Raw genomic sequence first — 57,671 nt, 5'->3', positions numbered from 1 at the left:
AGTAGCATTTCCTACAGAAACAGTATATGGAATAGGGGCAAATGCCTTAAAAGAAGAAGCTGTGAAAAAAATATTTCAAGCTAAGGGCCGTCCGTCGGACAACCCCTTAATAGTACATATAGCTCACCAAGATCAATTAAAAGAATTGGCTAAAGATATTAATGAAAATGCTAAATTATTAATAGAAAAATTTTGGCCAGGTCCACTGACTATAATATTAAATAAAACAGAAAAGGTTCCTAATTGCACTACAGGAGGACTAAACACTGTAGCCATTAGAATGCCATCCCATAGGATGGCAAGACAATTAATAGGCATGTCAAAGGTTCCTGTGGCAGCACCAAGTGCTAATATATCTGGAAAGCCATCTCCTACTAAGGGAAAACATGTGGTTAAAGATTTAGAAAATCGGGTAGATGGAATAATTTGTGGTGGGGACGTTCAAATAGGACTAGAATCCACTGTAATAGATGCCACAGGAGAAGTGCCTACTATTTTAAGACCTGGGGGAGTTACGAAGGAAGAAATTGAAGAAGCTTTAAATATGGAAATAAAAGTGGACCCAGCTATAGAAGGATATTTTAAAAAGGATTTAACTCCAAAATCTCCAGGAATGAAATATACCCACTACTCACCAGAAGCTCAAGTGGTAATGGTAATAGGTCACTTAGAGGACACTACAAAAAAGATAAGAGAATTAAAAAAAGAAGCAGTAAGCCAGGGGAAAAAGGTAGGAATCATGTGTACAGATGAAACTAAGGACAAATATGATGGTCTTGTATATTCCATGGGAAGTAGAAAAAAAATAAGCACCATAGCTCTAAATATGTTTCATGTGCTAAGACTATTTGATGAGACAGATGTGGATATGATTTTTGCAGAGGGAATAGAAAGTACCCACCTAGGTAGTGCCATAATGAATAGAATGACCAAAGCAGCAGGTTATAATATAATAAAGTGTTAAAAAGGTTAGCGGTTAAACCACAAAGAATGAACAATAACAGGAGGAACAAATGAATATTCTATTTGTCTGTACGGGTAACACTTGTAGGAGCCCTATGGCTGAGGCATTAATGAAAAAATTAATAGAAAAACACAATCTAAATATAAATATATATTCAGCTGGAATATTTACAATGGATGGATTAAGCCCATCTGAGAATTCTATTCTGGCCATGGATGAAATAGGAATAAATATAAGGGATTATAAATCAAACACTATAACAAGAGAACTAATAAATAATAGTGATTTAATATTAACTATGACAGAAAATCATAAACAGAAAATATTACAAATTATTCCTAAAATTTCAAATAAAATATATACATTAAAGGAATATGGAAAAGTAAATGGGGATATTAATATATTAGACCCATATGGACAGAATGTGCATGTATACAAGGCTTGCAGAGATGAAATAAATAGACTATTAGAAATTATAATTAATGAATTGAAATAAGAATCTGGTTAAGGGTTGAGTATTAAGAACTTGTTATTTAAACTCTAAACCCTTAATTCTAAACTCTCAACCATAAAACAACACTTGACTTTTTTTCAAATATACACTACAATAATGAAGATTTAAGTTTCTGTAATGGAGGTGCAAGGATGAAGATAGCTTTAGGTAGCGACCACGGAGGATATAATTTAAAAGAGGCTATTAAGGAGTACTTAGAAGAAAAGAATATTGCATATGAAGATTTTGGTGCTAACTCTGTAGACTCTGTTGATTACCCAGCATATGGAGAAAAAGTAGCTGTAGCTGTAGCTGAAAAGAAATGCGACTACGGAATATTATGCTGCGGAACAGGAATAGGCATATCTCTTGCTGCAAATAAAGTGCCGGGAATTAGATGCGCAGTAGTTTCAGATGTTTTTTCTGCAAAAATGTCTAAGGCTCACAATAATGCTAATATGTTATCACTAGGAGAGCGTGTAGTAGGACCGGGATTAGCACTAACTATTGTGGAGGCATGGCTAAATACTGAGTTTGAAGGCGATAGACATGAGCGTCGAGTAAATTTAATAGGTGAGATTGAAAAGAAGTATAATAAATAAAAGAGGAGTTGTGAGTATGGAAAATGTATTTGTAATGGATCACCCTTTAATCCAACATAAGATTAGTATCATAAGAGATAAAAATACTGGTTCAAAGGAATTTCGTGAAGCTGTAAAGGAAATTTCAATGCTTATGGGATATGAAGTAACTAGGAATCTTCCTTTAGAGGAAGTTGAAATTGAAACTCCTGTATGCAAGACTAAGAGCAAAGTAATTGCTGGAAGAAAGTTAGGAATAGTTCCTATATTAAGAGCAGGACTAGGAATGGTAGATGGTCTTTTAAGTTTAGTTCCTGCAGCTAAAGTAGGACATATAGGATTATATAGAGATCCTGATACTTTAGAGCCTGTAGAATATTATTGTAAATTACCAGTAGATGTTCAAGAGAGAGAATTAATAGTAGTAGATCCAATGCTTGCAACTGGTGGTTCTGCCATTGCAGCAATTAAATTCATAAAGGATAGAGGAGCTTCAAACATTAAACTAGTATGTTTAATAGCTGCTCCAGAAGGTGTTAAAGCTGTACAAGAAGCACATCCAGAGGTGGAAATATACTTAGGTTCATTAGACGAAAAATTAAATGATCATGCTTATATAGTTCCAGGACTTGGAGATGCTGGAGATAGATTATTTGGTACTAAATAATCCATGTATAAAAAACTTTAAAAAAAGTCATAACTAAAGTTAGGAGCAGTATAAACTGCTCCTTTTTTAACAGGTTATTTAAGGTAAATATAAGATTTATGTGATAAAATAATTTGATTAAACAATTATATAGAGGAAAAATATACTAAGGGGGAATTAGTATGCGTCCTGATTGGAACACATATTTTATGGAAATGGCTGAGATGGCTAAAACTAGATCTACTTGTAAGAGAAGAAAAGTTGGAGCTGTAATAGTAAAAAATAAAAGACTTTTGTCTACTGGATATAATGGAGCACCATCTAATACGAAACACTGTCTAGAAATAGGATGTCTAAGAGAAAAGATGGGCATACCATCGGGAGAAAGACACGAATTATGTAGAGGTATTCATGCTGAGCAAAATGCCATAATACAGGCAGCATTCCATGGTGTGTCCATAGAAGGATCAGATTTATATGCTACACTGCAACCCTGTGTATTATGTGCTAAAATGGCCATAAATGCTGGCATAAAGAGGATTTATTTTAAAGGATCTTACCCAGATGAATTATCCATGGATTTATTAAATGAAGCTAAGATAGAACTAATTAGGATGGATTAACAAATAATGACAAAATAGTAACCAAATTTACGTAATCATTGTGTTTTTTTCTAGTTTAATGTAAAATAACTATGAGTGGAATTTGACTATTAAAATAAATAGGAGTGTTACAATGTATAAATATATGATAAGTTTGTTGGTGGCATTTATTGTGTCATGTATTATGACTCCTTTTGCTATTAAGTTAGCTCACAAAATAGGAGCTATAGATGTGCCAAAGGACAACCGTAGAGTTCATAAAAAGCCTATTCCAAGGATGGGTGGATTAGCCATATTTTTAGGATTTGTAGTTAGTATATTAGTAACTCTTCCTATAGATAAAAAGATAATAGGATTAATTGCAGGAAGTACTGTCATAGTTATTATGGGAATTATGGATGACACTAAGCCATTATCTCCTAAGCAAAAATTTATGGGTCAGCTAATAGCAGCTGTCATATTAGTTAGTGTGGGAATTAGCATTGAAGGTTTTGGTAACCCAATAACAGATAAATGGATTGGATTTCCTCTATATTTATCCATACCTGTAACTATAATATGGGTTGTAGGAATAACTAATACAGTAAATTTAATAGATGGATTAGATGGATTAGCAGCAGGAGTAGCATCTATAGCTGCATTATCCTTAGCATATATAACTTATATTCAGAATCCAAACAATATAGTTGTTATGGTGCTTACTTTATCTGTTGCAGGTTCAGCTATAGGATTTTTACCTTATAACTTTAATCCTGCTAAGGTTTTTATGGGAGATACAGGATCATTATTCTTAGGTTATATTTTATCTGCCATATCTATTTTAGGAGTATTAAAGGGTGCTACAGCCATAGCTACAATAGTACCAGTTCTTGCATTAGGTTTACCTATATTTGATACGGCATTTGCAATTATAAGAAGATTTTTAAATGGAAAACCCATATTTGAAGCAGATAAGGGACATTTACATCATAGATTGTTATCTAGAGGATTAGGGCAAAGGAGAACAGTTTTAACCCTATATCTAATAAGCGCCCTACTAGGTGCAAGTGCAGTTTTAATAAGTAATAATCAATTTGCATATTGTTTTATAATAATATTCTTTTTAACTACAACGCTATATAGAAGTATAGGAAAAGAATCTATAAGAGGCAAAAACAAATAACCAGGGTTGATAAAATCCTGGTTTTTAATTAGGGGGATATGAAATGAAGACAATAAAGGTTATGAGTATATTTGGAACTAGGCCAGAAGCCATAAAAATGGCCCCACTAGTTAAGGAAATAGAAAAGGAAGAATCTATGGAGTCCATAGTTTGTGTTACAGCTCAGCATAGGGAAATGCTAGATCAAGTATTAGAATTATTTAGTATAAAACCAGACTATGATTTAAATATAATGAAACCAGGCCAAAGCTTAACTCAAATAACGGCAAGGGCATTAGAAGGTTTAGATAATGTAATAAAAGAAGCAAAGCCAGATATTATACTAGTTCATGGAGATACTACTACTACCTTGGCAGGATCTTTAGCTGCTTTTTACCATAAAGTGAAAATAGGCCACGTGGAAGCTGGTTTAAGAAGTGGGAATAAATACTCTCCTTATCCAGAAGAGATGAATAGAACCTTAGCGGGTAATTTAGCAGATATGCATTTTTGTCCAACAAAGGGAAATGAGCATAATCTTTTAAACGAAAGAATAAAGGGAAACATATATTTAACAGGAAATACAGTTATAGATGCATTGTTTAAGGTTATTAAGGAAGACTATGTATTTGAGAATGAAGTACTTAACAATATAGATTATAAAAATAAAAAGACAATTCTATTAACTTGTCATAGACGTGAGAACTTAGGACAACCTATGGAAGATATATTTAGTGCCATAAAGGACGTTGTGCAGGAAATTGAAAATGTGGAAGTAATATTCCCTGTACATTTAAATCCAAAGGTGAGAGATTTAGCAAACTCCATATTAGGACAAGTCCCAAGGGTAAATCTAATAGAACCCCTTGACTATGAACCATTTGCTAACTTGATAAACAAATGTGATTTAATACTTACAGACTCAGGTGGTATCCAAGAAGAAGCACCAGCCCTTGGTAAACCTGTATTGGTTCTTCGTACTGAAACGGAAAGACCAGAAGCTGTGGACGCGGGAACTGTAAAAATGGCAGGGGTAGAAAGAAATAGAGTATATGAAATGACTAAGAAATTATTAGAAGATAATGAGGCATATAAAGAAATGGCAAATGCAGTAAATCCCTATGGGGATGGAAATGCATGTAAGAGAATAGTTGAAGCTATAAAAGAATACTTTGAAAATTAATGAGAGATGTGGGCTAAAACTAAAAGTTTAGAATCTAAATGAAAAATATCAAAAAAGTGAATAAACAAAAGTATGCAGGAGAAAAACAAATGAGAATAGGTATTAAGCTCCTATATATACAAATATTAGGTATTGATAGTATTAGGCAAATGGAGTACAATTTACTTAAAAAGATAGTGAGTGAAGATTAATGGAACAGTATAGTAGTAATTCCGTGTATTTCATATCTTATGCTAAATTACCATCAGACATATCAGCAGCTCACGTTCATAAGGTTGTAGGTTTAGGAATGATTATAAATCCAGATACGGAAATTATAGAAGATGTATCCTGCACCTTACTTACACAAGAAGCTAGACAATTTTTAAAAAGTATATTTGTTGGATATGATCTTCAAAAAAATGGTATAGACAATTTGTTAGAAATAATAAAAAAACGTTATCATGGAATGGCCCAAAAGGCCCTTTGTGTTGCAACTAAATCCACATACTTAAAGTATTTGGAATGGAAGAAAACTTTATATTAAGCGCTGCTTTATTTGCAAGATTATGTTTCCGCATAATTAATAGTAAGTAGAATCCAGTGAGGATGATATAATTATATTTATGATTATGTCTCTTCAGTGGATTTTTTTATTGCCTGTGAATTTTGCCACAAATTCATAAGCACTATATACTTAACCAGGATGAAACTAAAATTAAGAAGGTATTCTGAATTTTAGCTGATCCATCTAGTGATTCTACAATTTCTTATCTTCACTTCTAAAGAGGAGATAAAGAATTGTTAGTCATTAATATAGACACTAAGGAGGAGACAAATGAAACAGAAATTTAAGTTAAAATTATTTCACAAAATCTTTATAGGATTGATTTTAGGGGCTACTGTTGGATTTATATTCAGTACAATGGGTGGCGAAGACAATGCAACTATAGCTAAGATTGTTCCAGTATTTGCTTTATTAGGGGATTTATTCTTAAGACTAATTAGAATGGTAGTTGTACCTTTAGTATTTTTCTCAATAATTAGTGGAGTTGCCAACCTAGGGGACTTGAAAAAACTAAGAAGTATAGGTATTAAAGCAGTTGCCTTATTCTTTGCAACGGCATTCTGTGCTGTTACAATAGGATTAATTGTGGCACATATTATTCAGCCAGGAGCTGGAATCCAATTAGGAGAAGCGGCACAGGCAGTAGAGGTTAAAGAACTTCCAGGAATAGCTGATACTATTTTAAACTTCTTCCCTAAAAACCCAGTTGAATCTATGGCAAAGGGTGAAATGCTTCATATAATTTCATTTAGTGTATTCATTGGAGCAGCACTTTTAATGATGGGCCAAAAGGGAAAAGAACTTATTGATTTAGTAGATAAGGTATCTGAAGTAATGTTTAAGATTACAGACATTGTAGTTAAGTTTACACCATATGGAGTTTTCGGACTAATGGCTAAGGCTACTACAAAGTTTGGTTTAAAAATCTTTGGACCAATATCAAAGTTCATCCTAGCAGATTACTTAGCATCATTTATTCATATCGCTGTGATTTATACATTAGTATTAATGGTATTTGCAAAGGTAAACCCAATCAAATTCTATAAAAAAGCATTCCAAACTTGGTTAGTTGCCTTTAGTACTTGTAGTTCTATGGCAACACTACCTGTAACAATGAGAATTGCAGATGAAGAATTGGGATTACCAAAAGAAAATGCAAGTTTCATATTACCACTTGGAGCTACAGCTAATATGAATGGAACATCAATTTACTTTGGAATAATAGTTTTATTTGCAGCACAAATTTATGGAATTCCTTTAAGCTTTAAAATGCAAGCTATGCTAGTACTTCAAGCTACATTATTATCAGTTGGTTGTGCAGCTGTACCACAAGTTGGTCTTTTAATCAGTATTGCATTACTTACGGGAATGGGTCTTCCACTAGATGGTATTGCCCTAGTTGCAGGAATCTATAGAATAGTAGACCAAGCACATACTTCAACTAATGCTTTAGGAGACTTAGTAGTTGCTACAGCAGTTGCTGGTATGGAAGGTGACTTAGATAGAAAGACATTTGACAAGGAGAGTATTCCTGTTAAGAGAGTTGCATAGTTAATCAATATGGTACAATAATTTGAGATGGTTATTGACCATCCGTACATATTATGTCAGTATGGTAATGGGATACAGGTGAAGGGTGAAAAATATATGAATGAATTACTCGTCACCTGTGACTCATTGCAAGTTATTTAAAAAGATAATAAATTAATAAAATTATAAAATTAATAACAAAAAAGGGGAGTTAATTATGAGTCTTAATAAGGCACCTAAAAATCATGTGTTTTACAGAAATCAAAATTGGCATTATCCAAAAATCGTAAAAGGCGAAGGTGTTTACCTTTATGACGAAAAGGGAAAGAAATATTTAGATGGTTGTTCAGGATCAGCTGTAGCTAATATTGGACATGGAAATAAAGAAGTGGCAGAGTATGTTAAAGAGCATGTTGAAAGAATTGCATTTACACATCTTTCTAGATGGACAGTAGACTCTATTGAAGATTGTGCTGCTAAAGTTGCAGAGTGGGCACCAGGAGATTTAAACCATGTATACTTCGTATCTGGTGGATCTGAATCTACTGAAACTGCTATTAAAATGGCAAGACAATACTTTGTTGAAAGAGATGGAGCATCAAGCTCTAAGTGGAAAGTTATCTCTAAGTGGAACTCATTCCATGGAAATACTATGGGATCATTATCAATGACAGGTATCACTGGAAGAAGAAAAATATATGACCCAATGTTAATTAATTTCCCTAAGATTCCACAATTTTATCACTATAGAAATCCATGGGGATGTGAAACATTAGAAGAAACTAGTATAAAGGCTGCTGAGGCTCTAGAAGCTGAAATCATAAGAATTGGAGCAGATAATGTGGCTGCATTTATTACGGAGCCAGTTGTAGGATCTGCAGCTCCAGGAGTTCACCCTACTAAGACTTACTTTGAAATGGTTAGAGCTATTTGTGATAAGTATGACGTATTATTAATAGTAGATGAAGTAATGGCTGGATTTGGTAGAACTGGTAAGAAATTTGCGATGGAGCATTTTGATGTAGTTCCAGATATTATAACTACAGCTAAGGGAATGAGCTGTGGATATACTCCAATGGGAGCTTGTATTGCTAGCGATAAAATATTTAATACAATAATGGTAGAAGGTTCTGGACACTTTGTTCATGGACACACTTATGCAGGAAATCCATTATCTTGTGGAATTGCTCACAAAGTAATTGAAATAATGGAAAGAGAAGGATTTGTAGAAAATGCTGCTGTTATGGGAGATTACTTAATGGAAAAAATCCAAACTCTATACAAATATCCTATCGTAGGAGATATTAGAGGTAAGGGATTAATGATTGGTATTGAGTTCGTTAAAGATCAAGACACTAAAGAACCATTTGACACTAAAAAAGCAGTAAAGGGTATGTTAACTAATCATTGTTTAGAAGAAGGTTTAGTGATTTATCCTGGTGGAGGAAGTGTAGATGGAGTAAGAGGAGATCACTGCCTAATAGCACCGCCAGTTAATATAACAAAAGAAGAAGTAGATGAGTTATTCGCTTCCTTTGAAGCTGGAATTCAAAAGACTTGTAAAGAATTAGGATACGAAATATAGAAAGAGGTTAAGAGATTAGGGTTTAGGGATAAGAGTTTGATTTAAACCCCTAACCCTAAACTCCAAACCCATAACGAATAAGGAGGCTATTATGGAGAAATTAGTTATAACTATTGCACATACTGGAAATGTTCCTACAAAGGAATTAAATCCTCATACTCCTGTTACAATTGATGAAATAGTAGAGGATATTAAAAAATGTAGAGAATTAGGTGCTGCTGTGGCACACATACATGTAAGGGATGAAAATGAAAAACCAACAAGTAAAAGGGAATTATTTGAAGAGGTTCTAAGAAAATTAGATGAAGAAAATGTGGATATTATAAGACAAGTGTCTACTGGTGCTCGTGGTGGAGAAAATACACTTGAGTGGAGAGGTCAAATGTTAGATATACCTGGAGCTGAAATGGCAAGTTTATCTACTGGTTCTTCAAACTTCCCAACAAGTGTAAATGCCAATTCACCAGACTTAATTAAGGCTTTAGCAACTAAGATGTATGATAATAATCTTAAGCCAGAGGTTGAGGCCTTTGATGTAGGTATGATTGATAATGCGAAGAGATTTATTAAAAAGGGTATATTAAAGGCACCTGTACACTTTAACCTAGTTATGAATGTGCCTGGTTCTATAGCTGGTACTCCAAAGAACCTACTTCACATGGTAGAATCTCTACCAGCAGGATCCACATTCTCCGTATCTGGAATTGGTAGATGTCAAGTAGATATGATTGCCATGGCAATTATGTTAGGTGGACATGTGAGAACTGGTCTTGAAGATGTGATTAAGTATGATAAGGATACATTAGCTTCTAATTCTATGCTGGTAGAAAGGGTAGTTAGAATTGCTAAGGAATTTGGAAGAGAAATAGCTACACCGGAGGAAGCAAGAGTAATATTAGGAATGAAATAATAGGTTATTAGTTAAGAGTTAGTGACCTAGGATTAATGGACACTGTACGTTGGCTTTAGGTTATTAACTTTGACTTTTAAAATGGTATAGGGGGACCGTTAGTATTTTATATATTCCTTCAGTATATAATTTAGTAACTGTCTCCATCATATTTAATGGCTAATGATTAAAGATTAATATCTAGGGAAGAGGTATTTTTAATTATTAGCTATTAGAAGGTAATAATTAAATGCAATATTTGTCACGAATTGTAGAATAACGGAATTTCTTAAGTCGAAAAACAAAAAGTTAACAAAATAAATTTTAAAAATGGGCAATCATTTTCCTATAAATGTGTTACAATATATAAGGTAGCAATACAGTTGTAATACATTTGTTAATTAATATAAAAACGGGGGTGTTTATATGAGCAAAATTACAACACTAGAAGAGGCTATGAATCTAATTAAAGACGGTATGACTATTATGGTTGGTGGATTTATGGCTTGTGGAACACCAGAAAAATTTATGGATGCTTTAGTAGAAAAAGGTGTAAAAGATTTAACTATTATTGCTAATGATGCAGGATGGCCAGATAGAGGAGTTGGAAAACTTGTAGTGAGCAAACAAGTTAAGAAGGTTATTGCATCACATGTAGGATTAAATCCTGAAGTAGGAGTTCAAATGAATTCTGGTGAAATAGAATGTGAATTAGTACCACAAGGAACACTAGCTGAAAGAGTACGTGCTGGTGGAAATGGTCTTGGAGGAATTTTAACTCCTACAGGAGTAGGTACTATAGTAGAAGAAGGAAAGCAAAAGATTGAAGTAGATGGTAAGGTATACTTATTAGAGAAGCCTTTAAGAGCTGATATTGCTTTAGTAGGAGCTTCAATAGCAGATAAAAAAGGTAATCTGTATTTCAATAAAGCAACTAGAAACTTTAATCCACTTATAGCTACAGCTGCAGATACAGTTATAGTAGGAGCAGAAAAGGTAGTAGAAATTGGTGAAATAGATGCTACTGATGTTATGACTCCTGCCCTATTTGTAGATTATATTGTGGAGGTGTAGAATATGAATGTTAAAGAAATTATAGCTAGAAGAGTTGCAAAGGAATTACATGATGGAGATGTGGTAAACTTAGGTATTGGACTACCTACTATGGTTGCTAATTACATACCATCTGATATGGACGTTACATTACAGTCTGAGAATGGATTCGTAGGTCTTGGACCTGCACCAGCAGCAGAAGATGCTGATATGGATCTTGTGAATGCTGGAGGACAGCCTGTAACAGCTGTTCCTGGAGCTGCATTTTTTGATAGTGCCATGTCATTCTCTATTATTAGGGGTGGCCATGTGGACGTAACAGTTTTAGGTGCCTTACAAGTAGATGAAAAAGGAAACTTAGCTAACTGGATGATTCCTGGTAAATTGGTTCCAGGAATGGGCGGTGCTATGGACTTAGTTGTAGGAGCTAAGAAGGTTATTATATCTATGACTCATACTGCTAAGGGAAAACCTAAGATCTTAAAAGAGTGCAAATTACCATTAACAGCAGCAAACCAAGTTAATATGATTATTACAGAAATGGGAGTTATGGAAGTAACTAAGGACGGAATCGTACTTCTTGAGATTAATCCAGACTTCTCAATTGAAGATGTAAAAAATGCTACAGAAGCAGAATTAATAATTTCTGAAAACTTAAAGAAAATGGAAATATAATAAAGAAAAAAGTCCCATACTATGTATGGGACTTTTAATTTTGAAAGTTTAAAAAAAATTTTTTCAAAACTTTTTTTTATAATTATTTAATCGGGGTTAAAAAATAATCATGATTGTTAAAAAAATATAAAAGTTTTCAAAATGAACTTCAATTCATGAATACTTATTCATATGTTTAAAAAAACATAATGGAATTATAAGATTTATGTGTAACTAAGTCTAGGTAACAGTTACAGAAAATTATTTTTTAAAACTCTATGGAAGGTATGATAGACATGTTAATAAAAAATTAAGATATTCAACTTGAAAGTTTGAGCCTCGTGAATTGCAAAAGGAAAACATTTGCATAGACTGTGTTAAAAATATGTCAACAAAAGGAGTCTTGTATATTTTTACACAAGTGCTATAATTATTACTAGGGGAATGAAGAGAATGAAAAGAGAGATATTTAAAAATCTTACATTAGTAAGTCAATTGGGCATAATCATGGTAGTGACCATAGGTGGATGCCTCTACATAGGTAAGTATTTAGACCAATTAATAGGAACTAGATATATCTTCATGTTAATATTCATAATATTAGGAGTAATAAGTGCTTTTCTAAATATATACAAACTAATCATTAAAAACTTTGACGAAAAAAAGTGACAAATGTCAAATGACTTAAACTTACAAAGTGAAAATTCTAAAAATTTACAGTATTCAAAAATGACAAAAAAGACTATAAATTCTAACTAATGCAATTAATAATTCAGACAACAATCAAAATGACATTTGATACATGGAAATCCTTTAAGAAGGGAAGTGTAGTTTTGTCCTTTACAAGAGACTTGCAACTTAAAACTTATAAATATACCATATTATCTGCATTTGTTATAGGAACAATAGCTACTATATTATTTGATAATTCAAAGCCAATAATAATGGCTTTAATATTTGGAACGAGTATAGGAATGCTAAACTTCAGATTATTAGCTATGACACTGGAAAAGGCATCTGAGATGGAACCAAGACAAGCTCAAGTATATGCCACAAGTAGATATTTTCTTAGATACATAATAACTGGATTAGTTTTATATGTGGCAATTAAGGCGGATTATTTAAATGTAATTGGGGTAATAATAGGATTAGTGCTTATTAAGATAGTAATATTAGGTACTAATCTGTTTAATGATAAAGCTTATTATATGAGGATTTTTGGCAGAAAGGAGGACGAATAGTGGATGGAGGATTTGGCCCAAGAATTATTTTTGAAATAGGAGGAATACCTATTACAGAAACTGTAACTAATACTTGGATAATCATGATATTCCTAATAATCTTTTCTTATGTAGCAGGAAAGAATTTAAGCAAGATACCAAAGGGGTTTCAAGGTGGTGTAGAAGCTCTTGTAGATGGAATCTATGGACTAGTATCTCAGACTATGGGAAAAGATAAAATTGGATTTGCTCCTTACATAGGAACTCTTATGATTTACTTAGTATTTGCCAATCTGCTAGGTTTAACATCATTAAGACCACCTACAGCAGATGCAAACACTACAATGGCCCTGGCTTTTCTAACATTCTTTATGATTCATGGATTTGGTATGAAATCTAAGGGAGTGGGAGGATATTTAAAGGGATTTACAGAGCCATTTTTCGTTATGCTACCTCTTAACTTGATTGGAGAGTTAGCTACACCTATTTCATTAGGTTTCCGTTTGTTTGGTAATATAGTTGGTGGACTTATTATAATGTCACTACTATATTCAGGTTTAGGATATGCAAGTACATTACTTGGAAGTTCTATCCCGTTTTTACAAACAGCAATCCCAGTACCCCTTCACATCTATTTTGATGTATTCTCTGGGGTGTTACAATCATTCATATTTGCCATGCTAACAATGGTATTTGTAGCAATGGCTATTGATTAAGAAAGGTCAGACTGGAGGTGAAATGATGGAGGGTAACTTCATAACAATTTTTATAGACTGGCTACTTTCGTTTGATACAAAGGTTTTAATATTGGCTGCATCAGCAATTGGAGCAGGACTTGCCATGATAGCAGGGATTGGACCTGGAATTGGACAAGGTTATGCTGCAGGTAAAGGTGCTGAAGCAACGAGTATAAACCCAAAATCCTCAAAAGATGCAACTATGGTAATGCTACTTGGAGCAGGTATTGCAGAGACTTCAGGTATTTTATCCTTAGTTATAGCTTTAATCTTACTGTTTGGTAATCCAATCATAAATCAAACAGGTCACAAATTAATACTGGCAGCATCTGCAATTGGAGCAGGATTTGCCATGATAGGTGGTATAGGACCTGGAATTGGCCAGGGTTATGCAGCAGGTAAAGGTGCAGAAGGTGTTGGAAGAAGGCCTAAGCAAAAACCAGGAATATTAAAGACTATGATCTTAGGTCAAGCCGTAGCGCAAACTACAGGTATTTACGCCCTTATAGTTGCACTTATATTAATGTTTGCAAATCCACTTATTAATTTAATGTAGTATAGTAAAAAAACAAAAAAATGAAGATGAATATCTTTTTTCAAAATGAAGGAGGAATTTTATTATGGAACCTATTACAGGAAAAGCGTTAATATTAGCATGTTCAGCAATCGGAGCAGGATTAGCAATGATCGCAGGTATCGGACCAGGAATCGGGCAGGGATATGCTGCTGGTAAAGGTGCAGAGGGTGTTGGAAGACAACCAGAGGCACAAGGAGATATTATTAAAACTATGTTACTTGGAGCTGCTGTTGCAGAGACAACTGGTATTTATGGATTAATCATTGCCTTAATTTTATTATTTGCAAATCCATTAGTAGGATTATTATAATTCATAAAAATGGATTAGCTTAAAATGAAGGGAGGCAGCAATAAATGGATATAGTTCAAAAAGCCGGATTAGTGGAACTTAGTTGGACAGCCGGTTTTCAAGTAGTGAACTTTTTGATTCTATTTTGGGCTATGAAGAAACTATTATTTAAGCCTGTTTCTGAATTTATGGCCAACAGAACTAATGAAATAGAATCGGGCATGAAGAAAGCGGAAGATAAAAATAGACAAGCTGAGGAACTTTTAAGTGACTATAAGAATAAACTTTCTAATGTGGAAGAAGAAGGTAGACAAATTATAAGAGAAAAAACTAAAGTTGCTCAAGTTAAGTATGATGAAATTGTAAAGGAAGCTCAAGAAGAGGCTAGAAGAAGAATGGAGAAAGCTGAAGTTGAAATTGAAAGAGAAAAGGAAAAGGCTACAGCTGAGATTAAGGATTCTATTTCTTCTTTAGTTGTTGCGGCTACTTCTAAAGTTTTAAATAAGGAACTTAACGAAAATACTCATAAAGAATTAATAGAGAATTTTATTGATGAGGTAGGGGATGGCTCATGGCAGAATTAGTAGCAAAAACCTATGCTCAGGCCCTTTATGATGTAGGTCTTGAAGGTAAATGTATAGACAAATTCTTAGGAGAATTAAATTTTATTAAGAAATCATTTGATGAAAATGAAGATCTTTTTAGATTATACAAAACTCCTAAGATAAACAAGGAAGAAAAAAAGGTAATAACTGATAATATCTTCAAAGGTAATGTAAGCGAAGAAATAGTTAGTTTTATTAAAATACTATTAGACAAAAGAAGAATAAATAAGTTTTATGATATAGTAAAAGCTTATGAGAAGATGGCAAATGAATACTATGGAATTGTAGATGGAATCGTAGATAGTGCCATTGAGCTAAATGAAGATACAATAAAGAGATTAGAAGAAAAATTATCTAGTGTAACAAATAAAAAGGTTAAGTTGAAAAATAATGTTGATCCATCCATAATGGGTGGAATTCGTGTGAGAGTAGGAGACAAGGTATTTGATGATACTATTAAGAATCGTTTAGATAACCTAGCTGAAGAACTTGCACAAATAATAGTATAAGCTGATAGGGGTGATACATAGTGAACCTTAGACCTGAAGAAATCAGCTCGATTATAAAAGAGCAGATTAAAAGATATGAGAGTAAATTAGAAGTTAAAGATGTTGGAACTGTTATTCAGGTAGGAGACGGTATTGCAAGAATTCACGGTCTTGAAAAGTGTATGGCAGGAGAACTTTTAGAATTCCCAGGTGGAGTTTATGGAATGGCTCTTAACTTAGAAGAAGATAATATAGGTTGCGTTTTAATGGGATCTGATGCGAACATTAAAGAAGGTGACGTTGTAAAGCAAACGGGAAGAATTGTAGAGGTTCCTGTTGGAGATAGTCTTTTAGGAAGAGTTGTAAATTCCCTAGGTCAAGCAATTGATGGAAAGGGACCTATTAAAACTGACAAATACAGACCAGTAGAAACTGCAGCACCAGGTGTTATTGAAAGAAAATCAGTTCACCAACCATTACAAACGGGAATCAAAGCTATAGATTCTATGATTCCAATTGGACGTGGTCAACGTGAGTTAATCATCGGAGACCGTGAAACTGGTAAAACTGCCGTGGCAGTGGATACTATCATTAACCAGAAGAAAGAAAATGTTATTTGTATATATGTTGCTATTGGACAAAAGAAGTCTACTGTTGCTCAAATAGTAAAGACTCTAGAAGATAACGGAGCAATGGATTATACCATAGTAGTGTCTGCTACTGCCAGTGAACTAGCTCCACTTCAATATATAGCTCCTTATGCAGGTTGTGCCATGGGAGAAGAATTTATGCACCAAGGTAAGGATGTATTAGTAATATATGATGATTTATCTAAGCATGCCGTTGCATATCGTGCCATGTCATTATTACTTCGTCGTCCGCCAGGAAGAGAAGCATATCCTGGAGATGTATTCTACTTACACTCAAGATTATTAGAAAGAGCTGCAAAGCTTAGTGATAAATTAGGTGGAGGATCTTTAACAGCCCTTCCTTTAATTGAAACACAAGCAGGAGACGTTTCTGCATATATCCCGACTAACGTAATATCTATTACAGATGGTCAGATATTCCTAGAGGCAGAATTATTCTATGCAGGACAACGTCCAGCCGTTAACTCTGGTATTTCCGTATCAAGGGTTGGTGGAGATGCTCAAATTAAGGCAATGAAAAAAGTTGCTGGTAAGATAAGATTAGAACTTGCTCAATATAGAGAACTTGCATCCTTTGCTCAGTTTGGTTCTGACCTTGATAAGGATACACAAGAAAGACTTGCGCAGGGTGAAAGATTAATGGAAGTATTAAAGCAGCCACAATATGAGCCGGTGAAGGTAGAGCACCAAGTTATGATTATTTATGCTGCTGTAAATAAGTACTTAAGAGATATTCCAGTTAATGAAATAAACAGATTTGAAGCAGAATTCTTAAAGTTTATGGATGAAAACCATGATGAAATCGGAAACACTATCAAGTCTACAGGTAACTTATCTAATGAGACAGAAGAAAAATTAAAGGCAGCCATAGAAGAATTTAAAGGCCTATTTAAAGTAGAAGAATAGATAATAAAAGATTAGGTTTAGAGATTAGCGTTTGGAGTTTAGAGTTAAATAGTTTTTAACCCTTAACCCCTAACCCTAAACCAGTATCTAAATTCCTGTAGAGCTGGAGGTGAGAAGATGGCAAGCATGCGTGATATCAAGCGTAGAATACGAAGTGTAAATAGTACTAAGCAAATTACTAAGGCTATGGAATTGGTATCTACGTCAAAATTAAGACGTGCCAGAGAAAGGGCAGATAAGATAAAACCTTATTTTCATACGGTAAAAGAAACGGTCCAAGACATATTTTCTACTGCTACAGACTTAAACCATAAGTATACTAAAGCTAGAGATGTGAAGAAGACGTGTTATATTGTGATTACTGCAGACAGAGGTCTTTGCGGTGGGTACAATATTAATGCTATAAAAAAGGCATTAGAGAGTATGGAAGGTAAGAATGAGGTATCTGTCATAACTATTGGTTCTAAGGCTCGTGATTATTTTAGAAATAAAAAGTACGATATAGATGGAGAGTTTATAGGAATATCAGAAAAGCCAACTTATGCTCATTCTAAGAAAGTTAGCAATTTGGCTCTTAAGTTGTATGAAAAAGAGATGGTAGACGAAGTGTACTTGGTATACACTCAATTTGTGAGTACATTAAATCAAGAACCAGACATGATAAAACTACTTCCTTTTAGCAGTGAAGGAAATGAAAAAGTAGATACTTCTGAGGATTATGAATATGTTTCATATGAACCTTCCCCAGCAGTATTACTTGATTATATTATACCTAAATATATAGAAAGTAGTTTATACGGTGCATTAGCTGAGTCTTCTGCTAGTGAACAAGCCGCTAGAAGAGTTGCCATGGAAAATGCTACTGATAATGCAGAGGAAATGATTGACAAGCTTACTCTAACTTACAACAGAGCTCGTCAGGCTGCGATAACTCAAGAAATTGCAGAAATCGTAGGAGGAGCAGAAGCGTTGAAATAAGAATTTAAACATAAATAATATATACATGCTATATTCACAGAAAGGATGTGAGTTGAGATGGCTAATAATGTAGGTAAGGTTATTCAAATTATCGGACCTGTACTAGATATTAAATTTGAATCGGATAATTTACCAGAGCTTCTAAATGCCATTGAAATAGATTTAAATGGAAAGAAAATCGTTGCCGAAGTTGCTCAACACGTGGGAGATGACACTGTAAGATGTATTTCCATGTCATCTACTGATGGTCTTACAAGGGGAGTAGACGCAATAAATACGGGAGCGCCAATTTCTGTTCCTGTAGGACAAAAGACTTTAGGAAGATTATTTAACGTATTAGGTGAGGCTATAGATGAAAAGGGAGATGTAGGTTCAGAGGAAAAGTTTCCTATTCATAGAGAGGCCCCTCCTTTTGATGAACAAGATACTTCATCTCAATTATTTGAGACTGGTATAAAAGTAGTTGACTTACTTGCACCTTACGTTAAGGGTGGTAAGATCGGTCTATTTGGAGGAGCTGGAGTTGGTAAGACAGTACTTATCATGGAACTTATTAACAATATAGCAAAACAACACGGTGGACTTTCAGTGTTTGCTGGAGTTGGTGAAAGAACAAGAGAAGGTAATGACCTTTACCATGAGATGATTGATTCTGGAGTTATTGATAAAACTGCTCTAGTTTTCGGTCAGATGAATGAGCCGCCAGGATCTAGAATGCGTGTTGCGCTTACAGGTCTTACTATGGCTGAATATTTTAGAGATAGAGAAGGGCAAGATGTACTTCTATTTATAGATAATATATTCCGTTTCACACAAGCGGGTTCAGAGGTATCAGCCCTACTTGGACGTATACCTTCTGCCGTTGGTTACCAACCAACACTAGCTACTGAGATGGGTGCATTACAAGAGAGAATCACTTCTACTAAGAAGGGTTCTATCACATCTGTTCAAGCTGTATACGTACCGGCGGATGACTTAACTGACCCGGCACCAGCTACAACATTTGCCCACTTAGATGCAAAGACTGTATTATCTAGAGATATAGCATCCCTAGGTATTTATCCAGCCGTGGATCCACTAGATTCCACATCTAGAATTATGGACCCAGCCACAGTTGGAGAAGAACACTATAGAGTAGCTCGTAGAGTTCAGGAAGTTCTACAAAGATATAAGGAACTTCAAGATATTATAGCCATATTAGGTATGGATGAATTAACTGATGAAGATAAGGTAGTAGTAGCTCGTGCTAGAAGAATACAAAGATTCTTATCTCAACCATTCTCAGTTGCTGAGCAGTTTACTGGTATGGAAGGTAAATATGTACCTATCAAAGAAACTATCAGAGGATTTACTGAAATCTTAGATGGTAAGCATGATGATTTACCAGAGTCTGCTTTCCTTTATGTAGGAACTATAGACGAAGCTGTAGAAAAAGCTAAGAAAGAGAGCTAAAAGACAAGTTCATTTGTCTTTTTAGGAGGTGAAGAAATGGCTTCTACATTTAAGCTAGAAATAGTAACCCCTGAGCGCGATTTCTTTGAGGGTGAAGTTGAAGAAATAGTAGTTAGAACTGTAAGTGGGGATTTAGGTATTCTAAAAGATCATATGCATACAGTAAGTCCTTTAGCACCAGGTATTGTTAAAATAAAACAAGATGGTAAATTCAAGGAAGCTGCTTGCTCTGGTGGTTTTATTCAAGTAAAAACTGAGAAAACTACTATTGTGGCAGATTCATGTGAATGGCCTGATGAAATAGATGTTAAAAGGGCTGAAGAAGCTTTAAAAAGAGCAGAAGAGAACCTAAATAGTTCTGATGAGAATGTCGATAAAAAAAGAGCTAGAAACGCAATTAGACGTGCGAAGGCTCGTATCTTAGTTACAATGAAAGATAAATAAATATAATAAGCCTAGACCAATGGTCTAGGTTTTTTTATATTGTATAAAGATAAAAATAGAAGTGAAAAATATAAATAATAGATATAGTATCTTTATAGATAAACTGCTTCCAAACTTAACTTTTGTGAACCTACTACGTTTCTATAAATCAAAACGTTTCACAGGTAAGTCACTATCAGACTATATAGTGTAAATATTATAATAGCGTTAGAAAGTTCATGATTGTTTGCACTAGAAGATTGTGATGTTCTATGATTTTAAAAAAAATTTGAATTATAGAAACTTGTAGGTATTTAGAGTTTAATGAGTTTGGAAGTGCTATGTCTATAGATAACTACGTCCAAGTTTATTAAATTTTAGCTACTTACAAGGGAATATGGATGAAAAATTTTTAGAAGGTGGAACATCAGAACATCATATGCTGTAAACAATTGTGAACCTTCTATCCTAACTATAAGATTCGTACTACATAGTCTGATAGTGACTTGCCTTATAAAATATTTTTTATTTATATGACCGAAGTAAGTTCATATACCTTTAGATTGGTCGTAGTTTATCTATCATATAAGAAATTTTTTCATATTTCGGTTATAATCTATATAGGTTTAGAGATTAAAAAACTTAAACTTTAATATAAAAAGGATGTGATATATATGCAATTTGAAAGTGAATTAGAAAAATATACAACAATGGGACTTACTGGTGGCTTTGAGATAAAAGGTGAAGAGAAGAAACATTGGCTGGGAGATTACAGGGAGAGAATAGTATTTGCGCTTTTGGAAGAACAAGTGATGAAAAAAGAAGCATTGACCATATTAAAAGAAAAAGTTACAGATAAAAGAATAGATAAGTTAGTTATAAGAAATGATATACCGGAAATGATTAGAGATAAGATGATGGACATAGCCAAAATGGCTGACATTACATATAAGGAAATTGAAAAGGATGATACTGCAGGACCTATAGCTTTAACCCTGGCAAGCAAAGAAGCTGTAGAAGTGGATAATGTAATAATGGATAACATGCCTAACTTACCGGAAAAGTTTAAGAGAAGTAAAAATAAATACTTGTGTGAAGAACATATGGAAGAATTAAAAAAAGAAGCTCCTTATTTTGTTAATGAATTTAAAGAAGTAAATTTTTTTGATAAATTAACTGGTGAAAAATGTGGAGTATGTGAATTAAAAAATAATGGAATTATGATGTAAGTAATAAGAAAAAATGTATAAAAAAAACCTCTCTGGTCAATAATCTTTAATAGTAGGGAAGAGAGTGGAGTGCAAATATGTTTTCGTCCCCCTTTAACATGTTTGTTAGCTGCACTTTCCTTCCTTATAAAAAAACATATGATCGTAGATGAATTATAGCAGGTGGTTAAGAAAACAGCTGCATTTTTTTATGAAAGACTTTGTTTAAAAGATTTAAATTAGAGATAAATATCAGAGGAGGTTTTTAGGATGAGGGGTATAAAAAGTATTGGAATCATATTAATAATTATTTTAGGAATTGGGTTTGTATCTAGTGCACAAAATATTGGAATGGATGATATAATGGATTCATTCGATGGAGACTTTAAAGAGATGAATATTAATGGACATATCTACATGGAAGGTTCCATAGATGAAGAAAAGGCTATGGTCATGTTAAAAGACATTAGTGAAAAACTAAATATGGAACAAGTTCAGATAGAAAATAATTCAGATGAGAATATTGTACAGATAAATGGTTTTTATGACCGAGTGGATTATGACATGTCTTTAATAATACAAAGTAACAAGGGAGAAGACATAAAAGAAACAAACATAGTAATAGACTATACTTCTGTGAAAAAGGAATCCATAGAGGCAGTTAAAAAGAAAATTAGTGAAGGTTTGAAGGAATATGGTGAAATAAATTACTATACTTCTTTTATAGGAACTTATAATAAAGAAATGACTAAAGAGGAAAAAAAGGAAGTAGTGAAGAATTTAATAGATACATATAAAATAAAGGTAGAAGAAGAATATGAAGACAAAAATATAGTTAGTATAACAGGATATACTAAGAATTTCAAAAAATGGATACAATATGGTGGAAAAAAGGTAAATATAAATATTGCCATGAGATATAATAATTATGACGAAAAAACTTATGTAATAATAGGATATCCATTGATTACCATAGGATACTAAAAGAGCGGTTGTTCGTTAATGGTGAACCCTTATTCGTTAAAAGTAAAAACGATTAAAGACTAACCATTAACGTTTAACGATAAAGGAGGACATATATGTGGGAAAGTTTCTAGTAAAAAGAACAGATGAATTAAAAGGTAGAGTTAAAATTAGTGGAGCTAAGAATTCAGTACTCCCCATATTGGCAGCTAGTATATTATCTAATGATGAATGTATACTTGAAGAAATTCCAAATTTAAAAGATGTAGTGGTTATGCAGGAATTACTAAAGGCTTTAGGTGCTAGTGTATCTTACGAAGAAAAAACAGAAATAATAAAAATTAATGGGAAAAATATAAACACTTGTGAGGCTCCCTATGATTTAATTAGAAAAATGAGAGCTTCATTTTTGGTTATGGGTCCCCTTTTGGCTAAGTGTGGCAAAGCTAAAATATCACTGCCTGGAGGTTGTGCCATTGGATCTAGACCTATAGATCTTCATTTAAAGGGATTTGAAGCTTTGGGTGCCAATATAAAAGTAGATCATGGATACATAGAAGCTAGTGCTGAAAAATTAATTGGAACTACCATATATTTAGATTTCCCTAGTGTGGGAGCTACAGAAAATATAATGATGGCTGCTACATTGGCTGAGGGAACTACCATAATAGAAAATGTGGCAGAAGAACCTGAAATTGTAGATTTAGCCAATTTCTTAAATAGCCTAGGAGCAAATATAAGGGGAGCAGGAACAGATACTATAAAAATTCAAGGCGTTACAGAGTTAGGTCATTGCAATCATACTATTATTCCAGATAGAATAGAAGCAGGAACTTTCATGACTGCTACTGCCATTTGTGGTGGAGATGTGGAAATATGCAATGTAGTTCCAGGTCATTTAAAACCCATGACAGCAAAGCTGAGGGAATGTGGAATTGTAATAGAAGAAAATGGAGATTCCATAAGAGTTATATCAAATAGAGAAATAATTCCAACGGACATTAAAACCTTACCATATCCAGGGTTTCCTACGGATATGCAATCTCAATTCATGTCCATATTAACTATGGCAAGTGGAACTAGTGTAGTGATAGAAACTGTATTTGAAAATAGATTTATGCATGTGGGAGAACTGAAGAGAATGGGGGCCAATATAAAAATAGAAGGAAGAAGTGCTGTCGTTGAAGGTGTAAAAAAATTAGATGGAGCACAAGTTAAGGCAACTGATTTAAGAGCTGGAGCCGCATTAATATTAGCAGGAATGGTGGCAGATGGAGAAACTATTATAGATGATATTTACCATGTGGATCGTGGATATGTGAAAATTGAAGAAAAACTGAGAAGTCTAGGTGCAAATATTGAAAGAATTGAATAAGAATAATAGGATTTCCTGGGAAATATATAATATAATGTCGTAATACAAGATGATTGATGTAGATTAATCATCTTTTTTGTTTGTCATAAAAGTCCCCTTTCGTGAATAAGGATTATAAGATAAGTTGTTAAGGTTTAATGGTTAATCGTTCATAGTAAAAACGAATAACAAATAACTAATAACGACTAACAAACAACCTATACAAAAGGGAGGTACTTATGAAAAAAATTATTGGACTAACCATATGGATTTTTGTTGTAATAATCATAATTCCAGCTATACTAATAAGGAGTTGTGATATAGGCGAAAAGAGCATAAAAAAGGAAAAGATTATTAAAGAAGACATAAAATATGTATATGTATATAGGACTAAAAAGGATAAGGTGCAGAAAGTAGAAATAGAAGAATACCTAAAGGGCGTAGTATCGTCAGAAATGCCAGCTAGCTTTGAAATGGAAGCATTAAAGGCGCAAGCCATTGCTGCTAGAAGCTATGCAGTGTCCCGTGTAAAAGCTTACAGGGGAAAGGGGAACCCAGGACATAAGGATAGTGAACTTTGTGATGATGTGCACTGTCAAGTGTATAGGGATGAATCTGACCTTAGAGATGTAAAACCAAAACATTGGATGAGGGATTACTATCCTAAAATAGAAGACGCAGTAGAAAGTACAAAGGGACTCATAATGACTTATGAAGGAAAACCCATATCTCAACCCCTATTCCATTCCACTAGCGGTGGTAAAACGGAAAACTCAGAAGATGTATTTACTAGTGCAGTTCCTTATTTAAGAAGTGTAGAAAGCCCTTATGAAAAGGAAGCACCACACTATACTGATGAGTATGTTCTTAGGCCTAGTGAGTTTGTAGCTAAGATGAAAAAGAAATATAAGGATATAAGCATTAGTGAGAAAAATATTAAATCCCAGATAAAAATTGTGGAAAGAAGTGAAGGTGGAAGAATATTAAAAATAAAAATAGGAAACAAAATTATAAGAGGTAGAGATGTGAGAAGTGCCCTAGGTTTAAGATCTGCCAATTTTAGTATAAGATACGGTGGAGGAGACATAATATTTAATACGGTAGGTTATGGTCATGGAGTTGGCATGAGCCAATGGGGAGCCAACGGTATGGCTAAGGAAGGCTATAAGTATGATGATATATTAAAGCATTATTATATAGGTGTAGAGATTATGAAAATGAAATAGATATGAAAAAAATCGCATCTCCATGTATGAATTTGCCCACTCTGGCAAAACTACATAATGGAGGTGTTTTTATGAAAAACAAAAACAGTATTCATAAATTATTAGAGAAGAAATCCTTCTACATTGTCTTATTTTTAGGCGTTTTCATATTGGCCACAAGTGCCGTATGGGTTAATAAAAATAAGGTTGAAGATGACAAAATAGGAGAGGATTACTTTAATAATGAAAATGTGGCAGAAAATGTAGAAGATATAGATGAACCTATAATCTTTATAGAAGACGAAATGGAAGATTTAAAGGCAGAGATGAACGATCAACGTCAAGTTGCCAAAAAAGTTGAAAAAAGCAAGGATCCAACAAAAACATTAGTATCTAGAAAAACTACAAATACTAAAGTAGATGAAGAAGTTCCAGTATTAAAGATTGATGAAGAAGAAGCAGTTCCTTCATCTAGTCTGGCTAATATGAATATGATAAAGCCATTAGATGGAACAATAGGCATGAATTATGCAGAAGATACACTTACATATTCTAAGACATTGGACCAATATACTACCCATAAGGGCATTGACATAGAAGCAGAATTAAATACTCCTGTAGTTTCAGTCCTTGATGGTGAAGTAATAGAAGTAATAACAGATTCAAGGCTGGGAATTACTATAGCTATATCCCATGCAAACGGATTAATTACTAAATACGCTAATTTAAGCACTACAGAAATGGTAAGTGTGGGAGACATAGTAGAACAAGGTCAAACCATAAGTGGTGTAGGAAAAACTGCTTTGTTTGAAATAAGTGAGAAGCCACATTTACACTTTGAAGTACTATTAGATGGAAAAAATGTAGATCCAGAAAAGTTTATGAAATAAATAATAAAAAACAGGGTGTTTACCCTGTTTTTCTCATCCCTTAATAAATATGTGTACAATGTTATGAGATTAGGGTTAAGGGTTTGGTGATAAAATCTCTTAACTCTAAACCCTTAACTCTAAACCGACAGTTCTATTGTTTATAAAGTCTCCGTAGGGTTTATTCATATATTATGAGCTTCTGTATTTCATTCGAGTCGCTTTGCCACCTCTAATATGTCTTTCGGCTTTATTTTTATCAAGTATTATCTTAACTTGATTTGCAACACGAGGGTTTATCTTAGGAAGACGTTCTGTAACATCCTTATGAACTGTACTTTTACTTACACCAAATACTCTTGCAGTTTGCCTAACCGTTGCTTTTTCATTTATAATATATTTAGCTATTTCTATTGCTCTCTCTTCTATATAATCTTTCACTTGAAATTACCCCCCTTTTGATACATCCCTTGATAAATCATATGCAGAACCATAGGGGAGTAGAACTGGAAAATGAAAGTTCAGTTAAGGGTTTGAAGGTTTGGGGTTGAGCCGTTTTATATTTTAATTCTAAGCTCTTAACTATAATTTTAATCTCTAAACTTATATGAATAAAAAATACTATTGGCGAAATTTGGAAAAATATAAAAGAAAAGTTTACAAAATAGTAAAAATACTAAATTTAATAAAGGATTTATACAGGTTATATAGAAATATAGAATGATGGAAAAAAACTATGTTGTAAAGATTTGTCGAAAAGTAGAAAATCATGGGATTTTATAGTTATATATGATTATAATGAAAGGAGACTATTATGTTTGGATTAGGTATGGAAGTTGGTATAGATTTAGGAACGGCTAGTGTATTAGTTTTTATAAAAGGAAAAGGAATTGTTCTACAAGAACCATCCGTAGTAGCTATAGACAAAAATACAAATCAATTATTAGCAGTTGGCGAAGAAGCTAGAAGGATGTTAGGTAGAACTCCTGGAAATATTGTGGCCATAAGACCACTTAGAGATGGTGTTATATCAGACTATGAAGTAACGGAAAGAATGCTTAGATACTTTATTCAAAAGACTTGTGGCAAGAGAAGATTTTTCAAGCCTAAGATAATAGTATGTGTTCCTAGTGGTGTAACAGAAGTAGAAAAAAGAGCTGCCATTGAGGCTACTGAAGAAGCCGGTGGAGGAAGAGCTCATATAATCGAAGAACCAATTGCAGCTGCCATTGGTGCTGGAATTGACATAACAAGACCAGATGGAAATATGATAGTAGATATTGGTGGAGGTACGGCAGATATTGCAGTTATTTCACTGGGGGGAGTAGTTGCTAGCAAATCCATAAAAGTAGCTGGAGATACCTTTGATGAGAATATAGTTAAATATATGAGAAAAAAGCATAACCTACTAATCGGAGAAAGAACAGCAGAAGCATTGAAGAAAGAAATAGGTTGTGCATATCCTAAAAAACAAGTGACAAAAATGGAATGTAGAGGTCGTGACCTTATTTCTGGTCTTCCAAAGACTATAACTACTAACTCGGAAGAAATGTTAGAAGCCCTAGAAGAACCAGTAATTTTAATAGCAGAAGCAGTTCACGCTGTACTAGAAAGAACTCCACCAGAACTAGCAGCTGATATTAGTGATAGGGGAATAGTAATGACGGGTGGAGGTTCATTATTAGAAGGTCTAAATAAACTTATAGAAGAAAGAACTGGAATACCAACCTATATAGCTGAAGACACCGTGTCCTGTGTAGCTAAAGGTACAGGTATAGCATTAGAATCTTTCAATGTAATAGAAAAGAGTATGATGAGCTCAAAGAGCTTCAGAAAAAAATAGATAGATAAGCGAGGATAGTTGTTTAGCAACTATCCTTTTATTTATGGTTAAAGGTTAATCGTTTGTGGTTCGTCGTTTAACGACTAAAGAGCAACAAAAAACGAATAACTACCAATGGTTAATAAATAACTTTTTTATCATTTCTTCTAAAGTTTTTTTGTTTTTTGTCGATATAATGGGAAAGGAAAGAGATAGGTTAATGGTTAGTCGTTGACAACAAAAGACGACTAACGACCAACGACCAACGACTAACGATTAACTACGGAGGTTAAATATGTTAAGAGGACTATATGCAGCTACAACGGGAATGAGTATTAATACAAAGAAATTAGATGTAATAACTAATAATATAGCTAATATGAACACTGCAGGTTATAAAAGGGATTTAGTAATAACAGAGAGTTTCCCAGAAGTGTTAATAAGTAAGCAGGTTGATCCGCGAGAAGGATTTGAGGAACCAAGTAAGGGTATAGAAGTAACAAAGGTTGGAAGTGGATATGAATTAAAGACTGATAGTGGATATTTTAGAACAAAATATGATAACATGAATAGTCATGAAAGAACTTTAAAGGTAGCTGTAAATAAAGATGGATATTTAAGTACTTTTGATATGAACTCAAGTGGAAATATAAATACTAATGGAGGCAATTTGGTAATAGGGAATAAAGGACCTATATTTGTAGGACAAGCGCCCTTTGAAATAAACGAAAACGGACAAGTATTAGTAGATGGAAACCCAGTAGATAATTTGGTTATGCCTACACCTCCAGGGGTCATAGGAACATTAAACTCAGGAGTAAAGATAAATAAAATAGCAACTAATTTTTTACAAGGGAATATGCAAAATACAGAAAGTGATTTGGATATGGCCATAGATGGAGATGGATTTTTTCAAATACAAACTCCAGATGGTATAAGATATACGAGGGATGGAAGTTTTAAATTAAATGAAAACAAAGAATTGGTGACTCAAGATGGATATCCTGTATTAGGCGAATATGGAATAATTGAAATAGATGCTGAAAAGATAGGTGTAAATGAAAGAGGAGAAATACTTTTAGACAATGAGTATTGGGACACTTTAAAGGTTGTTGACCTTGAAAATAAAAAAGACCTAAGAAAATTAGGAAACAATACATATAAGATGGAAGAAGGAATAGAACCTATAGAAAAGGACTTCAATGGAAAAGTACTACAAGGATTCCTAGAAGGATCCAATGTAAATTCTATTAAGGAAATGTCTAAGATGATTAGTTTATACAGAAATTATGAAACTAACCAAAAAATAGTAAAGGCTTATGATGAGACCTTGGGTAAAACGGTAAATGAAATAGGGAAAGTATAGAAGGAGGAATTTATCATGCGTTCACTTTGGACAGCAGCATCGGGAATGAAAGCACAACAACTTAACATAGATACTATTTCTAATAACTTGGCAAACGTAGGAACTACAGGATATAAGAAACAGAGAACTGAATTTAAGGATTTATTTTACGAAAAACTATCTAAGTCTAATGCAGATGAAAGTGGAGGAAAACCAGTTAATCTAGAAGTTGGCCATGGAGTAATGCCCATAGCTACGGTAAGAAGCTTTGCTAAAGGAAATTTAGAGCAGTCAAATAATGAACTGGATATAGCCATAGACGGAGATGGTTTTTTTGAAGTAAGGGATGCTAATGATAATTTATTCTATACAAGAGATGGTAGTTTTAAAATAAGTGTAACAGATGGGGAAGCAAGACTTGTTACTTCAGATGGCTATTTTGTACAAAGCGATGGTGGAGATATAGAACTAGGAGAAGATTTTGAAAGTATTAATGTATCAGGATCAGGAACAATAACTGTTAAACTAAAAGGTGAAGAAGAGGCTGAAGAATTAGGCCTATTAAAGATAGTTACCTTTGCCAATAGACAGGGACTTGAGGCTAAAGGTGGAAACCTATACAAACAAAGCGCCGTATCAGGAGAACCTGTAGAAGCTGATGAAGGTCAAGGTGGAAATATAAAGCAAGGATTCATAGAAACATCTAATGTTCAAATCGTAGAAGAAATGGTAAAAATGATAATGGCCCAACGTGCCTACGAAATAAACTCAAAATCCATCCAAACAGCAGACCAAATGTTAGAACAAGCAAATAATTTAAGAAGATAAATTAGTTTCATGATTAATCAAACGGAGGTAACCTCATGAAAATAGAAACAAACCCACAACTCCAACAAATCAGCACTAATCAAAAAAACAAAGACCTAAAAGAAGCTTGTAATCAATTTGAAGAGTATTTTGTAAATTTAATGCTTAAGAATATGAAAAGTACTATAGGCGATTCAGATTTAACAGAAAAAAGTAATGGTAGGCAAATATTTGAAGAAATGCTAGATGAAAAGATTGCATCTAATATGGCAAGAGGCAGAGGTCTAGGTCTGGCTAACGAGATGTATAAACAATTAACTAAAAACGAAAGAATCAATAACGTATAGTTATTGATTCTTATTTTTTAGAAAGATAGTTAGAAAAATGTGGAAAAGACTGTAATATCATGTCGAACGGTTGAATAAATTATCTTAGTAAGGTAGAATTAAAATGTTAGAGAGAATATGATAAACATGAAAGTACATAATAATATCTACATTCTTTTATACGATTTTAAAGTTAATCCGTTAATAATCAATGTTATCAATCATTTGACGTTATTGGTAGGTTGTTAACTAAAAATAAATAAGGATTAATCAACAACGAAAAGGGAGATGAACAATATGTTAAACAATATAGAAATACAAAAGATAATTCCACACAGATATCCATTTTTATTAGTAGATAAGATAACTGAAATGGAAGTGGGAAAAAGAGCAGTAGGAATTAAAAACGTAACAATAAACGAGCCTTTCTTCCAAGGTCACTTTCCTGGAAATCCTATTATGCCAGGAGTACTTATTGTAGAAGCATTGGCACAAGTAGGTGCTGTATCTGTACTTAGCATGGAAGAAAACAAGGGGAAATTAGCCATGTTTACTGGAATTGAAGGGGCTAAATTTAGAAGGCAAGTTGTACCAGGAGATACGTTAAGACTAGAAGTGGAAATGGTTAGTATGAGAAGAGGAATGGGAAAAGGTGAAGCTGTAGCTTATGTGGGAGATGAAGTTGCTTGTAAGGCTACTATTAAATTTGCAGTGGTAGATAATAAATAGATAATTAGTTAAGGGAGAAGAGTTAAATAAAAGTCCAAACTCTAACCCCCTTAACTTTTAATTAAACTCATAGAAATTCACTAGGGGGATAAATTATGGAACACATATCAAGTAATGATAGATTTGTAAAACCTAAAAGATTATATTATGTACTCTTAAGTGTTGTTTTTTTTACGCCTTTTTTTAGAGGTCTGTTTTTTCAAAAGGAATTACTTCCAGTACAATTAATAATAGGTTTGTTAGGAATGGTATTTTTACTTTCAAATGGGAAAGAGACAGTTAAATTTTCTATAGTAGAATTAGGTTTATCCTGTGTGGTTATATCCTATATAATAGCTACTCTTTTTAGTGTTAATCTGAATCTATCTATACAAGAAACTTTAAAATACATTACATATTTATTAGTTTTAATAATGGCTAAAAATCATATTAATACGTATAAAAGAGTTAAAGATTTAATAAGATTTTTAGTTGGATCAGGAGTTGTTGTTGCAATTATAGGTATTGGAGCTATGTTTTCTCTATGGAGCTATCAGGGTGCTTATGAAGGGAAAATGTTAAGTTCTACTTTCCAATATCATAATGCTTTTGGTATATATACCCTAGCAATTCTTTTTCTATCTTACGGGGGCATTAGTGTATCTTACAAAATAGAAAAATATGCTTTTCAAATAAGTAGCTTCCTATTATTTTTAGGGTTAATTCTATCCTACTCTAGGGGTGCATGGGTATTTTTACCTTTATGTGGATTTATCTATTACATATTAATAGGTAAGGATGCTAAAATAAACTTTATTAGTGCCTTTCTAGGAAATGCTATTGGAACTGTAATCATATTGAAAAAAGTAACTCAATTTGCTGAAGAAGGTAATGCAATGGGAATGCTTTGGGTTGTAGTAGGTGCTGTTGTATCCTTTGGTGTTTATATAGGAATATATAAGATTCTCAGAAAATTAAATTTAAATAAAAAAATATATAACTATGTAATCCCTGGTTTAGGATTAATAAGTCCAATAGTCCTTTTAAGTAGCAAGAGTTTATTAGCTAAGATTTTACCAAAAACCTTGGCAAATAGAATTATGACCATAAGTTTTACTACTAATACGGTTACAGAAAGAACTGTTTTTTATGAAGATGCATTTAAAATAATAAAGGAGTATCCTATAGTTGGTACAGGTGGCGGCGGTTGGAGTACATTGTATCATTCTTATAAGACCTATGCTTATACTTCTACACAAGTGCATAACTACTATATGCAATTATGGGTTGAAATAGGAACTTTAGGAATAGTATTATTTGCATTAACTTTGATGGGATTTTTATATATGTCCTATAAAATATATAGAAAATCAAATGAGGGAGATAGGATAATTTTATCATCTTTATTTATAGCTATAGTATGTATATTAGGTCATAGTTTTATTGATTTTGACATGTCATTATCTGCAATACCAATAATTATGTGGCTATTAATTGGAAGTTTAATATCCTTTTATAAAAAAGACATTAACACATCTGCAAAAGGAATATACCTTGGATTTACTGCAGTATTCATAATAGTAAGTGGGATGAATTATATATCCTATAATGCCACAAAAAATGCAGCAACATATGTTGGAAGTGGAAAAATAGAAAAAGCTATCAGGAGCTTTGATATGGCTTGTACATCAAGTCCTTTTGATGGAAACAAGAAAGTAGATTATGCTAATTTATTAAATATAGTAGGAAAGAATAAAAAAGACAAAAGTATGATAGGTGAATCTATTAAAATCATGGAAAAGGGACTTAGCTTATCTAAACATGATAATGGGGCTTTACTTAAAGGAGCTAAATTCTATTTTAAAAATGGTGAGATGGAAAAAGGAATAGAGTTAATAAGAGAATTAGTAGAAACTCATCCATTAGATAATAGGGCTTATGAAGATAAGGCAAGGGGCCTATTATTAGCTAGTGAAATATATGAAAAAAATGGAGAAGTAGATAAGGCAAGAGATATACTAAAAGAAGTTGCTCAAATAGAAGAAGTCATAAATAAGAAGAATGAAGACATTAAAAATAATGTAGTTATGACAAATAAAGTAAAGTTTATAGAAATAACTGATAAAACAAAAGTTGCCATAGAGGAAGCTAAAAATAAATTAGATTAATATATGGAGGAAAGCGTTGAATATATTATATGTATCCCAGTTTTTTTATCCAGAAATAACAGCAGGAGCCTTCAGGGTATATGAAACTTGCAAACTTTGGAGTGAAAATAATAATGTAACTGTGGTTACTACATATCCAAATTATCCTAAAGGGAAAATATATAAAGGTTATAAAAATCATTTATTTTCTAAGGAAGAGGTAGATGGAGTAAATGTATATAGGATAAAAAGTATCATACGTGCCAATACCAATAAGATAAATCGAATAATATTATATCTTAGCTTTTTGATATCAGCCTTTTTAAATACTTTTATTGGGAATATACAAATGAAAGACTATGATGTGGTGGTTGGTACATCAGGCCCCGTATTTGCACCGCTGTTTGCATATTATATGGCCAAAAAGAATAAAATTCCTTTTGTCTTGGAATTAAGGGATATAACGTTTATTCAAATGTTAGGCACATTTTCGAGCAAAAATTCCATGTATTTTAAAATGATTAAAGCCTTAGAAATGTATTTATGCAAAAGGGCAGACCATATTGTGGTCACAACAAAAAGTTTCAAAGAGATTCTCATTGAAGAAGGTATGGATGAAAATGAGATAGATGTGGTTGAGAACGGAATATTAATAAACAATATAAATCATGAGGAAAGAAGTAAAGATAATATATTGAAATTTTGCTATGCTGGAACGGTGGGCATTTCCCAAGATATAAAGGGTATGATAGATTTTTTTGAAGAAATGAAAATAGAAAATAAAGAAGTGTATATTATCGGACATGGAGCTGAATGGGAATCTATAGAAAATTATATTAAAGATAAGGAAATATCGTATATAAAGCTGTTAGGGTCCATGGATAAAAGTAAGGTTGAGGAGTATTATCAAATATGTGATATGGGGATAGTTAAGTTAAAAGATAGTAATGAATTTGCTAACTTTATACCTTCTAAACTCTTTCATATAATGGCTAATAAAAGACCAGTATTATATTTAGGGCCAAAGGGTGAAGTAACAGATATGATACAGAATAATGATTTAGGATTGCATTTTAAAAACGGCTTAGAGTTAGAAAAATATATAAAAAAATTCGAAAGTATAGAGGAATTGAAAAACAGTCTAGAACAAATGGGAAATAATGCACGTGAGTACACAATTGAAAATTATGATAGGGAAGAATTAACGGCCCAATACATGAACACCCTAAAAAAAGTTGTAACAAGAAAGGCAGAAGATAAAGGTGAATATTCTAAAGCAAGCATATGATGATTTAAAAAAGTATAGAGAGTTTATGATGTATAGTATTAAATCGGAATTAAAAGTTAATCTAACAGAAACTTATTTAGGATATATATGGTGGTTGTTAGATCCACTCATGTATATGTTAGTGTATATATTAGTAGTTTCTGTGATATTTGGTAGAGGTGACAAAAATTTTCCTGTGTTCGTATTCTGTGCACTTTTATCATGGAAGTGGACATCTACTACGATAACCACATCCACATCCAGTATAAAGTCTAGGTCAGGGTTATTACATCAGATATATATACCTAAATTCCTATTACCTCTTATTAAAAACATTACAAATTCAGTATATTATATATTTGGTCTATCTATGTTATTGGTTCTCATAGGAATATACAAAATTCCATTTACATTGCATATATTTGAATTTGTACCCATATTTTTTGTGCAGTTCATGTTTTTATATGGATTAGGAACTATACTAGCCCATCTTGGAGTGTATTTTAGAGATATTAATAATATATTGACCTTTAGTTTACGATTATGGTTTTACTTATCTCCTTCTTTATACACTTTAGATAGAATACCAGAAAAAATAAGGTTTTTGTGGTGGTTTAATCCTATGACTACTTTTTATACTAGCTATAGAAATATATTTATGCATGGTATTAGCCCCTTATATAAGGAATTAGGTATTTGGTTATGTGTAAGTATTATTCTAATGGCCACAGGACTTAAGTTCTTGTATAAATTTGACAAAAACTATACGAAGGTGATTTAATATGACTAATATTGCAATAAAAGCAACAAATCTTAATTTAAAATATAAATTCATAAGAAATATGAATATGAAACATGAAATTGTTAGAACTATTTTTGGAAAACAGCAAGAATCTAGAAAAAAAGAAGTATGGGCAATAAAGGATCTGTCATTTTCAATAGAAGGTGGACAAACAGTAGGAATCATTGGTTCTAATGGTTCAGGAAAAACTACTTTACTAAAAACCATAGCAGGAATATTTAAACCTGATTCTGGAACCATAGAAACAAGTACTAATTCAATATCCCTATTAACTTTAGGGGCAGGTTTTCAAGCCGAATTATCAGGTCATGAAAATATATATATTAATGGCCTTTTATTAGGTCTATCTAAAAAGGACATAGATGAAAGAATAGATAGTATAATAGAATTTTCTGAGCTAGGTGATTTTATCTATAATCCTCTGAAGACCTATTCCTCTGGTATGAAAAGTAGATTAGCTTTCTCAATTGCATCACAAGTAGAGCCAGATGTACTGCTTATAGATGAAGTATTAGGTGTTGGAGATCAAGCCTTCAAAGAGAAGAGTTATAACAGAATGAAAGAACTTATAAACGGAGATAGAACTGTTATATTAGTATCCCACAGTCTAGGAGTAGTGGAGAATATGTGTGATAAAGTACTATGGATAGAAAAAGGGAAATTTGTTCAATATGGAGACACAAAGGAAGTTGTACCTAAATATAGAGAATATATGAAGAAAAAATAAGGATGATATATATGAAGAAAAAAGTATGTATGTTTGTTTGGAATCATTTTACTAATGATGCAAGAGTATTAAGGGAGTGTACAGCATTAGCAGAAGATGGATACAAGGTAAAGCTTGTAGCGATACATGATCATAAGGATAAGAATTTACCTTATGAAGAGATGATAAATGATTTTAAAGTTGTAAGAGTAAAGAGATACAATGACACTCACTTAAAATTAAGTAAAATTTTAAAAAATGTAAAAAAATATTTAAAGAATAATAAACTATTGGCTATTTTTATGTTACCAGTTTTAATATGTATGTTGCCAATATATATGGTATTCAAAATTTTAAAGAAAATAGGTTTATTAAAAGCTATGAATAGATTTTGCATATTTGCGAGGATGGTAAAAGAAGGTTTAGATGATAAGTATGATATATATCATAGTAATGATTTGAACACACTTCCACAAGGATATATATGTTCAAAAATATTTAGAAATTCAAAACTAATATATGATTCCCATGAAGTCCAAACAAGTAGGACTGGATATGTGGGAAAACAGTATTATTATCTAGAAAAATATTTGGTGAAAAAAATAGATGCTATGATTATGACTACAGATACGAGAGCTCAATATACAGCTGAGCTATACAATATTAATAAACCATCTGTTGTACATAATTATCCTTTTTATGTGGATATAGATGAATTAGAAAAGATAGATTTATATGAAATAGCCAATATACCTAGAGAAGAACCTATTTTATTATACCAAGGTGGAATTCAAGAAGGAAGAGGCCTTGAGAAAATAGTAGAGGCCATTCCTCATATTAATAAAGGTATAGTTGTATTTATTGGAGACGGTAAATTAAAGCCTACAATAAAGAAAATGGTTAAGGATTATGGAGTTGAGGAAAGGGTAAGATTTGTAGAGAAGGTACCTGTAAATGATTTGTTGAAATATACTAGAAATGCTTATTTAGGGTTTCAAGTTTTACAAAACACATGTTATAATCATTATTCTACTATATCAAACAAATTGTTAGAGTATGTAATGTGTGAAGTACCAGTTATAGCAAGTGATTTTCCAGAAATAAAGAAAATAGTAGAAAACAATGAATTAGGTATATGCATAGATTCTAGTGATACAAATGAGATTGCCAAAGCTGTAAATATGTTATTCGATATCAAATTAAATAATATGCTTAAAAATAATTGTAAGTATTCTAAATATAAATATAATTGGAATGAAGAAAAAAGTGATTTTCTACAAATATATAATAAGTTATAGAGAGGTAAGGTTAAATAATGGGTGATGATTATATAATAGATAAGATGAAAGATTACTTTGAAGTAAAAGATGAAAATCTAAAATTAAAAGAATATATAATGAATTTAGAAAACGAGATTGAAGATTTTTCATATAGGATTATTAATAAAAATAACGAGATTATAGAAATTCATGAAAAAGAATTAGAGATTAAAGAAAAATATAATATAGAACACTCAAAGATGAAAGAAATATATAATTTGAATAAAGAATTAAAAGAAAGCGTTAATTTTTATAAAGAGCAATCTGCAACACACAAAAGCTATAGAAAGAAATATTTAGATGAGTTAGCTAAGAATAAAAGAGAATTTAAAATACAAGATAAAGAATTAAAAAGGTATATAGCTAATTATGAACGACGTAATAAAGAATTATTGGAACTTAAGCGTACAATAAGATATAAGTTAGGTGATGCTATAATACTAGGCTTAAGACCTAGTAAACATACAATATTGCTTCCATATAAAATTATTAAATTATTTAGCCAAGGATTAAAGAAAGTTGTAAAAAGAAATAAGAGAAATAATAGACAGATGAAAAGCACTATTTATGATGATAATACTAAAGTTATAGAAAACAATATACATAAAAATAAGGTCAATTCTGTTGAAATGAAATCCTATGATGTAGATAAAACATCAATTAACTACAATGAAGGCAGAGAATTATATAAAGAACTAAAACAAAAAGGTAAATTAAGTGAATCAATTGGCGTGCTAAATCAATTAAGAAGTATACGGCCAAATGCAAAATTCATTGAAAGAGAATTAGAAATCAATAAAGATAAGTTAGATTTATTAAAAGATATAAAATATACAAAGAAAATTGAAAGAAACATAAGAAAGAAACAGGGAAATAAAGCATTACATGTTTTAAATACAACTCTGCCATATTTAAAAAATGGATATAGCATAAGGGCTAATTATATATTGAAAAATCAAAAAGAAATAGGGATTGATCCTATAGTAATAACTAGGCCTGGTTTTCCAAATGATTTTAAAGAGCAAAGTATCAATAATGATGAAAAAATTATAAAAGAAAACCATGATGGTATTGTGTACTATAGATGTTTACCTAAACTATTTATGAGACATACCAAGTTAAGTACATATGTTGATGAGTATAAAGATATTATATGTGAAATAGCACAGAAGGAAAAACCATTTGCAATTCATGCTGCATCTAACTATGTTAACGGGATGGCTGCTTTTGAAGCTGCTAAGAAGTTACAATTACCGTTTATATATGAAATAAGAGGATTTTGGGAGTTGACAACAGTAAGTAGAATACCTGATTTTAAAAATTCACAAGAATATAATTTAGCGCATAAGATGGAAACTTTTTTGGCTCATAATGCAGATCAGGTAATTGTCATAAGTGAAGGTTTAAAGAAAGAATTGATAAATAGAGGAATAGATAAAGAAAAGATAACAATTGTACCTAATGGAGTTGACATTTCTGAGATTAAGGAATTATCTTATGATAATGATATAGCAAATAAATATGATTTAAAAGATAAATTGATTATAGGGTATATTGGAAGTATAGTAAAGTATGAAGGACTACAAAATCTTATTGAAGCAATTGCTAAATTAAGAAAAGATGGAGTTTATAACATAAAGTTCTTAGTAGTTGGAGACGGTAACTATAAAAGTGAATTAGAAAAAATGGTGAAATTATATGGACTAGAATCACAGATTATATTTACTGGAAGAATACCACATGAGGAAGTGAATAGATATTATTCAGTATTTGATTTATGTATATTCCCACGTTTAAGTGAAGAAGTAACTGAGATTGTGACACCATTAAAACCTTTAGAAGCCATGGCGTGTGGAAAAGTAGTAATAGGTTCAAATGTAGGGGCAATAAAAGAAATTATAAAAGATAATGTAAATGGAGTTATATTTGATAATACAATAGCGGATTTATGTGAAAAGATAAAATATATAATGAGTGATGAAGAAACTATGCTGCAATTTAAAAATAAAGGTAAAAAATGGGTAATAGAAAATCGTGATTGGAATAAACTTGTTCACATATATGAAGATGTATATAAATATATGAAAATTTAAAAATGGGTGATTATATGATTCAAATTAAAAATGATATAACTATACTTGAAAATTATGAGAAAAATGACTTGATTAAGATATGTGATGATATTCTAGCAGGTAAAATATATGTAGCAAAAGAGTTTGAGATAATAGAGTCTGTTATAGATGACCTTTGGTACAATGATGATATAAAAAATAGAAGCTGGAAGTTTTGGATACACAGTTTTATAATGATTGAATACTTAACAAGGTGTTATAGGGAGAATGAAAATTGTAGATATATGTATAAATCTTTAGAAATATTAAAGAGTTGGGGGCAGATATGTGAAGATTTAAATTTACAAAATATTATTTGGCATGATCATGCTACTGCTATAAGAGGGATAATACTCTGCAAAATGTATGAAATATTTAATTGGGAAGAAAAAGACCGTGTATATATAGAAGATATTATATATATGCATGGCAAGAAGCTTGTATCACATAACTTTTACATGAAAAAGCACAATCATGGACTAGACCAGGATATAGCATTATATTTAATTAGTGTTACATGTAAGCACTTTAAAGAATCATATAAATGGAAGAGAATTTCAAAAAGAAGACTATGGCTACAACTAGATAATTTATATGAATATGATGGAACTTACTTAGAACAATCTCCTGAATATGCATATATAGTCTTATTAAGATTAGTAGAGTTTACAGAGGTAATGAAAAAGTATGAAGATAAAGATTATAGAAATATAGAAAATGGGCTAGGTGTGAAATTAAGATACTTATATGATATATGCCATCCTGATAATATTCTCCCTGGTATGGGTGATGGGGAATATAAAAAAATTGACTTTACTCCATTACTTACAAACCATAATATGGAAAAACTGTACGATGAACTAGAAGAAAAAATATGTAGACATAGCATCTATTGTAAAGGCGGATATGCTTCATTTAAAGATTTTTCTAAAGGGAGAAATACTCACCTTATATTCAGTTCTGCCTTTCATTCAAGGGTTCATAAACATCATGATGATTTGTCATTAATATTATATAAAGATAATACGCCAATATTAATAGACTCAGGAAGATATAACTATAACTACAATGAAAATGAAAGAAAATATGTAGTATCGTCATATGCACATAATACAGTAGTTGTGGATGAGAAAAACACAGACATTAAGAGACTTAACATAAAAAAAAGTGGATTGAAAAGTTATTATATAGATGACAACATAGGAATTGTAAGTGGAGTTCATTGTTTATATGACGGAGTTGTTCATGAGAGAATTGTAATTTATTTAAGCTCAGAAGATATTTTGGTAATAGATAGTTTATCTGGATACAAAGAACATAAATATGATCAAGTTTTTAATTTACATCCTAACATTAATTGTTCAATAAAGAGCAATATTTTATTTGGAAATAACGGTGAAACATCTATCATTATTAAAGATTTACTAGATGGAGATAATGAGATAGTTTTGTATAATGGGCAAAAGGAACCACTTAGAGGTTGGTCTGCAACTAATTATAATGAATTCCAAAAAAATTATATGTATGTTAACTGTAAAAAAGGAAAAAAAGCCAAATACTCCACTTACATAAATACTGATGGTAACTTGAAGATTAATGATTTTAATTGGAAAGAAGATGTTATTAAGTTTAAATTTAAGAGTATTAAATACACAGTAGTTCAAGGTAAAGAAAATATAATCTTAATAAAAAATAATAAATTAATTAAACTCAATAGCATAAGAAATGAGAAGCTAGAAGAAGCTATGGCAGAAGCTATACAATTTGAGTATAAAGATAAATACAGAAAAGAAAGAAACAAAAGACTGAAAATTGAGGAGCAATTTAAGAATAATTTAGGTAATATAGATATAATATCTATAAAATGTAATTTAGAATCACCTCAACCTGTAGACTCGAAGATTGAATTTGAGTGCAATGCCAATGGTTATGACTTAGAATATGCGTGGTATATATATAGCGGGGATGAAATAATAGTAAAAACCCAATATACAAAAGAAAATATAATAAGTTGGATTCCAAAATACAGAGGAACTTATTCTATAAAAGCTTTTGTAAGAAATAAAGAAGGAAACAAGAAAAGTTATAGATTAGAAGGATATATAATAAAATAAATACTTGAAAATTGAAATATGAAAGTTTAAGCATAAATGGTTAATGGGAGTGTAGATATGTATAATTTACAAGATATAATGAATAGAGAGAAAATTAACGTTTTTTCTTTTCAAAATTTATCAGATGAACAAACTATTGAATTTAGTGACAATATAATTAAAGGATATTATCTGACACGACAAAAAACTTTAATCCAATTAGGAGAAGGCGATATTTGGGGAAATGCGAAACAGTTAAGCGTAGATAGGAGTGTGCTTTTTTGGCTACATTCATTATCATTTTTACCTATTTTATGTACTGCATATGAAATGACTGGTATTGATAAGTATATGGATAAAGCTATGGAATTGATGGATATATGGAATGAATTATACATACAAGATTCAAAAGAAGAATTTTCATGGCATGATCATTCGACAGCTATAAGGCTTATAAATATATCTAAACTTTTTGAATGTTGGAAAGTAAAAAATTGGAATGGAAAAAATTGCAATAAGTTTCTAGAAATGGTTGATATACATTTGAGAAAATTAGTAGAAGAATCATTCTATATGGTAAATCATAATCATGGTTTAGATCAAGATATTGCAGTTTTTGTAGGAGCAACAGTGTTTGATATTTTGGAGGAATCCAATAAATATAAGCAAATAGCACTTGAAAGGTTAGACAAGCAAATAAATTATTTATTTGCTAATGATGGAAGTTATAAAGAGCATTCTCCACATTATAGTTTGCTAATATGTACTAGATTGTTTGACCTTTTAAATTTTGCATACTCAACTAATCAGCAAGATAAAGTCAGCAATGTTAAAACTATATTAGAAAAAGCATTAAAGTTTATAAGAGATGTTACTTATAAAGATGGGCTACTATCAAACTTAGGAGATAGTGAAAATGTAGATGTAAAAAAATATATTTTTAATAAGAGGCTTAGAGATTGTCAAGTAGATATAATAAACATGGTAGAAGAAGTGTTTAATGGAAAGAGAAAAACGAATGCCATATACAAGGATGGTAACTATGCGATATTAAATACTGAAGAATCGCAATTGATATTTAGTAGCAGTTTTCATACTCGTGTTCATAAACACCACGATGATTTATCGTTTATCTTATATGGACATAATCAACCATTACTAATAGATTGTGGTAAATATAACTACAATTATAATGACAAAGAAAGGCAGTATGTAATATCTGCAATGGGGCATAACACTGTAATGGTGGATGATATGAATACAGATATAAAACGTCTTAATATAGGTAAATCTGGCATAATTAATTATTATTTTGGTAAAGAAAAATCATTTGTAAGTGGTATTCAGTGTTTGTATGAGGGCATTATTCATAATAGATCAATAATATCAATTAAAGAAAAGGAATTTATTATATTAGATGAAATTAAAGGTTATAAAAACCACAAATTTGAACAACTGTTTAACTTTCATCCAACTATTGAGTGTCAAATTAATCAAAATATGATTGTAGGTAGATTAGAAGATAATTCAGAAATATATGTAACAGATTTACTAAGAGACTCAAAAAACATTATTTTACATAAAGGTGAAAATGAGCAGTTTAGAGGTTGGTGTTCTTTAGAATATAATAAAATAGAACCTACATATCAAGGAACATTTGTTAAAGAAGGCACAAATGCAAGATTTGCTACACACATTTGTTTAGATAAGGAAAACATATTTGTTAATAGTTTTGAATGGATTGATGATAGAATTAAAATTTCATATGATAATAAATATATGACAATTATAGATGGAAAATCTAATAAATATATACAGATAGATGATCAATTAATTCAAGCAAATAAGCTGAATAAACTAAAAATCCAAGAGGCAATAGATGAAAATATTCAATATGTATATAAGAAAAAATATACAGAGGAAAGAAATAGAAGAGAGTTATTAGAAAAAAAGGTTATGGGTATAGATGAAATTAATATGCATAGTGATAAAGTATCTCCACAGAAAATTGGAGAAGAAATAGCATGGGAATGTGATGCCAATGGAGAAGGATTACAATATGCATGGTATATATATAGAAATGGCCAAATATATGAAAAGATATCCTATAAAAAAACAAACAAGCTTAAATGGAAACCGAATATATCAGGGAAATATATTATAAAGGTATTTGTGAAAAATGACAAAGGGAACAAAATAATAAAAAAATCAGGCATATATATTATACAGGAATAACTTCATGAATATTTAAATTTCATGTACTGATTTTTAATAATATTTACAATTATTTGATTATATTATAGGGAAGTTAATGGGGGAAGAGAGCAGTTATGAGAAAAAAAATTTTAGTGTTGATGATATTATTAATAATTTCTATTTTAAACCTAGGTTGGATTAAGCAAGAACAAGATAGTACAAAAAAGTTAGATGTATTGGTTACTATTGATGTTGAGTGTAATAGAGGAGATAAACCCACTCTTATTACGGGTGAAGGAGTTAGCCCTAAATGTGGTATGTACAACATAATGGATATATTGGAAGAATATGAATTCGAAGGGTCTTTTTTTGTAAATGTATATGAACATAAAAATTATGCTGAAGGAGTAATGGCTAACATAACAAAAGATATTGTCAGTAGAGGGCATGAGATTAATTTACATGCTCATCCAAATTCTAATTTAAGTTTTTATAATAAGGGAATAGAAAACTATAATCTAGAACAGCAAGTCTATATATTGAATTATGGAAAAAATTTGATTGAAAAATGGACTGGAGTAAGTCCATTGGCTTTTAGAGGAGGAAGTTATAGAATAAACGATGATACCTTTAAGGCGCTTAAAATAGTTGGAATACCTGTTGATTCAACTGTATATTATGAGAATGATCACAATAAGATTAGTAATTATAAAACTATAAATAAAGTTACTAAGTATAACGATATTATTGAAGTTCCGATAATTGAACTGAGAAGAAAAACCTCTAAAGGGTTTAAGCGAAGTAAGTTTGATGTAGACTGGTTAACTTATGATGAACTAATACAAGTATTAGAGCAGGCTAAAAATAATGATTTAAAGATACTAAATCTGATGCTACATAGTTTTACATTTGCAGATATGAATGGTAAAAGTGGTGGCAAATTAATATTACAAATAGGAAATAAAAACATTTATGGAGTGGATAATGTTGATATAGATGATTTTAAAAAGATGCTAGAATATATAAAAACAGACGATGACATTGATATAGTAACATTTAAAGAATGGTATGAAAAATATTCTGATAAAGACATGATAAACTCAAGGGATTTTATCCCAGTAATATATAGATAATTAGAGTTATATATTTTTAAGCTAATTATTATTAGCTTAAGAATATCAAAGGTAAAGATTATGATTACTAGAGTCACGATGATTATGAAATTCGATAGAATGTAAATAAATTTGTATATGGTTTCTTATAAAAATTTATCGATTGTGAAATATATTGTTAAATCAAGATTTACAAGTTTTTAATTATACTTAATTATTTGCTAACTTTAGAAATCTGATAGGAGGAGCTAAATGCTATTTAATTCAATTGATTTTTTGATTTTTTTTATGATAGTAATACCGCTGTATTTTATATTACCGTTTAAGCATAGATGGATTCTGTTATTGGCTTCAAGCTATTACTTTTACATGAGTTGGAATCCTATATACATAGTATTGATAATATTTTCAACTATCGTTGATTATTTTGCATCTATAAAAATGAGTCAAGTTGAAGAAAAAAAGAAAAGAAAAAAGTATTTATTTTTTAGTTTAGCTACAAATTTAGGGCTACTATTTGTATTTAAATATTTTAACTTTTTTAGTGTAACTACAGCCAATATGCTAAACTACACCGGTATACATATTCAACCCTATAGGATAAATTTATTATTACCAGTAGGTATATCTTTTTATACGTTCCAGACATTGAGTTATACGATCGATGTATATAACGGAAAAACAAAGGCTGAAAGACACTTTGGAATATTTGCTTTATATGTATCATTTTTTCCACAATTAGTGGCAGGCCCTATAGAAAGGTCTAATCACTTACTACCTCAATTCCATAGAAATTATAAGTTTGATTATGACAGAGTAAAGAGTGGATTGATGCTAATGCTTTGGGGATTTTTTAAAAAAGTTGTAATAGCGGATAGATTGGCATTACTTGTTAATACAGTGTATAACAATCCAGAAAATTATCAAGGATTTCCTTTAATATTAGCTACAGTATTTTTTACATTTCAAATATATTGTGATTTTTCTGCTTACTCAGATATAGCCATTGGCTGCGCTAGAGTAATGGGCTTTGATTTGATGAAGAATTTTGATAGACCATACTTTTCAAAATCTATAAAAGAATTTTGGGCTAGATGGCATATATCTCTTTCTACATGGTTTAGAGATTACGTATATATTCCTCTTGGTGGGAATAGAGTAAAATTAAATAGGAATTTAATGAACCTTTTCATAACATTCACTATAAGTGGTCTATGGCATGGCGCTTCTTTAACATTTGTTGTATGGGGAATGTTACATGGAACGTATTTAATTGTAGAAAAGTTAACAGAAGATTTTAGAGAAAAAATTATTGATTTATTAAAAATTAATAAAGAATCTTTTAGTTTTAAGCTATTTAATTGTGTCAAGACATTTATTCTCGTAAATTTGGCATGGGTATTTTTCAGAGCTAATTCAATTAAAGATGCTATGTATATAATAAAAAATATGTTTAAAATAAACTTATTTAATCAAATCCAGTTTATTGAAGAATTATATAATTTAGGGTTGGACAAGCAAGAATTTTGGTTAGCTATCACGAGTATTATCTTCTTACTATTTATTCATTGGACACAAAGAAAAAATAGTTTGGGAAGTAGAATAAATAGAGAACCGTTAGTAGCTAGATGGATTGTTTATTATGGTCTTTTATTTGCAATAATAATTTTCGGAGTTTATGGAGGTTATGATGAAAGTCAATTTATATATTTCCAATTCTAATAGAATTTTAGATTAAACACGTTTATGAAAGGAGAATATCATTGAAAAAGATCATAACAAAATATATTGCATTTATTATTATATTTTTGCTTTTAGTAGGATTAACTGGAACGTATATTTCAGAATATAGACGTGCAATTAATACCTGGGATGAATTTTATAGAACACCAGAAAACTCAATTGATGTATTATTTTTAGGTAATTCTCATAGTTATGTAACATTTAATCCTCAAATATTAAATTCTATATTAAATATAAAATCTTTCAACCTAGGTTCGGGTTCACAGAATATTATTCAAACTTATTTCAATTTAAGGGAAATATTAAAGTACCAGAAGCCTAAAACTATATTTTTAGAGTTAAATACCCTTTATACTGAAGAGAATGTAACTCCCCTAGCTTTTAAATATGAAAATTTTGATGGAATGAAATTATCTTTGAATAAATTAGAAGCAATGTTATATCAATTTAATTCTAATGAATATATTTATGCTTTATTTCCAGCAATAAGAAATCATCAAAATTGGAAGAAAGTTAACATAATGGAAGAGAACTTAAAAAGAAAAATGAGTAAAGATAATTCAGTACCAACATATGGGTATAAAAAAATAAATACTGTAATAAGTAAAAAAGAAATAAATAAATTTAAGACAGCAAAAAATGAAGAAATTAATCTTAACTATAATTTTAGTATGAATAATATTTCTTACCTAGAAAAGATAATAGATATTTGTAAAAAGAATAATATTGAATTGGTATTTATAAAGGCACCTGTTTTTAAAGGAAGACCATATAAAAATAACTATTTTGCAGCAAAAAAAATATCTGATAAATATAATATAAAACATATTGACTATAATTTTTTGCATGATAAACTAAACTTACAAAATAGCCATTTTTATGATTCGGGCCATGTAAATTACTTCGGTGCTACTCTTATTACACTCAATTTATCAAGCTGGATTAAAGATAATCTTAACTTAGAGACTGATTTTAATAATGAGGCTTATAATAAAATATTAGAAGAATATCAAAATCGTTATGCGTTAAATGTAGAAGATCTCGAAATGGAAAAAATCAATGAAAAGGTGTATAAATTTACAGTGAAGACTTTTAGTAATAATCTAAAACATGCTTGGTATATATATAAGAATGATAAGAGAATTAAGACTTTTTCCTATTCAAAAGAAAATTATCTTATATATAAGTTTGAAGATAAAGGGACATATCGAGTTAAATATTATATAAGAGATAGTAAAAAGAATCAAAACTCTGGGTATTATCCAACAATTGATATAAATTAGAGAGTATTGATAATTTTATAAAGATAAAAATTATTATAGAAAAAATAACATAAATATTTATTAACGCTATATTATATATAGGAATGTTTAAGGAGGAAAAGGATAATGAAAAAAATATGTGTAGTGGGATTAGGTTACATTGGTCTACCTACATCTGCTATGTTCGCTCATAGTGGTGTAAAGGTAGTAGGAGTGGACGTAACCCAACATGTTGTAGATACATTGAATAAAGGTCAAATGCATATAGAAGAACCAGGACTGGATGTATATGTAAAGGAAATGGTTGAAACAGGTATGTTCAGAGCACAAACAGAGCCAGAAGAAGCAGATGCTTTCATAGTAGCAGTACCTACTCCTAATAAGGATAATGAGTATAAAGGATGCGATTTAAAATACGTAGTATCAGCTACTAAGGCAATATTACCTTATGTAAAAAAAGGAAATTTAATTATAATAGAATCTACTATAGGTCCAAGAACTATAGATGATGTGATTAAACCTTTAGTTGAAGAAGCAGGATTTGTAGCAGGAAAAGATATCTATTTAGCCCATTGTCCTGAAAGAGTACTACCGGGACAGATAATTAGAGAGATGGTGGAAAACAGTAGAATATGTGGTGGTTATACTAGAGCGTGTGCTGAAAAAGCAGCTGAACTATACAAAGCCTTTGTAAAGGGAGAGATAGTTATAACTGATGCTAAAACCGCTGAAATGTCAAAGCTTATGGAAAATACTTTTAGAGATGTAAACATAGCTTTAGCAAATGAACTTGCCAAAGTGTGTAATTACCTAGACGTAAATGTTTTAGATGTTATACAAATGGCTAATAAACATCCAAGAGTAAACCTACATACTCCAGGGCCAGGTGTAGGAGGACATTGTTTAGCAGTTGATCCATATTTCATAGTAGATAAAGCACCAGAATTAGCTAAAATTATAAACTTATCAAGAGAAACTAATTGTAGCATGCCAGCGTATGTAGTAGAAAATGTAGAGAAGATACTTAAGGATATTAAAGATCCTAAAATATCAGTGTTTGGATTAACATATAAGGGAAATATAGATGACATGAGAGAAAGTCCAGCTATGGACATTGTTCATATATTAAAGGATAAAGGTCATAACGTAGTATTACATGACCCTCATGTATGCAGTGATGAAGTTGAAATATTAGGATTTAATGATGCTATAATTGATTCAGATATGATATTAATATTAGCAGACCATAATGAATTTAAAAATATGGATTTAAGATCAATTGAAGAAAATATGAGTACACCGTATATATTTGATACTAAAAATATAGTTCAAAATATAAATATTAAAGCACAAAACCCTGTAATAATGGATGAAGTGGCAGCAACTAAAGAAAAAGGTATAGTATATATAAACTACGGAAATTTATCACAACATATCTAATAGAGAAGAGGGTGCACAAATGATAAAGGTAATGTCCATATTTGGAACTAGACCAGAGGCTATAAAGATGGCTCCTGTTGTAAAAGAATTAGAAAAAAGTGATGAAATAGAATCTATAGTTTGTGTTACTGCACAACATAGAGAAATGTTAGATCAAGTATTAGACTTATTTAATATAGTTCCTGATTATGATTTAAATATAATGAAGTCAGGTCAGACCCTTAGTGAAATTACATCAAGGGCATTAAATGGCCTTGAGGAAGTTATTAAAAAAGCAAAGCCAGATATGATTTTAGTCCATGGTGATACTACAACTACTTTTATAGGGTCATTGGCAGCATTTTATAACAAAGTAAAAGTTGGCCATGTGGAAGCAGGATTGAGAAGTGGTAATAAATATTCTCCTTATCCAGAGGAAATGAATAGAAGTTTAGTTGGTAGAATAGCAGATATTCACTTTGCTCCAACAAAGGGGAATGAAGAGAATTTATTAAAAGAAAGAATAGACGAAAAGGATATATGTATTACGGGAAATACAGTAATAGATGCTTTATTAACTGTAGTTAAAAATGATTATACTTTTTCTGTAGATATTTTAAATAACATAGATTATGAGAATAAAAAGGTTATATTATTAACTTCCCATAGAAGGGAAAATTTAGGTCAGCCTATGGAAAATATATTTAGTTCTGTAAGACAAATTGTAGAAGAAAAGGAAGAAGTAGAAGTAGTATTTCCAGTTCACTTAAATCCTAAAGTAAGAGAAATAGCTAATAGGATATTGGGAGAGCATAATAGAATTCACTTAATAGAACCATTAGAATATGAACCTTTTGCAAATCTTATAAACAAATGTTCAATAATACTTACAGACTCTGGTGGTATTCAAGAGGAAGCTCCATCATTAGGAAAGCCTGTATTAGTACTTAGAACTGAGACAGAAAGACCAGAAGCAGTAGAAGCTGGGACGGTTAAAATTGTAGGTGTAGAGAAAGAAAGTATATATAATATGACAAAGGCATTAATAGAAAATAAAGAACTATATGATACTATGGCTAAGGCTGTAAATCCTTATGGAGATGGAGATGCTTCTAAGAGAATAGAAGAAGCTATAAGAGAGCATTTTAGAGATTAATTTGGCGACTACTAGTAGAAAATTCTGATTCATATATTTAAAAAATCAGGATTTTTTACTATTAGATGGGTTATTATTAAAAATAGATTTGAGGTACAATATGATAAAAGAAAACCAAAAATTTTTAAATGGAATGATGATTGCTGTAGATGGATTAGTTATATGTATATCTTTAATATTAAGTTACTTTATAAGATTTTACGTAAATATATTTAATACAAATCAAATTAGATTATCTTTTAAAGAGTATTTAATGCCACTTATAATTATATTACCACTGTATTATATATTATATAATGTTTATAATTTATATAGTCCACACAGAAGAAAATCTTTAGATAGTGAAATTAATTCTTTAATAAAGATAAATATTATTGGTCTAGGCATATTGATGAGTATGTTCTATATATTTAAAAATGTTCATTATTCAAGATATGTACTGCTCATATTTTCAATAATCAATACAATTAACTCATCTCTAGAAAGGTATTTCATAAGAAGGACATTAAGAGAAATTAGGAGTAAAGGATATAATTTAAAACACGTATTAATTATAGGAGCAGGTGAACTAGGATGTAATTTTGCTAAAAAAATAAATGATAACAAATATCTAGGGTACAATATAATAGGATTTCTAGATGATAATAAGCAGCCGGGATACAAGGTTTCAAAATCTCACATATTAGGATCTATAGATGAATTATCCCATATAATTATGAAAAGAAATATAGATGAAATAATGATAGCCTTACCTCTTGGTGAATATGGTAAATTAGGAGCCATAATAAGTACCTGTGAAAAATATGGAGTTAAAGCTCAAATAATACCTGACTATTATAAGTATATTCCTGCAAAACCATATGTAGATGTTATAGATGATTTAGCAATAATTAATATTAGACATGTACCTCTTGATTTTCCCTTTAACAGATTAATAAAAAGAATATTAGATGTAATATTGTCATCCATAGGAATAATAATATTGTCTCCACTGTTAATAACAATAGCTACAGGTGTAAAATTATCATCACCAGGACCTATATTATTTAAACAAGAGAGGGTTGGCCTCCATAGACGAAACTTTAACATGTACAAATTTAGAAGCATGAAAGTACAAACTCACGAAGATGAAAAGGTAAAATGGACTATAAAAGAAGATCCAAGAAAAACTAAATTTGGATCATTTATTAGAAAAACTAGTATAGATGAGTTGCCTCAACTATTTAATGTATTAAAAGGAGATATGAGCCTTATAGGTCCAAGACCTGAGCGACCATATTTTGTAGAAAAATTTAGAGAAGAAATTCCAAAATACATGATAAAACATCATGTGAGACCAGGTATAACAGGATGGGCTCAAGTAAATGGTTGGCGTGGAGATACATCTATAAAAGAAAGAATAAAATGTGATTTATATTATATAGAAAATTGGAACTTATGGTTAGATATAAAAATAATATTTCTAACTATTTGGAAAGGTTTTGTAAACAAGAACGCATATTAAGGGGGACGTGTAATGGATGTACGTAAAGCTATTATACCAGCAGCAGGACTTGGAACTAGGTTTTTGCCTGCTACTAAAGCACAACCAAAAGAAATGTTACCTATAGTAGATAAACCAACCCTTCAATATATAATAGAAGAAGCAGTAGCTTCAGGGATAGAAGAAATACTAATTATAACGGGAAGAAATAAAAAAAGCATAGAAGATCACTTTGATAAATCAGTAGAATTAGAATTAGAACTGGAGAAGAAAAACAAAAAAGAAATGCTAGAACAAGTGAGAAGTATATCTGATATGGTAAATATCCACTATATCCGTCAAAAGGAGCCTAAGGGTCTTGGTCATGCTATATATTGTGCAAAATCATTTATAGGAAATGAACCCTTTGCCGTATTATTAGGAGATGACATAGTAGATTCAAACGTTCCTTGCTTAAGGCAAATGATAGATATATATAATGAATATCAAACTACTGTACTAGGTGTACAAGAAGTTAAAAGAGAAGACGTATCTAAATATGGTATAGTAGATGGAAAATTTATAGAAAATGGAGTATATAAGGTTAAAAATCTAGTAGAAAAGCCAGATATGGATAAAGCTCCATCTAATGTGGCCATTTTAGGAAGATATATAATTAATCCAGAAATATTTGAGATACTGGAAAATACTAAACCAGGTAAGGGTGGAGAAATACAGCTTACTGATGCACTAAAGACACTAGCAGAAAAACAAGCCATGTATGCCTATACTTTTAGTGGCAAAAGATATGATGTGGGAAACAAATTAGGATTTTTAGAAGCAACTATTGAGTTTGCTTTAAAGCGTGAAGATTTAAGAGATGATTTTATAGAATATTTAGGAAAGCTTATGAGAGAAACTGACTTAGGTGAAAGTATAAGGCAAGTGGCAGTGGAGAAAGAAAAATAATGGTGATAGGTTACAGGTAACAGGTGACTGGAGAGGGTTTAAAAGATCTAACCGATTTCTATCGGTTAGATTTTTGTTTTAACTTAAGTTATTTTGTAACTCTAAGCCCAATTTTGTAATTTCCGTTTTAAACTATACTAATATAATATATAATAAAATAGTGTAAAAATTTTAACAATTGGAGGTATAATATGTTTTATTTAGATAAGTATAATAAATGGTTAGAAAGTACACATATAGATGAAGAAACTACAAATGAATTAAAAAATATAACAGATAATAAGGAAATAGAAGATAGATTTTATAAAGATTTGGAATTTGGAACAGCAGGACTTCGTGGAATAATAGGGGCTGGAACTAATAGAATGAACAAATATGTAGTGGGAAAGGCTACACAAGGATATGCTAACTACCTTATAAAAAATATAGATAAAGCAAAAGAAAAAGGTGTAGTCATAGCCTATGATTCTAGGCACAAATCTCCTGAGTTTGCACAAAACGTAGCTAGTGTATTAAATGCCAGTGGAATAAAGACATATTTATTTGAGTCTTTACGTCCAACTCCAGAATTATCCTTTAGTGTACGTCACCTCGATTGTGCAGGAGGAATACTAATAACTGCTAGTCACAACCCTAAAGAATATAATGGATATAAAGTATATGCTCCAGATGGAGCACAGATCTTACCTCATGTGGCTAGGGTGGTGTTAGATGAAATTGATTATATAAAAGATTATAGTGAAGTGAAATATATGGAAAAAGAAGAAGCCATGGATAAAGGACTACTTACAATAGTAGGTGGTGAAGTTGATAATATATACATAGAAAAGGTTAAGGGTCTTAGTTTAAGAGAAGATGTAGATAAAAATATGAACATTGTATATACCCCATTACACGGTACAGGAAATATACCTGTAAGAAGGGTACTAGAAGAATTAGGATACAAAAATGTATCAGTAGTTAAAGAACAAGAACTACCAGACCCAGATTTTACTACAGTATATTCTCCAAACCCTGAAGAACATGATGCATTTAAACTTGCAATAGAGCTAGGAGAGAAATTAGGGGCAGACCTATTATTGGGAACAGATCCAGATTGTGATAGGGTAGGAGCTGTAGTTAAAGATAATAAGGGAGAATATAAAATACTTACAGGGAACCAAACGGGAGCATTACTTGTAGACTATATATTAGGTAGTTTAAAAGAAAAGGATAAATTGCCTTCTAATGGAGTAATAATAAAGACTATAGTTACTAACAAGATGGGAGAAACTATCGCAAAATCCCATGATATAGATGTAATAGATACTTTAACTGGATTTAAGTTCATAGGAGAGAAAATAGATCAGTTTGAAAAGGATAAGTCTAAATCATTTTTATTAGGCTATGAAGAAAGTTATGGATATTCTTCAGGTACCTTTGTAAGGGATAAGGATGCCGTTATATCATCCATGCTAATAAGTGAAATGGCAGCATATTATAAAACTAAAAATATGAGTTTATATGATGCATTAAACAGCTTATATGAAAAATATGGATACTATAAAGATGAAACTGTATCTATAAAAATGGAAGGAAAAGAAGGTCTAGAAAAGATACAGTCTATCATAGAAGACTTTAGAAGTAATCCTCCTAAGGTTATTGACAATAAAAGGGTAAAAATATTTGCGGACTATAAAACTAGTAAAGAAATAAACTTAATTGATGGTTCTGAGTCTAAAATATTATTGCCAGAATCTAATGTATTACACTTTACCCTAGAAGATGATAGCTGGTTCTGTGTTAGACCATCAGGAACAGAGCCTAAGATTAAAATATACTTTTCTGTATGTGGAAAAACTCAGGAAGAAGCAGATGAGAAGTTAGAGGGGATTAAGAAAGAAGTAATGGAGAAAATTAGTTAAGAGTTAATATATATAAGGTTTTTAACCTTAAACTCTAAACCCTTTCAGTTATAGACAATAGTGTGAAAAATAATAAGGCACAAGGATATACTTTCAGTAATTTGACGTGATACATTATGAATCTTTAAAACCTGATGGGCTAAGAGAGCAATAGATAAGTTTGCAAAAATATTCTATAAAATAAAAATAGGATTTCTTAAAAAATTTTGTATAAATAAAGTTTTATGATTAGGAATATCTAAATAAGACATCCTCATTATATAAAAGGGGATGTTTTTACTTTCTATACAAAAGAATATAAATATATTATATAATAAGATTGTGTAAAATTTTAACAATTGGGGGGTGGAGCATGACTTATTTAGATACATATAATGAATGGTTAAATAGTACATACATTGATAAAGAAACTAAAAATGAATTGAAAAATATAACAGAGGATAAAGAAATTGAAGATAGATTCTATAAAGACCTAGAATTTGGTACAGGAGGACTTCGTGGGATCATTGGTGCTGGTACTAACAGAATGAACAAATACACTGTAAGATGTGCCACACAAGGGCTAGCTAATTATCTATTAAAGACAAAAGACAATAACAAAGTGGCAATAGCCTATGATTCTCGTCATATGTCACCAGAGTTTGCCTATGAAGCAGCTTGTGTGCTAGCTGCTAATAATATAAAGGCCTATGTATTTGAATCCTTAAGAACTACTCCAGAATTATCATTTGCAGTGAAACATTTAAATTGCGATGGTGGAATAGTATTAACAGCAAGTCATAACCCAAAAGAATATAATGGATACAAGGTATATGGATCGGATGGATGCCAATTAGTACCCTATGAGGCTAAAATAGTAATAGATGAAGTAAATAAAGTTGATGATTATGAAAAGGTCAATTACATTGGTGAACAAGAAGCTAAAGATAAAGGTTTATTAGAAGTAATAGGATCTGAAATAGACAAAGTATATATAGATAAAGTAAAAGAATTATCTTTAAGAGAAAATGTGGATAAAGATATAAAAATAGTATATACACCACTACATGGTACTGGAAACATGGCAGTTAGAAGGGTATTAGATGAATTAGGATATGAAAATGTATATGTAGTTAAAGAACAAGAGTTACCAGACCCTAACTTTAGTACAGTAGTATCTCCAAATCCAGAAGAAAGAGCTGCCTTTGAACTAGCAATTAAATTAGGAGAAGAAGTTGATGCTGATTTATTGTTAGGAACAGATCCAGATTGTGATAGGGTTGGTGCTGTAGTTAAAGATAATACAGGACAATATAAAATATTAAATGGAAACCAAACTGGAGCATTACTAATAGATTATATTTTAACTAGTTTAAAAGAAAATGATAAGTTACCATCTAATGGAGTATTAATAAAGACCATAGTAACTAGTAAAATGGGAGAGAAAATAGGAGAAGCTTTTGGAATAGACACAATAGATACATTAACAGGATTTAAGTTTATAGGGGAAAAAATAGGGGAGTTTGAAAAAAATAATACTAAAGACTTCTTGTTTGGATATGAAGAAAGTTATGGATATTTAGCTGGAACTTTTGTAAGAGATAAGGATGCTGTTATAGCTTCCATGCTAATATGTGAAATGGCAGCATATTATAAGGCTAAAGGTATGAACTTATATGATGCATTAAATAGTTTATACGAAAAATATGGATATTATAAAGAAGACTTAGTATCTATAACCATGGCTGGAAAAGAAGGTATGGAAAAGATATCGTCTATTATAGAAGAATTTAGAAGTAATCCTCCTAAGGTTATAGATAATAAAAATGTAAAAATATTTGCAGACTATAAAACTAGTAAAAAAATAAATTTACTTGATGGTTCTGAGTCTAAAATATTATTGCCAGAATCTAATGTATTACACTTTACCCTAGAAGATGATAGCTGGTTCTGTGTAAGACCATCTGGAACAGAGCCTAAGATTAAAATATACTTTTCCGTTTGTGGAAAAAATCAGGAAGAGGCAGATGAGAAGTCAGAGGGAATAAAGAATGAAGTAATGGAGAGAATAGGTTAAGAGTTAAGAGTTAAGAGTTAAGAGTTAAGAGTTAAGGGGGAAATCATCGTGTATCCACTGAAATTTTATCCTCTATACAAAGAAAAGGTATGGGGTGGAAGTAATATTCAGAGATATTTTCAGAGAAATATAAGTGAAAAACTACCAATAGGCGAAAGTTGGGAACTTTGTTGTCATGAACATGGTACTAGTTTAATTAAGAATGGAAAATATAAAAACATATCCATAACAGATTTAATAAATTCTAAAGGACATGATATATTAGGGGAAAATCATGAAGAATATGCTAAAAGTTTTCCCTTATTAATTAAATATATAGATGCCAATGATAAATTATCTGTACAAGTTCATCCAAATGATGAGTATACAAACTACAGAGTAGGTGAATCTGGAAAAATTGAAATGTGGTATATAGTAGACGCCATGGAAAATGCTAATATCATATATGGTTTGAAAGAAGATTGCAGTAAAGATGAATTCATAGAGTCTGTAATGAATAATTCTATCAAGGATAATCTAAACTATGTGGATATAAAGGCAGGAGACGTATTATACATTCCAGCAGGTACAGTCCATGCCATATGCGAAGGAACTTTGATTGCAGAGATTCAACAAAACAGTGATACTACCTATCGATTATATGATTGGGATAGGGTGGGATTAGATGGAAAACCACGACAACTTCATATAACAGATGCTGTATCTGTTATAGACCATGGGGTTAAAAATAATAAGGCACAAGGATATACTTTCAGTAATAAGGACTATGATAAAACCGTATATGTATCTTGTGACAAATTTACCGTGGAAAAGATAAATGTAAAGAGAAAATATGTAGATAATCTAAACGGAAAAATATTTAAAATATATATGTGTTTAGATGGAGACTTAGATATTATCCATAATAATAAGATAGAATTTTTAAAAGCTGGAGAAACTATTTTAATACCAGCTAGTTTAGAAAATTACAGAATAATAGGAAATGGGACTTTAATAAAGACTTATATTCAAGAACCTATGGAAGTAGCAAAAAGATTAAATTCTATGGGAGCCACTAGAGAGGACTTATTAAAAATAGAAGGACTCAATAGAATAATATAAAAAAGCCTTCCTTGATGAAAAATTGAACTGCCCCCTGTCAAGTAGA

Annotated in this window: 54 protein-coding genes (1 of these 54 running past the window's edge); 53 read left to right on the top strand and 1 reads right to left on the bottom strand. The window is 31.2% G+C overall.

The genetic code is table 11. From position 1 onward, the window contains the following. The 30 genes from CCE28_RS16075 to CCE28_RS15935 all read left to right on the top strand — a co-directional run. On the top strand, nucleotides 1-964 hold the 3' portion of the coding sequence (locus CCE28_RS16075) for an L-threonylcarbamoyladenylate synthase (RefSeq protein ID WP_095134754.1). Its footprint begins 86 nt before the window's first position; the window shows 964 of its 1,050 coding nt (coding positions 87-1,050); its start codon lies beyond the left edge, outside the window; the stop codon is at nucleotides 962-964. 49 nt (nucleotides 965-1,013) lie between these two features. Beyond that, complete coding sequence (locus tag CCE28_RS16070) at nucleotides 1,014-1,460, top strand: low molecular weight protein arginine phosphatase (RefSeq protein WP_095134753.1); 447 nt, start codon at nucleotides 1,014-1,016, stop codon at nucleotides 1,458-1,460. Between the two features lie 149 nt (nucleotides 1,461-1,609). After that, entirely contained in the window at nucleotides 1,610-2,059 is a 450-nt protein-coding gene (gene rpiB, locus CCE28_RS16065) for a ribose 5-phosphate isomerase B (protein WP_095134752.1), read from the top strand. 16 nt (nucleotides 2,060-2,075) lie between these two features. Further along, nucleotides 2,076-2,705: a uracil phosphoribosyltransferase gene (upp, locus tag CCE28_RS16060; RefSeq protein WP_095134772.1), complete on the top strand. Its 630-nt coding sequence runs from the start codon at nucleotides 2,076-2,078 to the stop codon at nucleotides 2,703-2,705. A gap of 161 nt (nucleotides 2,706-2,866) precedes the next feature. After that, the gene (locus CCE28_RS16055; RefSeq protein WP_095134751.1) at nucleotides 2,867-3,307 is read left to right on the top strand and encodes a deoxycytidylate deaminase; all 441 of its coding nucleotides are present in this window, start codon (nucleotides 2,867-2,869) and stop codon (nucleotides 3,305-3,307) included. Between the two features lie 112 nt (nucleotides 3,308-3,419). Next, nucleotides 3,420-4,448 carry a glycosyltransferase family 4 protein gene (locus CCE28_RS16050; RefSeq protein WP_095134750.1) on the top strand — a complete coding sequence of 343 codons (1,029 nt, stop codon included), beginning with the start codon at nucleotides 3,420-3,422 and terminating at the stop codon, nucleotides 4,446-4,448. Nucleotides 4,449-4,491: 43 nt separating this feature from the next. Next, the gene (wecB, locus tag CCE28_RS16045; protein WP_095134749.1) at nucleotides 4,492-5,610 is read left to right on the top strand and encodes a non-hydrolyzing UDP-N-acetylglucosamine 2-epimerase; all 1,119 of its coding nucleotides are present in this window, start codon (nucleotides 4,492-4,494) and stop codon (nucleotides 5,608-5,610) included. Between the two features lie 38 nt (nucleotides 5,611-5,648). After that, complete coding sequence (locus CCE28_RS22325; RefSeq protein WP_176461875.1) at nucleotides 5,649-5,801, top strand: hypothetical protein; 153 nt, start codon at nucleotides 5,649-5,651, stop codon at nucleotides 5,799-5,801. Next, nucleotides 5,801-6,136, top strand: coding sequence for a DUF3870 domain-containing protein (locus CCE28_RS16040; protein ID WP_095134748.1), 336 nt, complete (start codon nucleotides 5,801-5,803; stop codon nucleotides 6,134-6,136). The genes CCE28_RS22325 and CCE28_RS16040 overlap by 1 nt, the downstream gene beginning before the upstream one ends. 291 nt (nucleotides 6,137-6,427) lie before the next feature. Continuing rightward, nucleotides 6,428-7,708, top strand: coding sequence for a dicarboxylate/amino acid:cation symporter (locus CCE28_RS16035; RefSeq protein ID WP_095134747.1), 1,281 nt, complete (start codon nucleotides 6,428-6,430; stop codon nucleotides 7,706-7,708). Nucleotides 7,709-7,904: 196 nt separating this feature from the next. Continuing rightward, entirely contained in the window at nucleotides 7,905-9,272 is a 1,368-nt protein-coding gene (locus CCE28_RS16030) for an aspartate aminotransferase family protein (protein ID WP_095134746.1), read from the top strand. A 91-nt stretch (nucleotides 9,273-9,363) separates the two neighbouring features. Further along, the gene (locus CCE28_RS16025; protein ID WP_095134745.1) at nucleotides 9,364-10,182 is read left to right on the top strand and encodes a BKACE family enzyme; all 819 of its coding nucleotides are present in this window, start codon (nucleotides 9,364-9,366) and stop codon (nucleotides 10,180-10,182) included. A 405-nt stretch (nucleotides 10,183-10,587) separates the two neighbouring features. Then, nucleotides 10,588-11,235, top strand: coding sequence for a CoA transferase subunit A (locus CCE28_RS16020; RefSeq protein WP_095134744.1), 648 nt, complete (start codon nucleotides 10,588-10,590; stop codon nucleotides 11,233-11,235). Nucleotides 11,236-11,238: 3 nt separating this feature from the next. Next, nucleotides 11,239-11,889, top strand: a complete 651-nt coding sequence (locus CCE28_RS16015) for a 3-oxoacid CoA-transferase subunit B (RefSeq protein WP_095134743.1) — start codon at nucleotides 11,239-11,241, stop codon at nucleotides 11,887-11,889. 432 nt (nucleotides 11,890-12,321) lie between these two features. Continuing rightward, complete coding sequence (locus CCE28_RS16010; RefSeq protein WP_095134742.1) at nucleotides 12,322-12,537, top strand: AtpZ/AtpI family protein; 216 nt, start codon at nucleotides 12,322-12,324, stop codon at nucleotides 12,535-12,537. 164 nt (nucleotides 12,538-12,701) lie between these two features. Beyond that, nucleotides 12,702-13,109, top strand: a complete 408-nt coding sequence (locus CCE28_RS16005) for an ATP synthase subunit I (RefSeq protein WP_207652914.1) — start codon at nucleotides 12,702-12,704, stop codon at nucleotides 13,107-13,109. Continuing rightward, nucleotides 13,109-13,804, top strand: coding sequence for a F0F1 ATP synthase subunit A (gene atpB / locus CCE28_RS16000; RefSeq protein ID WP_095134740.1), 696 nt, complete (start codon nucleotides 13,109-13,111; stop codon nucleotides 13,802-13,804). The genes CCE28_RS16005 and atpB overlap by 1 nt, the downstream gene beginning before the upstream one ends. 25 nt (nucleotides 13,805-13,829) lie before the next feature. Continuing rightward, a complete protein-coding gene (gene atpE / locus CCE28_RS23035; RefSeq protein ID WP_242972998.1) occupies nucleotides 13,830-14,381 on the top strand; it encodes an ATP synthase F0 subunit C in 552 nt (183 codons plus the stop codon). Between the two features lie 64 nt (nucleotides 14,382-14,445). Further along, on the top strand, nucleotides 14,446-14,712 hold the full coding sequence (gene atpE / locus CCE28_RS15990) for an ATP synthase F0 subunit C (RefSeq protein ID WP_095134738.1): 267 nt from the start codon (nucleotides 14,446-14,448) through the stop codon (nucleotides 14,710-14,712). 44 nt (nucleotides 14,713-14,756) lie between these two features. Further along, on the top strand, nucleotides 14,757-15,275 hold the full coding sequence (atpF, locus tag CCE28_RS15985; RefSeq protein ID WP_095134737.1) for a F0F1 ATP synthase subunit B: 519 nt from the start codon (nucleotides 14,757-14,759) through the stop codon (nucleotides 15,273-15,275). After that, the gene (locus CCE28_RS15980; RefSeq protein WP_095134736.1) at nucleotides 15,263-15,805 is read left to right on the top strand and encodes a F0F1 ATP synthase subunit delta; all 543 of its coding nucleotides are present in this window, start codon (nucleotides 15,263-15,265) and stop codon (nucleotides 15,803-15,805) included. The genes atpF and CCE28_RS15980 overlap by 13 nt, the downstream gene beginning before the upstream one ends. A 20-nt stretch (nucleotides 15,806-15,825) precedes the next feature. Then, entirely contained in the window at nucleotides 15,826-17,340 is a 1,515-nt protein-coding gene (gene atpA / locus CCE28_RS15975) for a F0F1 ATP synthase subunit alpha (RefSeq protein WP_095134735.1), read from the top strand. A 117-nt stretch (nucleotides 17,341-17,457) separates the two neighbouring features. Continuing rightward, nucleotides 17,458-18,318: an ATP synthase F1 subunit gamma gene (gene atpG, locus CCE28_RS15970; RefSeq protein ID WP_095134734.1), complete on the top strand. Its 861-nt coding sequence runs from the start codon at nucleotides 17,458-17,460 to the stop codon at nucleotides 18,316-18,318. 57 nt (nucleotides 18,319-18,375) lie between these two features. Beyond that, the gene (atpD, locus tag CCE28_RS15965) at nucleotides 18,376-19,770 is read left to right on the top strand and encodes a F0F1 ATP synthase subunit beta (RefSeq protein WP_095134733.1); all 1,395 of its coding nucleotides are present in this window, start codon (nucleotides 18,376-18,378) and stop codon (nucleotides 19,768-19,770) included. 36 nt (nucleotides 19,771-19,806) lie between these two features. Beyond that, nucleotides 19,807-20,214 carry an ATP synthase F1 subunit epsilon gene (gene atpC, locus CCE28_RS15960; protein WP_095134732.1) on the top strand — a complete coding sequence of 136 codons (408 nt, stop codon included), beginning with the start codon at nucleotides 19,807-19,809 and terminating at the stop codon, nucleotides 20,212-20,214. A gap of 653 nt (nucleotides 20,215-20,867) precedes the next feature. Next, entirely contained in the window at nucleotides 20,868-21,422 is a 555-nt protein-coding gene (locus CCE28_RS15955) for a DUF1694 domain-containing protein (protein ID WP_095134731.1), read from the top strand. 249 nt (nucleotides 21,423-21,671) lie between these two features. Continuing rightward, nucleotides 21,672-22,385, top strand: coding sequence for a YwmB family TATA-box binding protein (locus CCE28_RS15950; protein WP_095134730.1), 714 nt, complete (start codon nucleotides 21,672-21,674; stop codon nucleotides 22,383-22,385). A gap of 97 nt (nucleotides 22,386-22,482) precedes the next feature. Further along, on the top strand, nucleotides 22,483-23,739 hold the full coding sequence (gene murA, locus CCE28_RS15945; RefSeq protein ID WP_207652913.1) for a UDP-N-acetylglucosamine 1-carboxyvinyltransferase: 1,257 nt from the start codon (nucleotides 22,483-22,485) through the stop codon (nucleotides 23,737-23,739). A 218-nt stretch (nucleotides 23,740-23,957) separates the two neighbouring features. Continuing rightward, the gene (gene spoIID, locus CCE28_RS15940; RefSeq protein ID WP_095134728.1) at nucleotides 23,958-24,944 is read left to right on the top strand and encodes a stage II sporulation protein D; all 987 of its coding nucleotides are present in this window, start codon (nucleotides 23,958-23,960) and stop codon (nucleotides 24,942-24,944) included. Nucleotides 24,945-25,015: 71 nt separating this feature from the next. Beyond that, a complete protein-coding gene (locus tag CCE28_RS15935; RefSeq protein WP_176461874.1) occupies nucleotides 25,016-25,813 on the top strand; it encodes a M23 family metallopeptidase in 798 nt (265 codons plus the stop codon). A gap of 171 nt (nucleotides 25,814-25,984) precedes the next feature. Here the strand turns inward: CCE28_RS15935 and spoIIID are convergent, their stop codons facing one another. Next, a complete protein-coding gene (spoIIID, locus tag CCE28_RS15930) occupies nucleotides 25,985-26,233 on the bottom strand; it encodes a sporulation transcriptional regulator SpoIIID (RefSeq protein ID WP_095134726.1) in 249 nt (82 codons plus the stop codon). A 373-nt stretch (nucleotides 26,234-26,606) separates the two neighbouring features. Between spoIIID and mreB the strand changes: the two genes are divergently transcribed. The 23 genes from mreB (at nucleotide 26,607) to CCE28_RS15815 (ending at nucleotide 57,625) form a co-directional block, all read left to right on the top strand. Next, nucleotides 26,607-27,635: a rod shape-determining protein gene (mreB, locus tag CCE28_RS15925; RefSeq protein ID WP_095134725.1), complete on the top strand. Its 1,029-nt coding sequence runs from the start codon at nucleotides 26,607-26,609 to the stop codon at nucleotides 27,633-27,635. A gap of 274 nt (nucleotides 27,636-27,909) precedes the next feature. Further along, nucleotides 27,910-28,980 carry a flagellar hook-basal body complex protein gene (locus tag CCE28_RS15920; RefSeq protein WP_095134724.1) on the top strand — a complete coding sequence of 357 codons (1,071 nt, stop codon included), beginning with the start codon at nucleotides 27,910-27,912 and terminating at the stop codon, nucleotides 28,978-28,980. A 15-nt stretch (nucleotides 28,981-28,995) separates the two neighbouring features. Next, nucleotides 28,996-29,787 (top strand): flagellar basal-body rod protein FlgG, encoded by a 792-nt coding sequence (flgG, locus tag CCE28_RS15915; protein ID WP_207652912.1) that lies wholly within the window; start codon nucleotides 28,996-28,998, stop codon nucleotides 29,785-29,787. Between the two features lie 35 nt (nucleotides 29,788-29,822). Next, nucleotides 29,823-30,113, top strand: a complete 291-nt coding sequence (locus CCE28_RS15910) for a rod-binding protein (RefSeq protein ID WP_095134722.1) — start codon at nucleotides 29,823-29,825, stop codon at nucleotides 30,111-30,113. A 276-nt stretch (nucleotides 30,114-30,389) separates the two neighbouring features. Beyond that, nucleotides 30,390-30,821 carry a 3-hydroxyacyl-ACP dehydratase FabZ gene (gene fabZ / locus CCE28_RS15905; RefSeq protein ID WP_095134721.1) on the top strand — a complete coding sequence of 144 codons (432 nt, stop codon included), beginning with the start codon at nucleotides 30,390-30,392 and terminating at the stop codon, nucleotides 30,819-30,821. A 95-nt stretch (nucleotides 30,822-30,916) separates the two neighbouring features. Then, nucleotides 30,917-32,968 (top strand): O-antigen ligase family protein, encoded by a 2,052-nt coding sequence (locus CCE28_RS15900; RefSeq protein ID WP_095134720.1) that lies wholly within the window; start codon nucleotides 30,917-30,919, stop codon nucleotides 32,966-32,968. Nucleotides 32,969-32,984: 16 nt separating this feature from the next. Next, entirely contained in the window at nucleotides 32,985-34,235 is a 1,251-nt protein-coding gene (locus CCE28_RS15895; protein ID WP_095134719.1) for a glycosyltransferase family 4 protein, read from the top strand. Beyond that, complete coding sequence (locus CCE28_RS15890) at nucleotides 34,210-34,995, top strand: ABC transporter permease (RefSeq protein ID WP_095134718.1); 786 nt, start codon at nucleotides 34,210-34,212, stop codon at nucleotides 34,993-34,995. Before CCE28_RS15895 ends, CCE28_RS15890 begins: the two co-directional genes overlap by 26 nt. Before the next feature lies 1 nt (nucleotide 34,996). Further along, nucleotides 34,997-35,743, top strand: a complete 747-nt coding sequence (locus CCE28_RS15885) for an ABC transporter ATP-binding protein (RefSeq protein WP_095134717.1) — start codon at nucleotides 34,997-34,999, stop codon at nucleotides 35,741-35,743. Nucleotides 35,744-35,754: 11 nt separating this feature from the next. Continuing rightward, nucleotides 35,755-37,020, top strand: coding sequence for a glycosyltransferase (locus CCE28_RS15880; RefSeq protein WP_095134716.1), 1,266 nt, complete (start codon nucleotides 35,755-35,757; stop codon nucleotides 37,018-37,020). A 17-nt stretch (nucleotides 37,021-37,037) separates the two neighbouring features. Beyond that, nucleotides 37,038-39,134 (top strand): glycosyltransferase family 4 protein, encoded by a 2,097-nt coding sequence (locus CCE28_RS15875; protein ID WP_095134715.1) that lies wholly within the window; start codon nucleotides 37,038-37,040, stop codon nucleotides 39,132-39,134. Nucleotides 39,135-39,148: 14 nt separating this feature from the next. After that, nucleotides 39,149-41,266: a heparinase II/III family protein gene (locus CCE28_RS15870; RefSeq protein ID WP_176461873.1), complete on the top strand. Its 2,118-nt coding sequence runs from the start codon at nucleotides 39,149-39,151 to the stop codon at nucleotides 41,264-41,266. A gap of 57 nt (nucleotides 41,267-41,323) precedes the next feature. After that, on the top strand, nucleotides 41,324-43,480 hold the full coding sequence (locus CCE28_RS15865) for an alginate lyase family protein (RefSeq protein ID WP_176461872.1): 2,157 nt from the start codon (nucleotides 41,324-41,326) through the stop codon (nucleotides 43,478-43,480). Between the two features lie 95 nt (nucleotides 43,481-43,575). Then, nucleotides 43,576-44,574 carry a polysaccharide deacetylase family protein gene (locus CCE28_RS15860; protein ID WP_095134712.1) on the top strand — a complete coding sequence of 333 codons (999 nt, stop codon included), beginning with the start codon at nucleotides 43,576-43,578 and terminating at the stop codon, nucleotides 44,572-44,574. A 231-nt stretch (nucleotides 44,575-44,805) separates the two neighbouring features. Then, nucleotides 44,806-46,275: an MBOAT family O-acyltransferase gene (locus CCE28_RS15855; protein WP_095134711.1), complete on the top strand. Its 1,470-nt coding sequence runs from the start codon at nucleotides 44,806-44,808 to the stop codon at nucleotides 46,273-46,275. A 41-nt stretch (nucleotides 46,276-46,316) separates the two neighbouring features. Beyond that, nucleotides 46,317-47,579, top strand: a complete 1,263-nt coding sequence (locus tag CCE28_RS15850) for a hypothetical protein (RefSeq protein WP_095134710.1) — start codon at nucleotides 46,317-46,319, stop codon at nucleotides 47,577-47,579. Between the two features lie 105 nt (nucleotides 47,580-47,684). Further along, the gene (locus CCE28_RS15845) at nucleotides 47,685-48,998 is read left to right on the top strand and encodes a nucleotide sugar dehydrogenase (RefSeq protein WP_095134709.1); all 1,314 of its coding nucleotides are present in this window, start codon (nucleotides 47,685-47,687) and stop codon (nucleotides 48,996-48,998) included. A 19-nt stretch (nucleotides 48,999-49,017) separates the two neighbouring features. Further along, on the top strand, nucleotides 49,018-50,133 hold the full coding sequence (wecB, locus tag CCE28_RS15840; protein WP_176461871.1) for a non-hydrolyzing UDP-N-acetylglucosamine 2-epimerase: 1,116 nt from the start codon (nucleotides 49,018-49,020) through the stop codon (nucleotides 50,131-50,133). Between the two features lie 100 nt (nucleotides 50,134-50,233). Further along, on the top strand, nucleotides 50,234-51,637 hold the full coding sequence (locus CCE28_RS15835; protein ID WP_095134708.1) for an undecaprenyl-phosphate glucose phosphotransferase: 1,404 nt from the start codon (nucleotides 50,234-50,236) through the stop codon (nucleotides 51,635-51,637). Nucleotides 51,638-51,649: 12 nt separating this feature from the next. Then, entirely contained in the window at nucleotides 51,650-52,564 is a 915-nt protein-coding gene (gene galU / locus CCE28_RS15830; RefSeq protein ID WP_095134707.1) for a UTP--glucose-1-phosphate uridylyltransferase GalU, read from the top strand. Nucleotides 52,565-52,755: 191 nt separating this feature from the next. After that, on the top strand, nucleotides 52,756-54,468 hold the full coding sequence (locus CCE28_RS15825) for a phospho-sugar mutase (RefSeq protein ID WP_095134706.1): 1,713 nt from the start codon (nucleotides 52,756-52,758) through the stop codon (nucleotides 54,466-54,468). A gap of 352 nt (nucleotides 54,469-54,820) precedes the next feature. Next, entirely contained in the window at nucleotides 54,821-56,524 is a 1,704-nt protein-coding gene (locus CCE28_RS15820) for a phospho-sugar mutase (protein WP_095134705.1), read from the top strand. Nucleotides 56,525-56,572: 48 nt separating this feature from the next. After that, complete coding sequence (locus CCE28_RS15815) at nucleotides 56,573-57,625, top strand: type I phosphomannose isomerase catalytic subunit (protein ID WP_176461870.1); 1,053 nt, start codon at nucleotides 56,573-56,575, stop codon at nucleotides 57,623-57,625. The last annotated feature ends 46 nt before the right edge of the window (nucleotides 57,626-57,671 follow it).

Origin of the sequence: Anaeromicrobium sediminis, from assembly GCF_002270055.1 — a bacterium.
Taxonomy (GTDB): Bacteria; Bacillota; Clostridia; order Peptostreptococcales; family Thermotaleaceae; genus Anaeromicrobium; species Anaeromicrobium sediminis.
This window is presented reverse-complemented; position numbering and strand designations above follow the sequence as displayed.

What these genes read in the sequence shown, in the direction of transcription:
- CCE28_RS16070 (WP_095134753.1), top strand. Translation starts at nt 1,014, where the DNA reads ATGAATATTCTATTTGTCTGTACGGGTAACACTTGTAGGAGCCCTATG.
- rpiB (WP_095134752.1), top strand. Translation starts at nt 1,610, where the DNA reads ATGAAGATAGCTTTAGGTAGCGACCACGGAGGATATAATTTAAAAGAG.
- upp (WP_095134772.1), top strand. Translation starts at nt 2,076, where the DNA reads ATGGAAAATGTATTTGTAATGGATCACCCTTTAATCCAACATAAGATT.
- CCE28_RS16055 (WP_095134751.1), top strand. Translation starts at nt 2,867, where the DNA reads ATGCGTCCTGATTGGAACACATATTTTATGGAAATGGCTGAGATGGCT.
- CCE28_RS16050 (WP_095134750.1), top strand. Translation starts at nt 3,420, where the DNA reads ATGTATAAATATATGATAAGTTTGTTGGTGGCATTTATTGTGTCATGT.
- wecB (WP_095134749.1), top strand. Translation starts at nt 4,492, where the DNA reads ATGAAGACAATAAAGGTTATGAGTATATTTGGAACTAGGCCAGAAGCC.
- CCE28_RS22325 (WP_176461875.1), top strand. Translation starts at nt 5,649, where the DNA reads ATGAAAAATATCAAAAAAGTGAATAAACAAAAGTATGCAGGAGAAAAA.
- CCE28_RS16040 (WP_095134748.1), top strand. Translation starts at nt 5,801, where the DNA reads ATGGAACAGTATAGTAGTAATTCCGTGTATTTCATATCTTATGCTAAA.
- CCE28_RS16035 (WP_095134747.1), top strand. Translation starts at nt 6,428, where the DNA reads ATGAAACAGAAATTTAAGTTAAAATTATTTCACAAAATCTTTATAGGA.
- CCE28_RS16030 (WP_095134746.1), top strand. Translation starts at nt 7,905, where the DNA reads ATGAGTCTTAATAAGGCACCTAAAAATCATGTGTTTTACAGAAATCAA.
- CCE28_RS16025 (WP_095134745.1), top strand. Translation starts at nt 9,364, where the DNA reads ATGGAGAAATTAGTTATAACTATTGCACATACTGGAAATGTTCCTACA.
- CCE28_RS16020 (WP_095134744.1), top strand. Translation starts at nt 10,588, where the DNA reads ATGAGCAAAATTACAACACTAGAAGAGGCTATGAATCTAATTAAAGAC.
- CCE28_RS16015 (WP_095134743.1), top strand. Translation starts at nt 11,239, where the DNA reads ATGAATGTTAAAGAAATTATAGCTAGAAGAGTTGCAAAGGAATTACAT.
- CCE28_RS16010 (WP_095134742.1), top strand. Translation starts at nt 12,322, where the DNA reads ATGAAAAGAGAGATATTTAAAAATCTTACATTAGTAAGTCAATTGGGC.
- atpE (WP_242972998.1), top strand. Translation starts at nt 13,830, where the DNA reads ATGGAGGGTAACTTCATAACAATTTTTATAGACTGGCTACTTTCGTTT.
- atpE (WP_095134738.1), top strand. Translation starts at nt 14,446, where the DNA reads ATGGAACCTATTACAGGAAAAGCGTTAATATTAGCATGTTCAGCAATC.
- atpF (WP_095134737.1), top strand. Translation starts at nt 14,757, where the DNA reads ATGGATATAGTTCAAAAAGCCGGATTAGTGGAACTTAGTTGGACAGCC.
- CCE28_RS15980 (WP_095134736.1), top strand. Translation starts at nt 15,263, where the DNA reads ATGGCAGAATTAGTAGCAAAAACCTATGCTCAGGCCCTTTATGATGTA.
- atpG (WP_095134734.1), top strand. Translation starts at nt 17,458, where the DNA reads ATGGCAAGCATGCGTGATATCAAGCGTAGAATACGAAGTGTAAATAGT.
- atpD (WP_095134733.1), top strand. Translation starts at nt 18,376, where the DNA reads ATGGCTAATAATGTAGGTAAGGTTATTCAAATTATCGGACCTGTACTA.
- atpC (WP_095134732.1), top strand. Translation starts at nt 19,807, where the DNA reads ATGGCTTCTACATTTAAGCTAGAAATAGTAACCCCTGAGCGCGATTTC.
- CCE28_RS15955 (WP_095134731.1), top strand. Translation starts at nt 20,868, where the DNA reads ATGCAATTTGAAAGTGAATTAGAAAAATATACAACAATGGGACTTACT.
- CCE28_RS15950 (WP_095134730.1), top strand. Translation starts at nt 21,672, where the DNA reads ATGAGGGGTATAAAAAGTATTGGAATCATATTAATAATTATTTTAGGA.
- spoIID (WP_095134728.1), top strand. Translation starts at nt 23,958, where the DNA reads ATGAAAAAAATTATTGGACTAACCATATGGATTTTTGTTGTAATAATC.
- CCE28_RS15935 (WP_176461874.1), top strand. Translation starts at nt 25,016, where the DNA reads ATGAAAAACAAAAACAGTATTCATAAATTATTAGAGAAGAAATCCTTC.
- mreB (WP_095134725.1), top strand. Translation starts at nt 26,607, where the DNA reads ATGTTTGGATTAGGTATGGAAGTTGGTATAGATTTAGGAACGGCTAGT.
- CCE28_RS15920 (WP_095134724.1), top strand. Translation starts at nt 27,910, where the DNA reads ATGTTAAGAGGACTATATGCAGCTACAACGGGAATGAGTATTAATACA.
- flgG (WP_207652912.1), top strand. Translation starts at nt 28,996, where the DNA reads ATGCGTTCACTTTGGACAGCAGCATCGGGAATGAAAGCACAACAACTT.
- CCE28_RS15910 (WP_095134722.1), top strand. Translation starts at nt 29,823, where the DNA reads ATGAAAATAGAAACAAACCCACAACTCCAACAAATCAGCACTAATCAA.
- fabZ (WP_095134721.1), top strand. Translation starts at nt 30,390, where the DNA reads ATGTTAAACAATATAGAAATACAAAAGATAATTCCACACAGATATCCA.
- CCE28_RS15900 (WP_095134720.1), top strand. Translation starts at nt 30,917, where the DNA reads ATGGAACACATATCAAGTAATGATAGATTTGTAAAACCTAAAAGATTA.
- CCE28_RS15885 (WP_095134717.1), top strand. Translation starts at nt 34,997, where the DNA reads ATGACTAATATTGCAATAAAAGCAACAAATCTTAATTTAAAATATAAA.
- CCE28_RS15880 (WP_095134716.1), top strand. Translation starts at nt 35,755, where the DNA reads ATGAAGAAAAAAGTATGTATGTTTGTTTGGAATCATTTTACTAATGAT.
- CCE28_RS15875 (WP_095134715.1), top strand. Translation starts at nt 37,038, where the DNA reads ATGGGTGATGATTATATAATAGATAAGATGAAAGATTACTTTGAAGTA.
- CCE28_RS15870 (WP_176461873.1), top strand. Translation starts at nt 39,149, where the DNA reads ATGATTCAAATTAAAAATGATATAACTATACTTGAAAATTATGAGAAA.
- CCE28_RS15865 (WP_176461872.1), top strand. Translation starts at nt 41,324, where the DNA reads ATGTATAATTTACAAGATATAATGAATAGAGAGAAAATTAACGTTTTT.
- CCE28_RS15860 (WP_095134712.1), top strand. Translation starts at nt 43,576, where the DNA reads ATGAGAAAAAAAATTTTAGTGTTGATGATATTATTAATAATTTCTATT.
- CCE28_RS15855 (WP_095134711.1), top strand. Translation starts at nt 44,806, where the DNA reads ATGCTATTTAATTCAATTGATTTTTTGATTTTTTTTATGATAGTAATA.
- CCE28_RS15845 (WP_095134709.1), top strand. Translation starts at nt 47,685, where the DNA reads ATGAAAAAAATATGTGTAGTGGGATTAGGTTACATTGGTCTACCTACA.
- wecB (WP_176461871.1), top strand. Translation starts at nt 49,018, where the DNA reads ATGATAAAGGTAATGTCCATATTTGGAACTAGACCAGAGGCTATAAAG.
- CCE28_RS15835 (WP_095134708.1), top strand. Translation starts at nt 50,234, where the DNA reads ATGATAAAAGAAAACCAAAAATTTTTAAATGGAATGATGATTGCTGTA.
- galU (WP_095134707.1), top strand. Translation starts at nt 51,650, where the DNA reads ATGGATGTACGTAAAGCTATTATACCAGCAGCAGGACTTGGAACTAGG.
- CCE28_RS15825 (WP_095134706.1), top strand. Translation starts at nt 52,756, where the DNA reads ATGTTTTATTTAGATAAGTATAATAAATGGTTAGAAAGTACACATATA.
- CCE28_RS15820 (WP_095134705.1), top strand. Translation starts at nt 54,821, where the DNA reads ATGACTTATTTAGATACATATAATGAATGGTTAAATAGTACATACATT.